A 56,844-nucleotide genomic window follows, 5' to 3' on the forward strand; every position below is an offset into this window, starting at 1 on the left:
TGAGGTGCCCGGCGAAAACCGGGTCCGGCTTTCCGGCTGGCTCGACCGCGAATCCGCCGCCCAACTCCGCGCCGCGATCGACCCGCTGTCCGCGCCCCGGCCGTCAGCAGGCGAGCCCGACGTGCGCACCCCCGGCCAGCGACGCGTCGACGCCCTCGTCGAGGTATGCCGGATCGCGCTGGCCTGCGGCGAGCTGCCCGCCAACGGCGGCGACCGCCCCCAGATCGTAGTCACCGTCGGCATCGACACGCTGCACCAGCAGGTCGGGACCGCGACCCTCGACGACGGCTCGTCGCTGCCGGCGACCGCCGCCCGGCGACTGGCCTGCGACGCCGCCCTACTCCCCGCCGTACTCGGCACCGCCGGGCAGGTCCTCGACGTCGGCCGCGAACAGCGCCTGATCAAAGGACCGCTGCGCCGCGCCCTCGTCCTACGCGACCGCGGCTGCGCGTTCCCCGGCTGCGACCGCCCACCCCGCTGGGCAGACGGCCACCACATCGTGCACTGGACAGACGGCGGAACCACCAGCCTCGACAACGCCGTCCTGCTCTGCGGCTACCACCACCGGCAGGTCCACCACAGCCCGTGGCAGATCCGCATCAACCCCGGCGACGGACTCCCCGAATTCACCCCACCCACCTACATCGACCCCGAGCAGAAACCCCAACGCAACCGCTACCACCGACGCCAGTGAGAACAGCGAGCGCCGACCTCCACCCGTGTCGCCTTCCACCCGGCCAACCGCCCTCCCCTTAAGCGAGCCCCCAGGCTCGACGCAGCCGGCGGTCGGCGTACGAGAACACGGTGTCGGCGAGGACCCCGATCACGAAGATGACGATCATGGTGCTGATGACGCCGACTGCGTCGTTCTGCTCCCGCAAGCCCTGCAGCCGCACGCCGAGCGCCGGCCGGTGCGCGATGATCACGAGAAGCTCGCCGGCGAGCAGGGAGCGCCAGGCGAACGCCCAGCCCTGTTTGAGGCCGGAGACGATGGCCGGCAGGGAGGCGGGCGCGACCACGTACCGGTAGAGCGCGAGGCCTCGGGCGCCGAAGTTCCGGCCGGCGCGCAGCAGCAGCGGCGGCACGTAGTCCACCCCGGAGATGACGCCGTTGGCGATCGACGGGGCGGCGCCGAGCACCACCACGAACAGGATCGCGTTCTCGCTGATCTGGAACAGCAGGATCGCCAGCGGAAACCAGGCGATCGACGGCATCGTCTGCAGCGCGGTGATGGCCGACCCCAGCGCGGCCCGCAGCGGCGCGACTCGAGCCACCGCTGCGCCCAGCACGAGCCCGATCCCCGCGGCGAGGGCAAACCCGACCAGCCCACGGCGGAGCGTCGTCGCTATCGCGTGCCAGAAGTCCGCCGTCGCAGTGGCCCGGGCGAGGTCGGCGAACACCTCCCGCGGCTCGGGCAGCACCCACGGTTCGCGCCACCCCGACCAGTACACGACCTGCCAGATCCCGAGCACGAACGCCAGCGCCAACACTTTCGGCCAGGTGGCGGCCCAGACTCTGGACAGCGTGGACCCGCCGCTCTCCCGGCCGGCGAGGTCCAGTGCGTCCAGCCCGGATAGGGTGTCAGCGGCCATGCCGGCGCACCTCCTCCCGCAGCCGATCGGTCACCTCGGCCGCGACCGCGGCGATCTCGGGTGAGTCGATGCGGCGCGGGCGCGGCACCTCCACCCGCCAGTCCGCGACCACCCGGCCGGGCCGGCTGGACAGCAGCACGATCCGGTCGCCGAGCCGGGCCGCCTCCCGCACGTTGTGCGTGACGAACAGGACGGTCAGCGCCCGCTCCTGCCAGATCCGCTCGATCTCGTCGTGCAGGATGTCGCGGGTCATCGCGTCCAGCGCGCCGAACGGCTCGTCCATGAGCAGCACCGGCGTGTCGAGCGCGAGAGTGCGCGCCATGGCGACCCGCTGCCGCATACCACCGGAGAGCTGGTGCGGCCGGCGCTTGCCGAACTCCGCCAAGTGGACGGTACGCAGGAGGGCTGACACCCGCACGGCGCGCTCGGCGCGCGGGACCTTGCGCAGCCGCAGCGGCAGGCCGACGTTGCCGGCTACGGTCAGCCACGGAAACAGCGCCGGCTCCTGGAACATCAGCCCGGGACGCGCACCACCGGCGACGTCGATCGTGCCCCCGGTCGGCTGGTCGAGACCGGCAACCAGGGACAGCAGCGTGCTCTTGCCGCAGCCGGAGGCTCCGACGAGGCAGACGAACTCGCCGGCGGCGACGGTGAGCGACACCTTGTCGAGCGCGTGCACCGCGGCCGGGCCACGCCCGAAGACCTTCGATACGCCGGCGAGGGTGAGAGCCAACCTTTCGGCAGCGGCGCGTTCCGGCAGAACCGACGCCACGTCTTCAGCTGTCATACCTTCACCTCCGGGGCGCCTCTCGCCTTCAGCACCTCGTTGAGCAGCGTCAGGTCGTAGATTCCCGTGAGGTCGACCGGCTGGAGCAGGCCGACCTCCTCGGCGTGCCTGGCCCCGTCACGCAGGGACGACGCGATCGGGTCGTTGAGGAACGTCAGGGTCTTCCATGCGTCGGCGGTCTGCTTCGCGTCCGGCACCTTGCCGCTCAGCTCACCGATCGCCGCGTTGACCACCTGCTGCGCTTCCACCGGATTGGCGTTGATGAAGTCGTTGGCCTCGACCTGGCCCGCGATCAGGTTCTTCACCACGTCCGGGTGCGCCTTGAGGAACTTGGTGCTCACGAGCAGGTTGGTGACGACGAACTTGCCGCCCGGCCACAGGTCGCGCTCGTCCACCAGTACCTTGCCGCCGGCCTTCACCAGCCGCGAGGCGAACGGCTCAGGAACCCAGGCGCCGTCGATCGCACCCGTACCGAACGCCGTCACCGTGTCCGCGTTGGCCTGCGGGAGGATGGTGATGTCGCCGCCGCCCTCCTTGGTGGTGTTCAGCCCGTGCTGCTTGAGCCAGTAGCGCAGCGCCACGTCCTGGGTGTTGCCCAACTGCGGCGACGCGATCTTCTTGCCCTTGAGCTGCTCCGGGCCGGTGATGTCAGGCTTGACGACGAACGCCGCGCCACCGGAGGCGGCGCCGGCGACCACCCGGACCGCCTGACCCTTGGACTTCTGCCAGGCGTTGACCGTCGGGTTTGGACCGATGTACGTGGCGTCGACCGCACCGGAGAACAGGGCCTCGACGGCCTCCGGGCCGGCGTTGAAGGTCTTGGCCTCGATGGCGACGTTCCTACCGAGCTTGTCGGCGTAGAAGTTCTTCTTGATCCCCACGATCGGGGTGGCGTGCGTCAGATTCGGGAAGTACCCGAGGCGCAGCGTGACCGGGTCGCCGGCCCCACTCGCCTTCTGCGGCGAGCCCCCACAGGCCGCCAGACCGGTCAGGGCCGCTCCAGTAACCGCAGCGACAGCGACCGCACGGATCAGCGTTCGCATGGCCCGTTTTTTCACCACAGCGGCTCTTACCGCCCCACTCGATCCCATGATCCCATCCCCCACCATCCCTATGTGATCAATAGGAATAGTGGGGATAATGGCTAGGTGTTGTCAACGGCCGGTCCAAGCAGTGGGATATCGATCACCCGAGACGGGCACGCACCATGATCATGAGCGGCTGATCGGTGGGCGACCGATCAGTGGCCGACCGATCAGTGGCCGACCGATCAGTGGGCGACTGATCAGTGGGCGACTGATCAGTGAGTAGTTGATCAGGGGCACCATCCGGTGCCCCTGATCAAGGGAAAAATGGGGACGGTCAGACCCAGGCGCGCGGGTCCGCCGCGAGTTCGCGTACGCGGTCGGGAAGGTCACCGGCCGCGACGTCCGCGATCGTGACCAGTTCGAGGATCTCCCGCTCACTCGCGCGGAGCGCGATCCACACGTCCTGCAACGCCTCGGCCGCGCCCTTGTAGTCGACGTTTTCCGGCCGCTGGCCCCGCACATTGGCCAGCGGCCCGTCGATCACCCGAATGATCTCGGCCAGCGAGATCTCATGGGCCGGTCGGGCCAACCGGTAGCCGCCCTCGGGGCCGCGCTGCGCGGTGACGACGCCGCCGCGGCGCAGTTGGAGCAGGATGCTCTCCAGAAACTTCGGCGGGATCTGCTGGGCATGCGCCAAGCGCTCGGCGGTCACCGGGCGCTCGGCCCCGTCGGCCCCGCTCACCGCCGCGGCAAGTTCCGCCACCGCGCGCAGTGCGTAATCAACCCGGGCCGACAATCGCATGTACGAATTATGTCCTGTCAGTAGCCGACGGGCCGCAGCAGGCCCTCCTGTACGACGCTCGCGACCTGGCGACCGTCCAGGGTGAACATCCGACCACTGGCCAGGCCCCGGCCGCCGGACGCAGACGGGCTCCAGCAGTCGTAGAGGAACCACTCGTCGGCCCGGAACGGGCGGTGGAACCACACCGCGTGGTCCAGGCTCGCCCCCTGGAACCCGCCGGGTCCCCACACCGCCCCGTGCGTCGACAGGACGGAGTCCAGCAGCGTCAGGTCGGAGGCGTACGTGAGCGCGCAGGCGTGCAGCAGTGGTTCGTCGGGCAGCTTGCCGTCGAAACGCATCCACACCCGCTGGTGTGGTTCCGAGGGGCGGTCACCCGGCCGCACCCATCCCGGCTCGTTGACGTACCGCACGTCGATCGGGCGCGGGATGAGTTCCCAGATACCCAGGCGCTCCGGGTACTTGGCCAGCCGCTCGTGCATCGTCGGCACTTCCTCGGGCAGCGGCACGTCCACCGGGGTCCGCCCCTGGTGATCCAGGCCCTCCTCCTGCACGTGGAACGACGCCGACATGAAGAAGATCGGCTTGTCGTGCTGGAGCGCCACCGACCGGCGTACCGAGAACGAGCGGCCGTCGCGGATGTTCTCCACCTCGTACCGGATCGGCACGGTCGGGTCGCCCGGGCGCACGAAGTATCCGTGCAGCGAGTGCACGTGGCGCTCCGGGTCGACCGTACGGCCGGCGGCGACCAGCGCCTGACCGGCGACCTGGCCGCCGAACACCCGCTGGAGGCCGATCTTCGGGCTGACCCCCTCGAACGTGTTACCGGTCAACGTGCGCAGGTCAAGCAGTTCGAGCAGTTCGTCAACGGCCTGCTGGCCGGTTGAAACTTCAGTCACCGCGCACTCCGCTGTTCGCGACTGCGGGGCTCGCTTCGCTCACTCTTCGCGCTCACTGAACATCCGCCAGATCGCCGAGTCTGTGTACGCGCAGCGTGTTGGTCGAACCCGGCGTGCCGGGCGGACTACCCGCGACGATCACCACACAGTCGCCCTTGTGGGCAAAGTCCAACCCGAGAAGTGACTGGTCAACCTGCCGGAACATCTCGTCGGTGTGCGCGACGAACGGTGACAGGAACGTCTGCACTCCCCACGACAGCGTGAGTTGGTTGCGCACCGTCGGCTCCGGCGTGAACGCGAGCAGCGGCAGGTTGCAGTGCAGGCGGGCAAGCCGGCGGACGGTGTCACCGGTGACGGTGAACGCGACCATCGCCTTGCCGCCGATGGACGAAGCGATCCGGGCGGCCGCCGCCGTGAGCGCACCGCCGGTGGTACGGGGGTCGTGCTGCAGCCGGGGCACCTGCATCTCGCCGGCCTCGGTCGTTGCGATGATCCGCGCCATCGTGGAGACCGTCAGCACGGGGTACCGCCCGACGCTCGTCTCGCCGGACAACATGAGCGCGTCCGCGCCGTCGAGCACGGCGTTGGCGACGTCGGACGTCTCCGCGCGGGTCGGCCGCGAGTTTTCGATCATGGAGTCGAGCATCTGGGTTGCCACGATGACCGGCTTGGCCTCCTCGCGGCACAGCTGCACCGCGCGCTTCTGGACCAGCGGCACCTCCTCGAGCGGAAGCTCCACCCCGAGGTCGCCGCGCGCGACCATGATGCCGTCGAACGCGCAGACGATGGCCTCCAGCTGCTCGACGGCCTCCGGCTTCTCGATCTTCGCGAGCACCGGGCGACGGATGCCGAGCTCGTCCATGACCTCGTGGACGAGCTTGATGTCATCGGGCGAGCGCACGAACGACAGCGCCACCCAGTCCACGCCGAGACGGAGCGCGAACCGCAGGTCCTCGACGTCCTTCTCGGACAGCGCCGGCACGCTCACCGCGACGTTGGGCAGCGACACTCCCTTGTGGTCGGAGACCATGCCGCCCTCGACGACGAGCACCCGGATGTCGGTGCCCTCCACGGCGATGACCTCGACGGACACCTTGCCGTCGTCGATCAGCAGCCGGTCGCCCACCTTCACCTCGGCGGGCAGCTTGCGGTAGGTGCACGAGACCCGGTCGTGAGTACCCTCGATGTTCTCCGAGGTGATCACGACGGTCTCGCCGGTTCGCCACTCGACGGGGCTTTCCTTGAACTTGCCGAGTCGGATCTTCGGGCCCTGCAGGTCGGCGAGGATGCCGACAGCCCGGCCACTGGCCTCGGCCGACTCCCGTACGAGGTGGTAGACCTTCTCGTGGTCGGCGTGGGTACCGTGGCTGAAGTTGAGGCGGGCGACGTCCATGCCGGCGTCCACGAGGCCACGCAGGCGTTCCGGGCTGGATGTGGCGGGGCCGATCGTACAGACGATCTTCGCGCGACGTATCACACACATGAGGCTAACCGTTGCCGGACCGGGAGGAGCGATTGACCCACGAGTTGCGCCGAATATGGGACGGCAACGCAACCGTCCCGCACCCGCGCCGGAGCAACGTGTTTCGGATCTTGGCAGATCTGGCACCGTAGTCAACATCGCGTCTTCCACGTTCACGCTTCCGAGGGGGCACGGTGATCGCCACGCCCGAGAGCACCGGAGCCGACAGCACCGGAGTCGACAGCACCGGAGCCGACAGCACCGGAGTTGACCCACTGGCGCGGGCGTGCCGCCAGATCCGGCGTGCCTATCAGCGGGAGACCACCCGGGCCGGAGGCACCTGGAATGCGCTGGTGACCCTGGCGGACCGGGACGGCTCGCACCGCGTCGTCATCGAGGACAAGGCCGACGACGTCGTGCCCGCAGCGAGCGTCAACAAGCTGGCCGTCGCCTGCGCAGTCCTCCACAAGATCGACCGCGGTGCGCTGCGACTGGACCAGACGGTCGAACTCACCCCGGAGATCGTCCTGCATGGTGACGGCATCTACCACCTGCAGACGGTCTGGGGCGACCGGCTCACGCTCGCGAACGTACTGACGGCGATGCTGATGCTCTCAGACAACACCGCGGTCCGCCTGTGCGGCCTGGTCTGCACCGGCCCGGAGGTGAATGAATACCTGGCGGCAAGGGATTTCCGGCACACGCGGGTACAGCCGGCGCCCGGCAACCCGCACCGGATGTTTCTGGGCACCACGACCGCCCGCGAGGCACACCGACTGCTGCGCATGCTGGTCGCCGGCACTCTGATCTCACCGGCCGCGACCCGGTTCGTCCTCAGCCTCCTCCACGGCTTCTCCGACGGCGTGCGGCGCACCATGTCGTCGGATGAGCGGCTGCGCACCGCCTCGAAGTACGGGGCGGACGACGACTGGCGGCACGAGGTCGGCGTCATGTTCGGCGACGACAGCAGCGCCGCGCTCATCTTCTCGTTCTTCGGCGACCTGCCCGGCCACGGCCACAACTTCGGTGCCACCAACCCGCTCGTCGAGGCGCACGCCCGGCTGGGCCGACTCCTGCTCGACGAGGTGGGGCGCCAAGGGTGACGGCACTGAGGTAACGGCACCGTGGCGACGGCACCGTGGTGACGGCACTGAGGCGACGGCACCGTGGCGACGGCACCGTGGCCGGCGTCCGAGTCCACGCCGGACGGCCCGTCGGCGGGTTACCCGAGATGATCCCGCGTGGGTCCCGCCCAGCCCCGTTGAGCCAGAACATCATCGAAGGGCGCCGGTTTATGCAGGTGGCGTCGCCTTATCCAGGTGGCGTCATCGCGCACGGCGGGAGAGTGGACCACCGATGATGGCGCCTTCAACGAGTTTGCATCAATCGAACGCATGTACTAATTCTAGCGGCAACCACCGACAATTCCCGGCGGCGCGGCGCACCACGCGCAGAAGCTTGAGCTTTCAACAAAATCCGCTACCCTTGTGGTTGAGCGCTCAACCAGATCGGGCGGCTCAGATTGGGGAAGCGATGAGCCGGATGCCAGCCCTTTACCTCGGCCACGGTGCCCCGCCGCTGGTCGACGACCCGACGTGGACCCGCCAACTGGCCGACTGGGCAGGCAAGCTCCCCCGACCGAGCGCGATTCTCATCGTCTCGGCGCACTGGGAGTCCGCGCCGCTGACGATCGGCGCCACCGCGACCGGCGTCCCACTGGTCTACGACTTCGGCGGGTTCCCCGAGCGGTACTACCGCGCGCAGTACCGCTCCCCCGGCGCGCCTGACCTGGCAGCGAAGGTCAAGGCACTGATGGCCGACACCGAACCGGTGGCCGAGCAGCCCGACCGGGGCCTCGACCACGGGGCGTACGTGCCGCTCACCGTCATGTACCCGGCCGCCGACATCCCGGTACTGCAGATCTCCATGCCCACGCTGGACCCGCAGCGTCTCCTGGACCTCGGCCGGCGCCTGGCGCCGCTCCGCGACGAGGGCGTCCTCATCATCGGCAGCGGGTTCCTCACGCACGGCCTGCCGTTCCTGCGGGAGTGGCGGATCGACGCGACCCCACCGGGCTGGTCGGCCGAGTTCGACGCCTGGACGGCGGAGACCCTGGCCCGGGGCGCGGTCGACGAGTTGATCGACTTCCGCAACCGGGCGCCCGGCATGCCGTACGCCCACCCGACCGTGGAGCACTTCGCCCCGCTGTTCGTCACCCTCGGCGCGGCCGACGACCCGGAGGCGCCGCCGGTACAGGAGATCGAGGGCTTCTGGCTCGGCCTGGCCAAGCGCTCGGTCCAGGTCGTCTGAGCGCGTCACCCGTCCTGGATTCCACCCCTGTACGCGAGCCCTGTACGCGAGGAGGGCGCCCCTCTCACCCAATAGACGGTGAGAGGGGCGCCCTCCTCAAAAGCGCGCGCTAGCGGACGCCGATCGGCGCCGACATCGGCACCACCGGCGCAGGCAGCTGGCCATCCCCGCCCAGGTACGCGTGGATCGAGGCAGCGGCGGAACGCCCCTCGGCGATCGCCCACACGATCAGCGACGCGCCCTTGTGCATGTCGCCGGCGACGAAGACGCCCGGGGTGGAGGTCTGCCAGTCCGGCCCGCTGTCGATGGCTCCGCGCGTGTTGCGGGTGAGCCCGGCCTGCTCCAGCAGCGGACCCTCCTCCGTGCCTTGGAAGCCGATCGCCAGCAGCACCAGGTCGGCCGGCAGGTTCCGCTCGGTGCCCGGGACCGGCGTGACGATCCGCCGACCGTCTACCTTGGTGACCGTCACCTCGCTGATCCGGATCGCCTCGAGGCGGTCGGTGCCGACGAACTCGTGCACGGCCACGGCGAAGAGGCGGTCGCCGCCCTCCTCGTGCGCCGGGTAGTTGCGCAGCACCCACGGCCACGTCGGCCACGGGTCGCGCTCGGGATCGCGCGAGCCCGGCGGCTCGGGGTAGATGTCGAGCTGCGTCACGCTCGCCGCGCCCTGCCGGTGCGCCACGCCCAGGCAGTCGGCGGCCGTGTCGCCACCGCCGATGATGATGACGTGCTTACCGGCCGCGTTGATCGCCGGCTCGTCGGTCAGACCGGCGACGTGCCGGTTGGACTCGACCAGGTGCTCCATCGCCAGGTGTACGCCCGGCAGCGCCCGGCCCGGCGTCTCCGGGGTGTCGCGGCCCTGCAGCGCGCCGCAGGCCAGCAGCACCGCGTCGTGCCGCTCGCGCAGTTCGGCCACGGTCAGGTCCACGCCGACGTTCACGCCGGTCACGAACTGCACACCCTCCGCGGAGAGCTGTTCGAGGCGCCGGTCGATGTGCTCCTTCTCCAGCTTGAAGTCCGGGATCCCGTACCGCAGCAGGCCGCCGATCCGGTCGTCCCGCTCGTACACGGTCACCGCGTGCCCGGCGCGCGCCAACTGCTGGGCGGCCGCGAGGCCGGCCGGGCCCGACCCGACCACGGCGACGCTGCGCCCGGTCGGCTCCGGAGCGGACTGCGGCGTCACGTACCCCCGGTCGAACGCCCGGTTGGCGATCTCGACCTCGACCTGCTTGATGGTCACCGGGTCGTCGGCGATGCCGAGCACGCAGGCGGCCTCGCACGGCGCCGGGCACAGCCGCCCGGTGAACTCCGGGAAGTTGTTCGTGGCGTGCAGCGCCTCGCTGGCGAACTGCCAGGAGTCGGTGCGGACCAGGTCGTTCCAGTCCGGGATGCGGTTGCCCAGCGGGCAGCCCTCGTGGCAGAACGGGATGCCGCAGTCCATGCACCGGGTCGCCTGCGAGCGGATCAGCTCGTCGGACGCGGACGGGTAGACCTCCCGCCAGTCCATGATGCGTACGGGCACGGGCCGGCGAGCCGGCAGCTTGCGCTGGTGGCGTAGAAAGCCGTTCGGATCAGGCACGGGATACCTCCGCCTTGTCCTGAGGAGTGGGTGCCGGGGTGGTAGCCGCCGACATCACCGCCTCATCGACGTCACGGCCGGCAGCCTCGGCGGCCTTGATCGCTTCCATGACCCGCTTGTAGTCGCGCGGGACCACAGCGGTGAACTCCGTGACGGCCTCGTCCCACCGCGCCAGCAGCGCGGACGCGACGGCCGAACCGGTCTCGTCGGCATGCCGGGCGACCAACGACCGCAGGGCCTCGGAGTCGACCACCGGGTCCAGGTCGACCAGCTCAGCGTTGACCCGGGCCGGGTCGAGGTTCCACACGTACGCCACACCGCCGGACATGCCGGCCGCGAAGTTCCGTCCGGTGCTGCCGAGCACGACGACGGTACCGCCGGTCATGTACTCGCAGCCGTGGTCGCCGATGCCCTCGACAACCGCCGCCGCGCCGGAGTTGCGCACCGCGAACCGCTCGCCGACCCGGCCGCGCAGGAAGACCTCGCCGCTGGTCGCGCCGTACAGGATCGTGTTGCCGCCGATGATGTTCTCCTCGGCGACGAACGGCGCAGCCTCGTCCGGCCGCACGATCAGGCGACCGCCGGACAAGCCCTTGCCGATGTAGTCGTTGCCGTCACCGAACAGGCGCAGCGTCACACCGCGCGGCACGAACGCGCCGAACGACTGCCCGGCCGTGCCGCGCAGCGTCACGTCGATCGTGTCGTCCGCCAGCCCGGCGCCACCGAAGCGGCGGGTCACCTCGCCGCCCAGCATCGCGCCGACGCTGCGGTTGTCGTTGCGTACCGACATCTCGATCTTCACGGCCGTGCCGTCGTTCAACGCCGACGAGGCGGCGGCGATCAGCTTGTTGTCGAGCGCCTCTTCGAGCTTGTGGTCCTGCTTGACGCTCTGGCGCCGCGAGGCGCCCGACGGGAGGTCCGGCACGTACAGCACCGGCTCCAGGTCGAGGCCCTGCGCCTTCCAGTGCTCGACGGCCTGGCGCGTGTCGAGCAGCTCAGCGTGCCCGATCGCCTCGTCGAGGGTCCGGAAGCCCAGCTGGGCCAGGTACTCCCGCACCTCCTCGGCGAGGAACAGGAAGAAGTTCTCCACGAACTCGGGCTTGCCGCTGTACCGCTTACGCAGCTCAGGGTTCTGCGTGGCGATGCCGACCGGACAGGTGTCGAGGTGGCAGACGCGCATCATCACGCAGCCCTCAACGATGAGCGGGGCCGTGGCGAAGCCGAACTCCTCGGCGCCCAGCAGCGCCGCGACGACCACGTCCCGGCCGGTCTTGAGCTGACCGTCGACCTGCACGGTCACCCGGTCCCGCAGGCCCTGGATCAGCAGGGTCTGCTGGGTCTCGGCCAGGCCGAGCTCCCAGGGGGTACCGGCGTGCTTCAGCGAGTTGAGCGGAGAGGCGCCGGTGCCGCCGTCATGGCCGGAGACCAGGATGACGTCGGCCTTCGTCTTCGCGACACCGGACGCGACGGTACCGATGCCGACCTCGGAGACGAGCTTGACGTGGATCCGCGCGCTCGGGTTGACGTTCTTGAGGTCGTAGACGAGCTGCGCCAGGTCCTCGATCGAGTAGATGTCGTGGTGCGGCGGCGGCGAGATGAGGCCGACGCCCGGGGTGGCGTGGCGGGTCTTGGCGATCCACGGCCACACCTTGTTACCCGGGAGCTGACCACCCTCGCCGGGCTTCGCGCCCTGCGCCATCTTGATCTGGAGGTCATCGGCGTTGACCAGGTACTCGCTGGTCACGCCGAACCGGCCGCTCGCGACCTGCTTGACCGCCGACCGCCGGGCCGGGTCGTGCAGGCGCTCGACGTCCTCGCCGCCCTCACCGGTGTTGGACTTGCCGCCGAGGCGGTTCATCGCGATCGCGAGGTCGGTGTGCGCCTCCGCCGAGATCGAGCCGTAGCTCATCGCGCCCGTGGCGAACCGCTTGACGATCTCGCTGGCTGGCTCGACCTCGTCGATCGGGATCGCGGGCCGCTCGCCGAACTTGAACTCGAACAGGCCGCGCAGCGACGCGGCCTGCGCCGCGAGGCTGTCGACCTTCGACGTGTACTTCTTGAACACGTCGAACTGCCGCGACCGGGTCGCGTGCTGGAGCAGGAAGACCGTCTCCGGGTTGAACAGGTGCAGCTCACCCTCGCGGCGCCACTGGTACTCACCGCCCACCTCGAGGCGGCGGTGCGAGCGCTCGGCCGGGTTGGCCGGGTAGGCCTTGGCGTGCCGCGCGGCGATCTCGGCGTGGACCTCCGACAGGCCGATCCCGCCGATCTTGCTGCTGGTGCCCGTGAAGTATCGCTCGACCAGGTCGGGCGCGAGCCCGACCGCTTCGAAGACCTGGGCACCGCAGTACGACGAGACCGTCGAGATGCCCATCTTCGACATGATCTTCAAGACGCCCTTGTTGAGGCCCTTGACGTAGTTCTTGATGGCCTTGTCGGAACTGATGCCCGGCAGCGCACCGGTGGCGATCAGGTCGTCGACGCTCTCGAACGCCAGGTACGGGTTGACGGCCGCCGCGCCGTAGCCGATCAGCACGGCGACGTGGTGCACCTCGCGGCAGTCGCCGGACTCGACGACCAGCGCGACCTGGGTACGGGTCTGTTCGCGGACGAGGTGCTGGTGCACCGCCGCGGTGAGTAGCAGCGACGGGATCGGGGCGAGGTCGGCGTTGGTGTCCCGGTCGCTCAGGACCAGTACCCGTACGCCGTCCTCGATCGCCTCGGACACCCCGCGCATGATCTCGACCAGGCGCGCCTTGAGTCCGGCCGCGCCGTCGCGCACCGGGTACAGGCCGGACACCCGGACGGCCTTGAAGCCGGGCATGTCGCCGTCTTCGTCGATCGACAGGATCTTGGCCAGCTCGTCGTTGTCGACGACCGGGCCGGGCAGCACGATCTGCCGGCAGCTCGCCGGATTGGGGTCGAGCAGGTTGCCCTCGGGCCCGATGGTCTGGTTCAGGCTGGTGACAAGCTCCTCGCGGATCGCGTCCAGCGGCGGGTTGGTCACCTGGGCGAACAGCTGTGTGAAGTAGTCGTACATCAGCCGCGGCCGGGTCGACAGCGGCGCGACCGGGGTGTCGGTACCCATCGAGCCCAACGGCTCGGCCCCGGCGCGAGCCATCGGCCCGATGAGGATCTTCAGCTCCTCCTCGGTGTAGCCGAACGTCTGCTGCCGGCGCTGCACCGACTCGTGGGTGTACACGACGTGCTCGCGCTCGGGCAGCGACTCGAGCTGGATCAGCCCCCCGTGCAGCCACTCGTCGTACGGGTGCTGCGCCGCCAGCTCGGCCTTGATCTCATCGTCTCCGATGATGCGGCCGGCGGCCGTGTCGACCAGGAACATCCGGCCCGGCTGCAGCCGTCCCTTGGCCACGACCTTCGCCGGGTCCAGGTCCAGGACGCCCGCCTCGCTGGAGAGCACGACCAGGCCGTCCGCGGTGTGCCACCAGCGGCCCGGCCGAAGGCCGTTGCGGTCGAGGACGGCGCCAATGATCGTGCCGTCGGTGAACGCGACCGCCGCCGGACCGTCCCACGGCTCCATCAGGCTCGCGTGGAACTGGTAGAACGCGCGCCGCGCCGGGTCCATCCCGGGGTCGTTCTCCCACGCCTCCGGGATCATCATCAGGACGGCGTGCGGCAGGCTGCGCCCGGCCAGGTGCAGCAGTTCGAGCACCTCGTCGAAGTTGGCCGAGTCGGATCCGTCGGGCGTACATATTGGGAATATCCGTCGGATATTGCCCGGAATCATCGGCGCGGCCAACAAAGCCTCGCGGGCGGCCATCCAGTTCCGGTTGCCGCGGATCGTGTTGATCTCACCGTTGTGGGCGATGATCCGGTACGGGTGCGCCAGCGGCCACGACGGGAACGTGTTGGTGGAGAAGCGGCTGTGCACGAGCGCGATCGCACTGTCCATGCGCGGGTCGTTCAGGTCCGGGTACACCGCGGGCAGCTGGTCGGGGGCGAGCATGCCCTTCCAGGTCATGGTGCGGGACGACAGCGACGGGAAGTACGTGTCGATGCCGCGCTCGCGGGTCTCCCGCTCGGTCTGCTTGCGTACGCAGAACGCGACCCGGTCGAGCTCGATGCCGCGCACCGGCTCGCCGGCCGGGCCCGCCGGCGACTCGGTGAGCCGGTCGGCCGCCAGGAACACCTGCATGATCCGCGGCATCGCGTTGGCAGCGGTGGCGCCCAGGTCGCTCGCGTCGACGGGCACTTCGCGCCAGGCCAGCACGCGCGCGCCCTCGACCACGGCGTACTTGTCGAAGACGGCCTTGGCGCGCTCGGCGTCGCCGTCGTCGGTGGGCAGGAACGCGAGGCCGGTCGCGTACTCACCGGCCGGCGGAAGCTCGACCCCGGCGACGGCGCGGCAGAACGCGTCCGGCACCTGGATCATGATGCCGGCGCCGTCGCCGGTGTTCTGCTCGGCGCCGCGGGCACCGCGGTGGTCCATCCGGCACAGCGCGTCGAGGCCGTGCTGAACGATCTGGTGGGAGCGCCGCCCGGCTACGTCCGCCACGAACGCCACGCCACAGGCGTCGTGCTCGTAGGCGGGGTCGTAGAGACCTTGGGCCTTCGGCACGCTGGTGAGCGTCGCGTTACGGATGTGTGGCGATGCCATCGGGCCTCCTCACGTCGTCAAGACTGCAGAACGGGACGACGTCGGCCCAGGTAGTCGCGTCGAGTGTACGCGAAACCCACCCTCGAACGAGAAGGTCAAACTGATCACAATCATGCTGACCGTGACGGGAAAGTCTCGCGCTGCGAGACCGTGCCTGCCCCGACGTGAACAAACCCCATTGTGACGCCCACGTACAAAACCTTCACATCCGACTAAGGCGTGCGACGCCTCACATTTCGCGCTCTCGGGCTGCGGTTAGATCTGTTTGATCAAGCAAAGCGGCGAGTTAACCGACTCCCTTTTCGGGAACCGCTCCTCCTTGATCCACCGCTCTTTCTGGATCAACGCGAATCTTCCTTGATCCACGCGGAGCCGCCGCTGCCCCCAGAATGCGGCGTTGCATCCGCAATTAACAGCGCGAGGCCCAAAAGCTACTACAGAGTAACTGATGCCGGCGCCGACGCAGCCGCCGCTTCACTACGGCCGCTTCCCGCAGACCTGCCCCTGTTGTTGAGGAGGGCGCCCCTGTTGTTGAGGAGGGCGCCCCTGTTGTTGAGGAGGGCGCCCCTGTACCCGGATAGACCGGAAGAGGGGCGCCCTCCTCAGGCAGTAACCTCGCTGATCCACCCCTCCGAGTACCCGTAGACTCGCTACGCGTGAAGGCCGATGCGCTACGTGGGCACCTCGACGCGCTCCTGCTCGCCGTTCTCGATGACGGGCCGCGTCACGGGTACGCGATCATCGAGGCGCTACAGGTCCGCAGCGGCGGCGTGCTGTCCCTGCCGACCGGGACGGTCTACCCGGCCCTGCGCCGGCTGGAGCGGGCCGGTTTCGTGGAGAGCAGTTGGAGCACCGTGGCCGGCCGGGAACGGCGCACCTACCAGCTCACCGCCGATGGCCGGAAAAGCCTGGCGTCCGAACGGTCGACCTGGGAGCAGTTCACCGCGACGATCGGCGTGTTCCTGTCACCCCAGCCGAGCGGCGAGCCCGGGCCCGCTAGCCCGTAGGGAGTAGCTCGCCCGGAGACAGCGCAGCCCCGAACGGCCCACGCCGAGCAGCGACAGCGCCACCACCACGGCGCACGCCAGCATGGGCGCCCACCCGGCGGCGGCAGGCGTACGCACGCCCCACGCATAAGTGGCGATCCCGGTCACGACCTGGACGGCGACGAAGCACAGCACACCGGCGCCCATGAGCCGGGTCAGCAGCAGGGGGGCGGGCACCCGTTGCGCGGGCAGGTACCGGCTCCCCCAGCCGTAGCCGAGCAGCGTGAGCAAGGCCATGATCACGGCGGTCACCTGCAGCACGTCCAACGTGTACGCCACCACCAGGTGCCAGGAGACGGGCGGCGGACCGGACGCAGCCGACAGGCTGTCCGTCCACAACAGCCGGGACACCAGCATCAACACCGGCATCACGATCGCGACCAGCAGCGCGGTACGCCGGCCCTGCGCCGCCGCCAACTCGGCCTGGTAGTCGGCCGCCAGCTGGCGATGGTCACCGAAGTCCGCCAGGGCCCGGGCAACCGCCTCCGACGGCGGCAGACCCGCGTCGGCGTACGCCTCCGCGGCATCGACCAGACCGTCGCGCACCTCGGCAAGCAGATCCACCTTGGCCCGGCGCGGGCCCGTCAGCCGGCGGGACAGGCCGGCCACATACTCATCGATACGGCGCTCATCGATACGGTGCCCGTCCACCGTGGGCAGCCGTGACGCTGTTGCGGACACGAATCAAGGGTCGCACAGTCCCCTGCCGAGCCGCCTCAGGCTCCCCGGTCGTTAGCGCCCATCAGGGGCTGCCGGATGGGCGCTAACGAGACGGGTCGAGAGGTTATACGTAATGACAGGTCGGACTATGCCACGCCGTCGATGGCGCTTTCTCTCTCATGACCGGCCATCGCGACCTGTACGAGCGCCTGGGCGCGGGCGAACTCCGCCGGCATGAACGCGGGTTCGTTACGGCGGGCGACCAGCGTGTCGCCGGCCGGGCCGGCGAGCACCATGACGTTCGGGGTGAACCCCGGTCGGCCGCCGGCACCGCCAGGGGTGACCTCGCCGCGGCTACGCGTGGTCTCGCCGCGGTCGACCTCACAGCCGAGCAGCGTGCTGAGCGCCGACTCGAGCCGGCTGGGGTCGGCCGCCACCATCGCCGCGATACCCAGCGCCCGGGTCGGTTCGTCCACCAGTCCCCTGGCGTCGGCGTGGCACACCCACGGATCCCGGCCGCGCCCGCGCCGGATCGCCTCGACGAGTTCGTCAGCGCTGAGTGACTGCGGGGCGTCGACCAGGAACTCGTCGACGGCGCCGGCCTCGGTGGCGTGCACCTGGACGGCGAGGATGTTGACCGACCGGAGCGCGAGGCTCGCGGTCAGCACCGAGAGGTAACCCGGCCGGTCGTCCACGGTCGCCCGGACCCGCCACAACACCATCGTTCCTCCTCAAATCAGACTGCGACGCGAGTCACGCCGCGACGCGAGTCAGGCCGCGACGCGAGTCACGTCGGTGAGCCGGTCACCGAGCACCACGGCGACCGCGTCGACGAACTGCGCGAGCCGGTCCACCTCGCTCCGGTGGAACGGCGGCGGGTACAGGCCCGGCTCGCCGTCGCCGTCGCCGTCGGCCCGCCCGCGGGCGACGGCGAGGACGAGGCCGCCCCGGTGGAACGGCGCGACCGCGAGGTGGGTTCCGCCGCCGGCGCTCATCGCGCGCGGACGCAGCGGTGCGATGTCCGGGATCTGCGGTACTTCCGGCGCCCGCAGGCTCGCGCAGAGTACGTCCGGCGCGAGCCCGCCGACCGAAGCCCAGTCCCGGGGTACGGACAGCACCGCCGCCCAGTCCGCCGCGCACACCCCGGGCGCCGCGTCCACGAGCGTGGAGAGGCCGTATGCCGGGTTGGCGGCGATCTGCCCCACGATCGCCACCTCGCGGGCGGACGGGTCGGGCAGTTCGGTGGTCCGCCACGCGCCGTCGACGCGAACGCCGGGAATCACCGCCAGGCCGGCGAGCACCCGGTCGACGGGCGCGGCGGCCGGCCAGACCACCGCGAAGTCGTCGACCGCCCGGCCACCCACCCGCTCGAGCACGACAACCTGAACAATGTCAGCGCCGACCACACCCAACGTCCGCGCCACCTGCCCCAGCGAGCCCGGCCGATCCGGCAGGCTCACCCGTAGTCGAAGTAACACCCGTCCTCCTCCCGACTGGCTCCAAGAGTGCTTGTCGATCGTTTCCAGCCCGTTGCAAGCCAGTGTCAATGCCGAGTCACCTGGCAGCCGTGTGCAGCGCACTTCCCCGTGGCCGGCGCGTCAACCGTCAGGTCAGCCTGCGCAGCAGGGTGCTGACCTGGTCCGGGTCGAACTGGGCCGGGTCGTACGGGCGCCCGATCCAGTCCCACATCACGATGTGCCGGGGGTGGCTCGGGTCGACCAGGGCGGTGATGAACTCCGCGTACCCCTCCGGGCCGCCGACGTCCTCGGGCGGGCAGGCCCGCTCCCCCGCCACACACATCGGGTAGCGCACTCCGGGGTCGGCCGGCAGGACCTCCTCGACCACGACCTCGTGCTCCCACCAGGCTCCGAAGTCGTAGACGTAGCACATCCGGGTGCCTGGCCCGGCCACCTCGTCGAGGCGGTAGTCCATCTCGTCGAGCAGTGGAAGGTCCCCGTCGGGATCCGGCTCGCCGTACTGCGCGCCCTCGATCTCGAAGGAGTGCAGGTGGCAGTCCTGCCAGCCCATGGCGAACTGCATCACCCGGTGCACGCGATCGAGGGTGTAGGCGGCGGGTACGAGTACCTGACGCCAGACCGGGGGCGTCACGTCACCGAGGGTCACGCGTAGCTGGAAGACTCGCCGGGTCATCGTGCCGCCATTGTCGACCGCACCTGTTGTTGACCGCCAGCGACGACTGACGGACCCTGGGGGTGTGATCTGCCAAGCCTGCCGTAAGAATCACCACGAGGACTGCCCAGGCGGCTCGTGGTGCGACTGCCAGCACCGCAGGCCCGAACCGAAACCGCCGGCGACCGGCCCGGCCGGGGAGTAGCGTGCACCGGATCTATCCCGACCCCGACCCCGACCCGACCCCACTCGACGACCCGGCCCTGATCGACCTGTACGCGCCGGCCGACCGGTCCCGCCCGACGCTGCGCGTCAACTTCGTCACCAGCCTCGACGGCGCGGTCACCCTGGAGGGCTACTCGGAGGGGCTGTCCGGCCCGGCCGACAAGCGCGTGTTCCACCTGCTGCGGATGCTGTCCGACGCGGTCGTGGTGGCCGCCGGCACGCTGCGGCACGAGGGGTACGGGCCGGTCAGGATGAACGACGAGCGCCGGGCGTGGCGCCGCGAGCACGGTCTCGCCGAGCATCCGCCGCTGGTGGCGGTCTCCCGTACGCTCTCGTTCGACGCGGCGCTCCCGGCGCTGTCCGAGGCGCCGACCCGCCCGTACGTGATCACCTGCGCCTCCGCCCCGGAGGCGGCCCGCAAGGCGCTCGCGGATGTGGCGGACGTCATCGTCTGCGGCGAGGACGACGTGGACCTGGCCGCGGCGCGGGCCGAACTGCACGAGCGCGGGCTGCTGCAACTCCTGTCCGAGGGCGGCCCGTACCTGCTCGGCGGGCTCACCGCGGCCGACCTGGTCGACGACTTCTGCCTGACGGTGTCTCCGCTGCTCAGCGGCGCTGGCGCGGGCCGGATCACGGCCGGGCCGCCGAGCCCCGCGCCGCGCCGGCTGGGGCTGGCCCACATCCTCGCCGAGGAGGACATGCTCCTGCTGCGGTACGCCCGCTGACGACCGCCACCAGGCAACCTCGCGCAGTCCGTACCTTATTTGGGCTATGGGTATATTTTGACCTGATTCAATCCCGTGACTGGCCACAAACACGGGCGTGGTGTACGAACATGCGTGCCATCCGTGGGGCAGGATGCCCAGTGGGTGAGGCAGTAGAAGGGGGTCGGGCGTGGTCGAACGCACGGAGCAGGGTGACGTGGTCGGCCGGGTGCTCGGCACCGCCGACGCCACCCCGCTGACGTTCTGGGTGGCCGTCGCCCCCGGGGCGTACCTGCAACTCGACGACGTCGTCGTGACCAACCGCGAGATGCCCGACGGCTCGACGGTCACGATCGCCGGCGTGGTGACCGCCGTCCGGGCCCGCCACGAGGGCGCCCAGTTCGACTCGGACGTGTTCGCCATCGCCGACGGCACCCTCCCCGCGCAGGTGCAGGAAGCCGCCGAGATCACCACGACCCGGGTACAGCCGGAGGTGTACGTGCCGCCGGCACCCGGCGCGATCGTGCACCGTGCCGAGGGCGACGCCCGCGCCAGCGCGCTGTACTTCGACAACATGCAGCGCAAGGTCCCGATGGGCTTCGGCCGCGACGGCGCGCCGGTGTTCCTCAACGCCGACTTCCTCGACGGCAGCCGGGGCGCGCACGTGTCCATCTCCGGCATCTCCGGCGTGGCCACCAAGACCAGCTTCGCGACGTTCCTGCTGTACTCGGTGTTCCGCTGCGGCGCGCTCGGTGGCGCCGGCGAGTCGGCCAACTCCCGCGCGCTGATCTTCAACGTCAAGGGCGAGGACCTGCTCTTCCTCGACCACCCCAACGCGAGGCTCGACGAGTCGACCATCGACGCCTACAACAAGCTCGGCCTGACCGCCGGGCCGTTCCCGGATGTCCGCGTCTACGCCCCGCCGCGGCCCGGTGACTCGTCCGGCACTCCTGATGTGAGCAGCCGCCACACCGGGGTGGACAGCTTCTACTGGACCCTCGCCGAGTTCTGCGAGCTCCGGCTGCTGCCGTTCGTGTTCGCCGACGCCGACGACGAGCGCCAGCAGTACACGATGGTGGTGCACGCGGTGACCGCCCACCTGGCCCGCGTCGCGGTGCCCGCCGACAGCGGCATCAGCATCGACGGCACCCGGATCGGCGGCTACGCCGAACTGGTCGACTACCTCGTCAACCAGCTCAACGACGACGCCACCCGTGGCATCTGGACCGGCAGCGCGGTCGGCCTCGGCACGGTCAACGCGTTCGCCCGGCGGCTAATCGGCAGCAAGAAGGACCTGGCCCGGCTGATCCGCGGCGACCTGGCCGTGCGCCGGCCGCACTCCATCAACACCGCCGAGAGCGCCCAGGTCACCGTCGTCGACCTGCACAACCTGCCGGACCGGGCGCAGCGCTTCGTGGTCGGTGTGACACTCAAGAGCGAGTTCGAGCGCAAGGAGAAGGCCGGCACCGCCAAGCCCCTGCTGTTCGTGGTGCTCGACGAGCTCAACAAGTACGCGCCGCGCGAGGGGTCCAGCCCGATCAAGGAGGTGCTGCTCGACATCGCCGAGCGGGGCCGCTCGCTGGGCGTGGTGCTCATCGGCGCGCAGCAGACCGCGAGCGAGGTCGAACGGCGGATCGTCTCCAACTCGGCGATCCGGGTGGTTGGCCGGCTCGACCCGGCCGAGGCGTCCCGGCCCGAGTACGGGTTCCTGCCGCCCGCGCAGCGCCAGCGTGCCCTGCTCGCCAAACCGGGCACGATGTTCGTGGCGCAGCCGGAGATCCCGGTGCCGCTGTGCGTGGAGTTCCCCTTCCCGTCCTGGGCCACCCGGCCGTCGGAGGCGGGCCCGCCGCCGAACGCCACGCTGCGCTCGATCGTGCAGGCCAGCGATCCGTTCGCGGTGGTGGGCGCGTCGACGAAGAGTCTCGAAGACGACGACATCCCGTTCTAGAGGAAGTTCTACCTGGTGAAGATCCTGCACACGTCCGACTGGCACGTCGGGAAGGTCCTCAAGGGACAATCGCGGGTCGAGGACCAGATCAAGGCGCTGGCGAGCGTCGTCGAGGTCGCGAAGGCCGAGCGCCCCGACCTGGTCATCGTCGCCGGCGACCTGTACGACACGGCGTCGCCGACGGCCGACGCGACCCGGATCGTGACCCGGGCACTGTCGGCGCTGCGGTCGACCGAGGCCGATGTGGTTGCCATCGGCGGCAACCACGACAACGGCCCGGCCCTGGACGCGCTGCGCGGCTGGGCCGAGGCCGCCGGCATCATCCTGCGCGGGTCGGTCAAGGCGCCCACCGACCACCTGCTCACCGGAGAGACCCGCGACGGCGAGGAGTGGCGGCTCGTCGCGCTGCCGTTCCTGTCCCAGCGGTACGCGGTCCGCGCCGGCGAACTGTTCGACCTCACGGCGGCCGAGGCGACCCAGACCTACGCCGACCACGTGGCGCGGCTGATCGCCAAGCTCGCCGAGGGGTTCGGCGACGACGCGGTCAACCTCATCACCACCCACCTCACCGTCGTCGGCGCGACGATGGGCGGCGGCGAGCGCGAGGCCCACACGATCATGGGGTACGCCGTACCCTCGACGATCTTCCCGGCCAGCGCCCACTACGTGGCCCTCGGACACCTGCACCGCGCCCAGCAGGTCCCCGGCCCCGCGCCGGTGCGCTACTGCGGCAGCCCCCTCGCGATCGACTTCGGCGAGGAGGAGAACCTGGCCACGGTCTCGATCGTCGACGTCTCCGCCACGACCACGGCGAAGGTCCGCGACATCCCGATCGAGGGGCCCACCCCGCTGCGCACGGTGCGCGGCTCGATCGACCAACTCTCCACGTTGGACACCGGGGACGCCTGGCTGCGGGTGTACGTGGCCGAGGCGCCCCGCGCCGGCCTGCGCGAGGAGGTCCAGGCGCTGCTGCCACGCGCCCTGGAGGTGCGCATCGACCCCCGGATGCTGCCCGAGGCCGGCGCCGCCCGGCAGCGCGTCGAGCGCTCCGGCCGCTCCCCCGGCGAGCTGTTCGCCGACTACCTGTCCCAGAAGGGGCACGTCGATGAGGCGACCGTCACGCTCTTCAACGAGCTGCACGGAGAGGTGGTCAAGTAATGCGACCGCTGCGGCTCGACCTCGCCGGGTTCACCGTCTTCCGGGAGCCGACCACCGTCGACTTCACCGACGCCGACTTCTTCGCGCTGGTCGGCCCGACCGGTTCGGGCAAGTCGACCATCCTCGACGCGATCACCTTCGCGCTCTACGGCACCGTGCCACGCTGGGGCGACCGGCGCGCCATCGGCAACGCGCTCGCGCCCTCGTGCACCGAGGCCCGGGTCCGGCTGGTCTTCGAGTCGGCAGGATCTCGCTACGTGCTGACCCGGGTGATCCGCCGCGACGGCAAGGGCAACGTGGCCACCAAGGGCGCCGCGATGGAGCTCCTGCCGGTCGGCTTCGACCTGACCCGCTTCGACAGCGGCCTGTCCGCCGAGGATCTGGGCGAGGTCGTCGCCGGCACGCCATCCGAAGTGGACGACGCGGTACAGGACATCATCGGGCTGCCGTACGAGCAGTTCACCAAGTGCGTCGTGCTGCCGCAGGGCGACTTCGCCGCGTTCCTGCACGCCAAGCCGGCCGAACGGCAGAAGATCCTGGTCAACCTGCTCGGCCTGGACGTGTACGGGCAGATCCGGGAGCGCGCGAACGGCCTGGTGACCGCGGCCGAGGCGCAGATCAAGGCCTGCGACGGGCTGCTGGCCGGCCTCACCGACGCCGACGACGCCGCCCTCGCGGCGGCCACGGACCGGGTCGACGTTCTGCGTACCCTCGCTTCTGACGTCGACGCCGTCGTGCCCGAGCTGGACCGGGCGCGCCGCGACGCCCTCGCCGCGCAGGAGACCCTCGCCGGGCTGGACGCCGAGATCGCGAAGCTGACCGCGGTGCGGGTCCCGTCCGGAATCGCGGGCGTCGCCGGCGACGCCGTGGCCGCCCACGCCGCGGTCGCCGAAGCCGCGAAGGCGGTCACCGGGGCTGAGGAGCGCGAGGAGAAGCTGCGCGGCGAGCTGTCCGCCGCCGGCGACGAGGCGGCGCTGCGGCGGCTGCTGGACGCGCACGGCGAACGCGCGCGACTGTCCCGGGAGGCCGAGCGGCTCACCGAAGCGGTCACGGGCGCCCAGGGCGAGCACGACCGCGCGGTCGCCGCCCTGGAGAAGGCCCGCCAGCAGGCGACCGAGGCGCACACCGCGCTGGAGGAGGCGTTCGAGGCGTACCAGACGGCGCAGACCGCGGACGCGTCCGCCGCCCTGCGGCCACACCTGCGCGTCGGCGACGCCTGCCCGGTCTGCGAGCAGAGCGTCGCGGCGCTGCCGAAGCCCGTCCGCGGCTCGGCGGTCGAGGCGGCCAAGGCCGCCGGCCAGCAGGCCCGCAAGGCCGCCAACTTCGCCGACGAGCAGGTCAAGAAGTGCGAGAACGCCTTCCGGGACCTCGACCGGACCCTGACGGCGGCCCGCGCCCAGGCCGACCAGATCACCACGCGCCTGGCCGACCTGGACAGCCGGCTCGCCGACGCGCCCAAGCCGGCCGAGATCGAGCGCGAACTCGCCGGCATCGCGGCGGCCGCCCGCAGTCTGGAAGAAGCCGCCGGCGCCGTGCGGGCCGCCCGCGAGGAGCACCGGGCCGCGACCACCGCCGCCGGGCGCGCCGAAGAGAAGGTACGCGCGGCGTGGCGCGACTTCGACCGGGTACGCGACGACCTGGCCCGCCTCGGCCCTCCCCCGGCCGACCGCGACGACCTGGCCGGAGCCTGGACCGCCCTGGCCGGCTGGACCGCCGCCGAACTGCTTCGCCGTCAGGGCACGCGTGCGGAGGTCGCCGCGTCGGTGGCCGACGCTTCACGCGTGGCGGACGCGGTACGCGACCGGCTGTCGTCGTTGTTCGCCGCGGCCGACGCGGGCAAGCCCACCGACGACCCGTCCCGTGCCGCGGCAGTCGCGGTCGAGCGGGCGGAGGCGGCACTGCGGCGGGTCGAGGAGCGGCGCGCCGACGCCGCCCGACTGCGCGAGCAGCGCGCCACCCACGAGCGCGAGGCCCAGGTCGCCAAGGCGCTCGCCACCCACCTGCGGGCCAACAACTTCGAACGCTGGCTCCTCGAAGAGGCCCTCGACTCGCTGGTCGACGGCGCCTCGCTGATCCTGCGGGAGCTGTCCGGCGGCCAGTACGACCTCGGCCACGACAAGGGCGAGTTCTTCGTCGTCGACCACCACGACGCCGGCCTGCGCCGCGCGGTGCGGACGCTGTCCGGCGGCGAGACCTTCCAGGCCTCGCTCGCGCTGGCCCTCGCCCTGTCCGAGCAGCTCGCCGGCTTGTCCACGGCGTCGGCGAGCCTGGAGTCGATCGTGCTCGACGAGGGCTTCGGGACACTGGACGCGACCACCCTGGACACGGTCACCGCGACGCTGGAGAACCTGGCCGCCCGCGGCGAGCGCATGGTCGGCGTGGTCACCCACGTCAGCGCGCTCGCCGAGCGGATCCCGGTCCGGTTCGAGGTACGCAAAGATGCCCGTACCGCGCACGTGGAGAGGGTCGGCCTGTGAGACTCCACGTCGACGGGTGGGACCCCGGCTACGGCGCGTCGTTCGACAGCAACGGCGACGGCCCCGGCTCCCAAAGCTCCGCCGAGACCGTGACCGATGTCGAGCTGCCGGAGTCGGACTGGCGCCCGATCCCGCGCCGCGACGACCTGGTGAGCCCGTCGACCGTCCTGCTCGTCGACGGCGTACGCCGCATCGACGCCGGCGTCTGGGTCACCGGCGAGGACGGCGTGCCGCACCGGGGGCTGGCCGCCTCGTACGCGGCCGGCGTGGTCCGCTGCGACCTGGAGCGCGGCGTGGCCGACGTGGCCGGCGCGCTGGTCAAGCGGGGGCTGTTCACCTCCAGCCCGACGGCGTCCGACGTGATGGTCGGCAGCGTGCGGTACACCCCGCACCAGCTGGGCCGCGACGACCAGGCCACGCTCATCGGCGGCGTGCAGGCCCAGCTCGCCGCGCTGGAGGCCGCCGTCTCCGGCGAGACGCGTACCGCAGGCGACCTGCTGGTGGTCGACGGCCCGCTGAAGAACCGCCAGCACCTTCCCCGCGCGATCGGCTACGTCAAGACCCACCGGGTGGAGTACCTGCCGGCCGCGCCTACGGCCGTGGTCACCGCGTTGAAGGCGCAGGAGCGCAGCCCGGTCTTCCGCATCGGTACCAACTGGCAGCGGTACGCCTGGTACCTGCGGCTGCCCACGACGTCGAGCGCCCCCTGGGCCGGCATCGTCCGCATCGAGTGCGCCGCCGAGCTGTCCACGGTGGACGCCGTGGCGCTCGCCGACCTGTCCGTCGTGACGCTCCCCCGGTTCGCCTCGACCGCGTACAAGGATCCGCGCGCGCCGCAGAACCTCGTACCGATCGCCGGTCTCGAACGGCGGCTGCGCTCGATGCTGGGCGACGCCCGGCTGCTCTACCGCACGCTCGTCCACGCCGCCCATACGGTCGTCGGAGCGCCGTGACCGCCGTCCTGCCGGCGCGGCTGCTGAACCTTCCCGAGCACTACGACCTGGCCGGGACCCTGTCCGGGCTGGCGGTGATCCGCAACGATCCGACCGTGCGTGTTACCGCTCGCGAGGCGTGGTGGGTGACCCGGACCCCGGACGGGCCGGGGACGCTGCACTTCGTCCGCTCGGGCGGGACGCTCACTGCTGAGGCCTTCGGTGCCGGCGCGGCCTGGCTGCTCGAGCGCGCCGACGCGATCGCGGGGCTACGCGACGATCTGTCCAGCTTCGCCTCCGTTGCGGGTCGGCACGAGGTGGTCCGTCGGCTCGCGCGTACGCATCAGGGTTGGCGGATGCCGGCCAGCGGCCTGGTCTTCCATCACCTTCTGCCTGCGATCCTCGGCCAGAAGGTGACGTACCAGGAGGCGTACCGGTCGTACCGGGCGATCCTGCGCCACTTCGGCGAGCCGGCGCCCGGGATGCCGGACATGCCTGTCCCACCTGCGGCGGAGGCGATTGCCGCCACTCCGTACTACGTCCTTCATCCGTTCGGGGTTGAGCAGCGCCGCGCCGACACCCTGCGCCGGGCCGCGGACCGGGCTGCCGCGCTGGAGCGGGCTGTTGATGCCGCTGACGCGGTACGCCGGTTGGTGTCGCTGCCCGGCATCGGTCCGTGGACGGCCGCCGAAGTCGTACGCGCGTCGCACGGCGACCCGGACGCGGTCAGCGTCGGCGACTACCACCTGCCCAATACCGTCGCGTGGGCGCTGGCCAGGGAGGCCCGCGCTGACGACCGGCGGATGCTGGAACTGCTGGAGCCGTTCCGGGGGCACCGGGGGCGGGTCTGCCGGCTGCTGATGGCGGCCGGGATCGGCGCGCCGAAGTACGGGCCGCGGTTCCAGATCCGCTCGTTCGCCCGGTTTTGAGGACCGTGGAGACGGTTCGGCGATCCTTGACCCTGGCGCCTTCCACGGCCTGGAGACGGCCTGATCATGATTAGCGCCGGGGTGGGAGTTTCGCCCGGGGGCACGCGAGTGCCGCCCTGACCCTTCCGCTTGAGCCAGCTGCGACCCAGGCGGGCGGCCTACGGCGAGGTTGTGCTCCGACCTACGGCCTACCAGACGCGTGAGGGTGCCGTCCCGCCCCGGGAACGTTCGCGGGAGCGGGGAGTCCGGAAGCCCCGCGCACTCTGATCAGGTAGTGACGGGAACGTCGAGCTCGCCCAACAGGGCCCGGATGCGACGCTCGATCTCGTCGCGGACGCGCCCGACGGTAGCGAGGTCCTGGCCGGCCGGGTCGTCGAGCTTCCAGTCCTCGTAGCGCTTGCCGGGAAAGACCGGGCAGGCATCGCCGCAGCCCATCGTGATGATGACGTCGGAGTCCTGGGCGGTGGCGTACTCGAGTTTCTTGGGCTGCTCGGCGGTGATGTCGATGCCGACCTCGCGCATCGCCTCGACGGCGACCGGGTTGATCTGGTCGGCCGGTTCGGACCCGGCGGAGCGGACCTCGATCCGATCGCCGGCGAGGTGGCGCAGCCAGCCGGCGGCCATCTGGGAGCGGCCGGCGTTGTGCACGCAGACGAACAGGACGCTGGGCTTGTCAGACATGGCGGTAGTCCTTCAGCGGTCGGGGGTGAGGTCGGCGAGCAGGGCACGGACGCGGGTGTCGATGTCGTCGCGGATGGTCCGCACGACATCGAGGGGTTGCCCGTCGGGGTCGGGGATCTGCCAGTCGAGGTAGCGCTTGCCGGGCAGGACCGGGCAGGCGTCGCCGCAGCCCATCGTGACGATCACATCGGCGGCGCGGATGACGTCGTCGGTGAGCGGCTTCGGGTAGGCGTCGGCGAGGTCCAGGCCGATCTCGCGCATCACCGCCACGACCGGCTCTTCCAGGTCGCCGGCCGCGTGGGAGCCGGCCGACCGGACGTGGACGCGGCCGGCGGCGTGGTGGACCAGCAGCGCCGCGGCCAGCTGGGAACGGCCGGCGTTGTGCACACACAGGAACAGCACCTCGGGCACCGGCTTGCCGATCGCACCCTTTGCCTGCGCCAGGGCGGTGAGCCGGTCGTTGGCGAAGTGCTCGGCCAGCGCCGGCAGATGCTGGTGGATGCGGGTGGTGCGGTACAGCGCGACGTAGGACTCGTGCACGTAGCGGCTGACGGTCTCGGGGTTGAAGATGCCGCGGAACTTGTCGGCCAGGGTGGTGGCCGGTCCAGGACGGCGTCGACGTCGAGCAGCGATAACTCGGCAGGTTCGGTCATCGGGTTCTCCCGGCGAACAGGCGTTGACGCAGGGCGAGGCTGACGTAGACCAGCGCGACCAGCACGGGCACCTCGATGAGCGGTCCGACGACGCCGGCCAGTGCCTGGCCGCTGGTGACGCCGAAGGTGCCGATGGCGACGGCGATGGCGAGTTCGAAGTTGTTGCCGGCGGCGGTGAACGCCAGTGTGGTGGTGCGCTCGTAGGTCAGGCCGATGGCCTTGCCGAGGGCGTAGGAGCCGGCCCACATGATGGCGAAGTAGGCCAGCAGCGGCAGCGCTATGCGCGCCACGTCGAGCGGTCGGCTGGTGATGGCGTCACCCTGGAGGGCGAACAGGATGACGATGGTGAACAGCAGCCCGTACAGCGCGGCCGGCCCGATCTTCGGCAGGAACTTCGCCTCGTACCAGGCACGCCCCCTGGCCTTCTCGCCGAAGCGGCGGGTGAGGTAGCCGGCCAGTAGCGGGATGCCCAGGAAGATGAGCACGTTGCGGGCGATGTCCCAGCCGGAGACGTGCAGCGCAGCCCCGGTCAGGTGCAGCCAGCCGGGCAGCACCGACAGGTAGAACCAGCCGAGCAGCCCGAACGCCAGCACTTGGAAGATCGAGTTGAGCGCGACGAGGACGGCGGCGGCCTCGCGGTCGCCGCAGGCCAGGTCGTTCCAGATGATCACCATCGCGATACAGCGGGCCAGGCCGACGATGATGAGACCGGTGCGGTACGCGGGCTGGTCGGGCAGGAAGATCCAGGCGAGGGCGAACATCACCGCCGGGCCGACGACCCAGTTCAGCACGAGCGACGAGATCATGAGCCGCCGGTCGCCGGTGACGGTGTCGAGCCGGTCGTAGCGGACCTTCGCCAGCACCGGGTACATCATCACCAGCAGACCGAGGGCGATCGGCAACGAGATCCCGCCGACCTTGACGCTGTCGAGCGCGGCGTTCAGGCCGGGGATCAGACGACCCAGCAGCAGGCCGGCAGCCATCGCCAGGCCGATCCACAGTGGCAGGAACTGGTCGAGGCGCGAGAGCTTGCCGACCACCGCAGTGGGTGCGGCGGTGTTCTGGGCGGTGGTGGTCACGGGCACTCCCGGCGAGTCTCGGCGTTGGTACGGGCGCGCTCGGCCAGCTGGGCGAGCTGCCCGGCGACGGCTTCGATGGCGTCGGGCAGCAGCCGGTAGTAGGTGAACCGGCCGTGCGGCTCGGTGGCCACCAGCCCGGCTTCGCGCAGCGCGCGCAGGTGGTTGGACACGTTGGGCTGCTTGGCGCCGGTGTCGTCGACCAGGTGGCAGACGCAGGCCGGGCCCTCGGCGAGAAGTTCGATGATGCGGGCCCGCAGCGGATCGGCGAGCATCTTTATCAAATCAGTGTCAGCTGATATCAGCACAGCCTGATAAGATCACGGCGGCGGCCTCACCGTCCACCGCAGGGAGGGTCGCACAGGTGAACAGTTGGTGATGCGGCCGCGCGGCGGTGGGTCAGACGGCGGCGGGCGTGGCGATGTCGAGCAGGCCGGCCAACTGCTTGAGCGCCTGCGGACGGGCCCGGTACCACACCCAGGTGGCCCGGCGCTCGGAGTCGACCAGGCCGGCTTCGCGTAGCACCCGCAGGTGGTGGGAGATCGTCGGACCGGACAGGTCGAACGCGTCGGTCAGGTCACAGACGCAGACCTCGTCGGTGGAGGCGATCATCGACATCAGCCGCAGCCGAACCGGGTCACCGAGGGCCTTGAACATCGGCGCGAGGTCGGCCGCCTGCTCACCGCTCAGCGGCGCGACGGCAAGGGGTGGGCAGCACGCTGCCGCGATCGGAAGAACCGACTCTCGCTGCTTCGACATACATCTACCTTGCCCGGTCATGGCCGGTACAGCAATGGTTTGCGCGTCACATGACGTGAGGGCCGTCACAGGCTCTGCCTAGATGGTTGCCTAACTTGACGAAGGTCGAAACAGATGTCAGAGTCGGAGCTGATTCGAGATTCGTCAAGACAGGGAGCTTACGATGACTGATCTGTTCCGGCGGCGCGCCGCCGCCGTCCTGCGCGGCGTGACGTTCAGCGAGAGCCGCTCCGAGGTGTGCACCGCCACATGCCGCGCCGACGCCCGGCTCGACCGCGCCCGCACCACCGCCGCGAGCCAGTTCCTCGGCTGGCGCTGACCTCCCGTAAGAACCCGAGCCCCACATACACCTTTCGGGAGACACCATGAGCAACGAGACCACCCAGGCCGCCGGCGGCTGCTGCGGCGCCGGCGCCCAGCCCACCACCGAAGCGTCGAGCGCACCCGCCAGCACGTGCTGCGGCACCGCGGAGGCCGCTGCCCAGGCCGGTACCTGCTGCGACCCGGGCGCGAAGGCCGAGGCGATCACCGCCGGCGCGAGCTGCTGCGGGCCGACCGCGGCGGACGCGGACGCGGCGTTGGCGGGCCCGTCCGAGGCCGCCGAGCTGCCGGTGGTGGTCATCGGCGCCGGCCCGGTCGGCCTGGCCGCCGCCGCCCACCTGACCGAGCGCGGCCTGCCGCTGCTGGTCCTGGAAGCCGGCGGCGAGGCGGGCGCGTCGATCCAGCAGTGGGGACACGTCCGACTGTTCAGCCCGTGGCGCTACGACATCGACCACGCCGCTCGCAGGCTGCTGGAAGCCGCCGGCTGGGCTGAGCCCGACCTGGAGGTGCTGCCCACCGGCGCCGACCTCGTCGAGGCATACCTGCAGCCCCTGGCGAAGCTGCCGGTCCTCGCCCCGCACATCCGCTACAACGCCCGGGTGACCGCGCTCGGCCGGCAGGGCGTGGACCGGGTCAAGACCGCCGGCCGCGAGACCGCCCCGTTCGTGGTCCGCCTCGCCAACGGCACCGACATCCTCGCCCGCGCCGTGATCGACGCCTCCGGCACCTGGCGCACCCCGAACGTCCTCGGCGCCAACGGGCTGCCCGCCCACGGCGAAGCGGATGCCGCCGACTGGATCGACCACGCGCTGCCCGACGTGCTCGGCGTGGACCGCGACGCCTACGCCGGCAAGCACACCGTCGTCGTCGGCTCCGGCCACTCCGCGGCCAACACCCTTCTTGCCCTCGCCGAACTCGCCGATCAGGCTCCTGGCACCCGCATCACCTGGGCGTTGCGCGGCGGCAGCGCCGACCGGGCCTACGGCGGCGGTGACGCCGACGCGTTGGCCGCCCGCGGCGCGCTGGGGACCGGGCTGCGGTTGCTGGTCACCAGCGGCCGGGTCGAACTGGTGACCGGCTTCGGCGTACACGCCGTCCGCCCCGTCGACGGCGGCCGGGTGGAACTGGTCGACGCCACCGGCCGGATGATCGTCGCCGACCGGATCGTCGGTGCCACTGGGTTCCGGCCCGACCACACCGTCGCGTCCGAGCTGCGCCTGGACCTCGACCCGATCCTCGCCTGCACCCGGGCCCTCGCGCCATTGATCGACCCCAACGAGCACTCCTGCGGCACCGTGCGCCCGCACGGCGTCGACGAACTGACCCAGCCGGAACCGAGCTACTTCGCCGTCGGAGCGAAGGGCTACGGCCGAGCCCCGACGTTCCTGATGGCCACCGGCTACGAGCAGGTCCGCTCCATCGTCGCCGCCCTGGCCGGCGACTGGGAGGCCGCCCGCGACGTCCAGCTCGACCTGCCCGAAACCGGGGTCTGCTCCACCACACTCGGCGCCCGCGCGACGGCCGACGACGCCGCCGCCCGCTTCGGCCTAGCCCCCGACGTTCCGGCCAAGCTGGTGGCAGCCGCGATGCGGCACGTCCCGACCGCCGGCAGCGTCTCCGGCGCCGTCACGCTCGCTGCCGCCGAGCTGGGCATCGACGAACAGGCCGCCCTGCAACTGGCCGCGCTCGCCGGGCAGCAGTTCGACACCCCGGCACCGGGCGACCGCCCGCAGCTGATCACCGTCGGCGGCAACGGCGGAGGCTGCTGCGGCTGATGGCCCTCTCGCACGCCACGCGGGTTCCCGCCGGATCTGGCCGGTCCGGCGGGAACCCCGTCTCCCCCGGCCGGCGGCTCGTCGCCGCCCTCGCCATCACCCAGACCATCGGCTACGGCACCCTCTACTACGCGTTCGCGGTCTTCCTCACCCCGCTCGCGGCCGACCTGCACACCACCGCCACGGCGGTCACCGGCGCGTTCACCGCCAGCGTGCTCATCGGCGCGATCCTGGCCGTTCCGGTCGGCCGGTGGCTCGACCGCCACGGCGGCCGGATCCTGATGACCGCCGGCTCCGCCGCCGGCGCCGTCCTGCTGGTCGCGCTGGCCCACGTGCACCACCTGTGGCAGCTGTACGCCGTCCAGGTCGGGCTCGGCGCCGCCTCGGCCGCCAGCCTCTACGAGGCCGCGTTCGCCGTTATCATCGCCTGGTTCACCCCCGACCGCCGGTCCAACGCGCTGCTCGCACTGACCGTCGTCGCCGGATTCGCCAGCACCGTGTTCCTGCCCCTGACCGGCTGGCTCGTCAACGCCCACGGCTGGCGCGCCGCCCTGCTCGTCCTCGCCGCCATCCAGGCCGTCACCGTGCCCCTGCACGCCCTGGTGGTGCCACGGTCAGCCCGAAGCCACGACGGCGTGTGCACCCACCGGCCGGCTGGCGACGGTGCCGGTGCGGTACGGACCGCCCTGGCCGACCGCGGCTTCTGGCTGCTGGCGGCCGGGTTCACCGCCCACACTGCCGCGATCAGCGCACTCACCGTGCACCTCGTCGCCGCGCTCACCGCCTGGGGGCACCCACCCGCGTTCGCCGCCACCATCGCCGGCCTGCTCGGCGTGCTGTCGGTGACCGGCCGCCTCGTAACCACCGGCCTGCAACGCCGCTACCGCACCACCACCGTCACCGCCACGATCTTCGCCGTGCAGGCCGTCGCCGCGCTGGCGCTGCCGGTCGTCGGCGCGAGCGTCGCCGGGGCGACCGGCGCCGTGATCGGATTCGGCATCGGCTTCGGCGTGGCCACCATCGCCAAACCCGTCCTGCTCGCCGAACGCTACGACACCGGCCGCTACGCCACCCTCGCCGGCGTCCTCGTCGTCCCGATGACCCTCGCGAAAGCCGGCGCGCCGCTGGCGGCTGCCGCGCTGCACGCCGTCACCGGCAGCTACACCCCGGTCCTCGCCGCCACGGCAGCGTGCTGCGCCGTCGCCGCGGCCGCCATCGCCGCCGTCGGCACCCTGCCGGTCGGCCCATCCACGCGCTGAAGACCACGGACGCGCCGACTGCGGCACCAGCCCCGGACCTGCGACCAAACAGGCGCTCGGATTGCCAACCGAGGGGAACACCGTGCCGCCGCGTTACCGCTACGAACAGATCGCCGATGACCTTGCCGAGCGCATCGCGTCCGGGGAGTTCGCGCCCGGCTCCAAGCTGCCCAGCCGGCGGGAACTCATCGAGCACTACAGCGTTACCGAACCGGTGATCGACCGCGCCATGCAGATACTGCGGATCAAGGGGATAACGGAAACCCTTCCCGGCGTCGGAGTGTTCGTCACCGAGTAGGCAGGCCGTCCCGACGGACTCCTTGCCCCGAGGTAACCATCACGGCCACTTGGCCTGCGGTTCTACGAGAGCTGAGCAGGGATAACAGTCGGCCCGGCTCGATCTCGAACTACCCCAGCCCAACCAGGGCCCTGCCTAGCCGGCCGGTCATGGTCAGACGTCGAAGCGGAACCTTGACCGCTCCCTGACCGCCTGCCCGTTTATCCCGATCGCCTGGTGGGAGTCGCTCCTCGTGCACGGTCGATGGTCGCCCGTTGTCGACGTCAATGGCCCGACCGGCCCCCATCAGTCCCGCATCGCGGCGCGCAGCAGGTGAACCGCCTGGCTCAGGACTTGTCGCAGCGCCCGCAACTGTCGGGGAGTCCAGGTCGGGTGGTACGACTCTGCCTCGAGCAACCAGGGCACGTTGGCGGCGACGAGCTTGTCGTAGCAGCGGTCCCGCAGGCCGCCGCGGTTGTTCCAGGGTCGGCCGGTGCTGTACGCGGCGTCGGTCGCCCAGTTCCAGAGGTTCAGCCCCGCATCGAGGTCAAGGGCGACCCGCTTGCCCCGTAGCCACTCCTGCGCCGGTTCCAGGTCAGTCACCACCACTGTGCTGTCGTCATCTGCTTGATCACTATCGGGAGTCCACCCTCTGGCTTCCGCCATTGCCCGGCAGTCCGCTTCGGAGACGAAGGTGTGCAGTCGTCCCTCCCGGGCCGCAACACCGTCCTCATCGTCCAGGTCCTGGCCCCACCACAGGTAGACGACTCGCCCGTCGAACTTCAGACCCGTCGGCCGACCCTTGACCGGAACAAGGTCGCCATCACGGCCCGAAAGATCGCGTAACACGAGCGAGGACCATGCCATAACCGGGTTGCAAAACCAGCCCCGGTGGAGATTTCCGATCCGATCGCCACGGTCAGCACCACGAGCGATGCAGCTGACACCCACCAAATCATCCGCGGTATAGGGCGCCAGCGCCTGTTTTATCGCCTCGTACACCAGCGACTCACTGTCGGGCGTTAGGTTCATGTGGCCGGTTACGGCAGCCCGTGGCACCGTCTCTCCCCGCGTTGTCGGTCGGGCACTCAGGTGTGCGGCGTAAACCTTGGGTACCGCTAGTCCACGTGCGGTGCTCGGTTGGCCAGGTAGTCGTCGATCTGCCGGCGCATCGTGGGATGGATGTCCAGCTCCCCCAGCCGATCAAGGTGGACCCAGGCCACGTCACTGGCCTCGTCGTTGGCCGCCGGGGTGCCGCTGACCGGACCGGCCAGCAGAGTGACCTCGTACTCCTGGCGGACCTCGCCGTCGGTGTACGCGACGATGTGGCCGGGGTCGGAGTAGATCCCGACCAGACCGGTGATCTCGACCAGGACCCCGGTCTCCTCAAGCGTTTCCCGGATCGCGCACTGACTGGGCGTTTCGCCCAGCTCCTGCTTGCCCATCGGCAGCGCCCACTGACCTGTGTCGCGCCGGCGTTGCAGCAGGATCTCGCTGCGGTCGTTGACCGCCAGGGTGCCGCACGCGGGGACGAGGGTGTTGGGCTTCGGCGCGTTCGGGTCGTTGAGGTACTCGGTGCGTCCCATGCTCAAATCTCCGTCCCAAGACGGTTGCGCAGCCGGGCTAAGCCGCCAACCCGAGCAGTTCGCCCGCTCGCGCGTTGAATCGCTGAACTTCATCCATTTCGGCGTAGGGCTTGAGCCGTCGTTGGAGATCGCGAACGGTCTCGACGCACCGGGACGAGTTCACCGAAGCCGCTAGGTCAAGAACCGTCAGACTCTTGGCCGCGGCTCCCTCCACGTTCCTGCGCTCCAGGTCCGCGATCGCTAGCGCGGCGTGGCTGAGCGCGCCCCGCCGCGCACGGCCCTGCTTGCGGGCACCCTCAACGGACTCTCCCGCGAATCGATCGATCTGCGATGCCTGACCCAGGTCGCGGAAGCAGTGCGCCGCTTCGCCGAACAGGTACGAGACGTCGATGAAACGCGCCCACACCGGCTCGTTCCCGTGATCGACCCGAGCGAAGACCCGCTCGGCCTCAGCGACCGCAGCAGCTGCGGCCCTCGCCTCGCCGAGTGCGGCGAGCGCGCGTCCTTCGAGGATGTGGAGGTCGGCCAGGCAGGCCGGTGAGTCGTTCTCGGTGATACCACGTCGTCCGGCGCGGGTGAGCATGAGCGCTTCGTGTGGGTGGCCCAGCAGGTTCGCCTGGTCGGACATGCCGGCCAGGACGTGAGCGCCGAGGGCTGCGGTGTCGGACGCCTGCGCCAAGCGGAGAGACTGGATCAGGTACCGCTGCGCGAGGCCATGTTCGCCGTCATCGTAGGCCATCCAGCCGACCAGGTACGCCTGTTCCGCTGCCGCTTCATAGAGGGCGCGCTGGACACGCTCCTCGTGATCGCGCTTCAACAGCGGAAAGACATAGCTGTTCATGTACTCGACGAGAGCAGTTCGAGCGTGGCCGCCGCCCCGCATCACGTCCATCTCCTGGAAGAGCGCGAACATGTCGCGGATGCCGGCCACCTGCTTCATGCCCACCTGCCGGGGCCCCCGCTCAGTTGCGGTCCCGTCCAGCGTCGCGAGTAGCCAGTCGCGACTCGGTGCGCCAAGCGCGGCGAGTACGAACGGCGCTTTGATGATGCTTCGGCGATTCACGTCGGCTCTCCCGAGATCGATGATCGTATCGATCGTCGTACGTGGACTGTCCGCGTACTGCAATCCCCGTGCTGCGAGCGTTTCTTCCTCGGTCATACCGAAGTCCGAAGGCCTGATACGGCGTCCGAGCTTCTCTGACAGAACTTTGGCGACCAGCGCGGGCACTGGGGACCGTGGCCGCTCCCCCCGCTTCACCCAACGGTGGACGGACGTGTAGTCGTACCTGAGCGCGAACCCGTCGTCTGCGCCGAGGTCGTTCACGCGCCGCGCGAGCCCGGCCCAGGAGAAGCCAGCTTGGAGAATCAGAGCAGCTAGGGCGTCGTTCGGCTCGTTCACTTCCCGCCTCCTCCCCGTACCGCGCCAACGACGTTACCGGCGGCCCCATGCGCGTGGGTACCTCCACGTTGGCCCACGAACCTTCACATGGGGATTCACATGGTCCCGGGTTCGCTGTTGGTGAGGTTTCCTCAGAGCGCGCGACCAGGAAAAAGTTCCGCACCGCAGTGTCCCCGGTGCCGTTCTGATCGACAGGCGGTAGCCGGGCGACTTGGGCGGCGAACTGAAGATCGGTATCGGCCCGCCGTACCGCTGTCCGACAGCGATGACAGTTCGCCGCCCTCTCCAACAACGCCATGACCGAAGAAGGGACGACCGTGCGCGCGGAGTTCGACCAACAGAACCCTCCGGCCCAGCCGCCACGCGGCGCTGACCCGCTGCTGTGGCGCCTGAGCTACCAGGTCTGGACCGATCACCAGCCCGCCGTGGACCAGTTCTGCCAGGCGGGTGCATGCCGGGACGCCTTCCGCCCGTGGCCGTGCCCACCCCGCCGGTTCGCCATGGTCGGCCTACTCGCCGCCGCCGGCAGCCGCGCCCCCTGGGCCAGCCTCAACCGCGCCGGCCACCTCCGATGAGGTAACGATGCAGCGCACGGCCAGCGGCCGGATGCCGCTACCCCTACCGCCGAACACAGCGGTCTGCCTCACCTGCGCTTGGCTGACCGTAAGCGACGACGACGTCCGTGCCGACGCTCAAGCTCACACCAGCGAAACCCGCCACCCCACGATCGCCGCGATTCCCGATCCAGTCGTTCGCCCGGTTTTGAGTGCCCTGGGTACGGCTAGCCGACGTACGTAGCCCGTGACCCCCCAAGTGGCTGCGCCACGGCACGCGGTACGCCTGCACCTGACCAATGTCGTCACGACTGGTGCGCTCCACGAGGCCGATTGACTGGGCTTCGCGTCGCGTGCTCCGCGGCACGTGCGGACGTTGGCCGAGTCCTGGGTGCGGGTCCACCCGAGGACGGAATCGACGGGTGAGACTAATCACCCCGCTACACGCTCCGTGCCAGGTCACGGTTGCCGAAGTTAAGACGTGAGCACGAAACGGTGTTTGGTGATCGCCGCCCTGGCGGTGGCCGCCGCGGCCTATCTCGCGGTGCCCGCGCCGGTCGGCACACTGGCGCGGGCCGGCTACTACCTGGCGGTGGCCGCGATGGCTCTGGCCGCCGCCGTTGTGGGCGTGCGCCTGAACCGGCCACGCCGGACACGGGCCTGGGTGCTCTTCCTGCTCGGGTTGGCGTGCCGGTTCGTTGGAGACGTGAGCTGGACTGTGCTGGCCACGGTGCTTCACGTCAGCCCGTTCCCGTCGGTGGCCGACGTCGCCTACCTGGCCAGCTTCCCGCTGATGGGGCTCGGCCTGGCCCTCATGGTCCGCAGCCGCGAGCCGCGCCACGACCGTTCAGCCAGCCTGGACACCGCCATCATCGTCACGGGAACGGCCGTGCTGGCGGGGGTCTTCGTCATCGCGCCAATTCTGACTGACACCACCCGGGACCTGTTCAGCCGGGCCATCACCACCGCGTACCCGGTCGGTGACCTGGTCCTGCTGGCCGTGCTGGCGCGACTGTGGACCACCTCTGGCCTGGTGCCGCGGGCCTACCGGTTTCTCGGCACTGGCGTGGCCTTTCTCCTTGCCGGCGACCTCGGCTATGACGTGGTCTTCCTGACCACCGGGGTAATGCCGAACGGGCCGTGGTTCGACCTGTCCTACCTGATCGCCTACGTCTGCCTGGCGGCGACCACACTGCACCCGTCCATGCGCGGTCTGACCGAACCGGCGGTCGTCACCGATGACCGCATGACGCGCCCGCGGCTCGTTGTGCTCGCGGTCGCCTCCGCGCTGGCCCCGACCGCGTTGCTGATCGAGGGTCTTCGCGGCGGACCGCTGCTGTGGCAGGTCATCGCCCCCGGCTCGATCCTGCTGTCCACGCTCGCGGTCACACGGGTCGGTGGACTCCTCCAGACCATTCAGGCGCAGGCCAGCCAGGTCGCGATCCTGGCCCGCACCGACGCTCTGACCGGCGTACCCAACCGCCGCAGCTGGGACGCCGAGCTCGCCCGCGCTCTGGCGGGCGCCCGCACCGACGGGCAGCGGCCATTCGTGGCGCTGCTCGACCTGGACCACTTCAAGGACTTCAACGACACCCACGGCCACCCGGCCGGTGACGCGCTGCTCAAGCAAGCCGCAGCGGCCTGGCGAGCAGCCCTACCCCACGATGCGGTGCTCGCTCGCTATGGCGGTGAGGAGTTCACCATTCTGCTGCGCGGCCACACGTACCAGCAGGCATACACGGTGGTGGAGACGCTGCGGACGGTCACGCCGCTGCAGCAAACGTTCTCCGCCGGCCTGGCAGCCTGGGACGGCATCGAGGAGCCATCGGCGCTCGTGGCACGGGCCGACGAGCAGCTGTACGAGGCCAAACGCGCCGGACGGGCCTGCACCATGCCGGCGCAGGCCGTTCACCATCGCTGAACAGCAGGCTGCCTCTCCCCCGTTGTCGGTCGGACGCTCAGGTAGGCACTGCTGCCGCGGCGCCACCCAAAGCGGCAGCCTCTTCGCCCTCCCCCTCGATCAAGCGTGTTTTGGCAAGCAGATCTGGTCGCAGGTCAGCACTTGATCGACAATCATCCATTGACGTACTGTGTCCCCGCCGCCACCCTGTACGGAACGCTTCGCCACATTTCAGCGCTCGCGCGGAGCGTTACGCCCAGTAGGGCGTTCCCCGGAGGCGCGGGGTGGGCCGAACACCTACCGTCGTAGACGGTGACGACGAAGGGTGGAGCAACCATGTCGACGCTGACACGACCACGCGACAACCGTTGGATTGCCGGTGTATGCGCTGGCATTGCCCGCAGGTTCGGGATGTCGCCGAACACCGTACGGCTGTTGTTCGTGCTGTCCTGCCTGCTACCCGGGCCGCAATTCTTGATCTACGTTGCGCTTTGGGCAACGATACCGAGCGATTAGAGCTTTCAAGACTCGACCATCCGCGCGTCGGTGACGGCTAGGTGCCCCACGCGGATCAGGCGATGCAGGCTTATGACCGCGCTTTACGCGCGGTGAACAGCAGGTACTCCGGCCGTACCCCGTGTCTGGCGCACGTCGGGTCGGCGTGGTGCAGGTTGTGCCAGGACTCGCCCATGCTCAGGATCGCCAGCGGCCAGAAGTTCGCCGACTTGTCGCGCGTGGTGAACGGCTGGTCGCCGACCATGTGGCAGATCGAATTGACCGACCAGGTGACGTGGTGCAGCAACGCGATTCGGACCAGACCGGCCCAGAAGAACGCGGTCACCGCCCCCACCACGTCCAGGTGAGCAGTCCACCGAGGAGGGCCGGCAGACGGTTACCGAACACCAGGGTCGGCGCCCGCGAAGCAGACGCCGACCCTGGTGTTCGGTAACCACATAGTCCCGCCGATCCCTCAGTACCGCAGGTTGCGCAGGTAGCGGTAGCCGACCTCGGCGGTCTGCTGGGGGGTCACATCGGGGGTGTCGTTCTCGACGATGTACTCGATCACCGAGTGCTTCCTGAAGATCCGGGCAAAATCGATCATCCCGGTGCCCAGGTCGGCCATGTCGCCGGTGGACTTGTCCCGGTCCTTTACGTGGTACTGCAGTACGCGCTGCGGTGCGGAGCGGATGACATCGAGCGTGAAGCCCTCGGGGTCGGCCACTCCGTCGCCGGAGTTGATTCCGCCGGTGACGGCCCAGTAGATGTCGACCTCGAGGTGCACGAGCTTGGGGTCGAGCTCCGCTGTCAGCACGTCCCAGGGGCGCTTGCCGCCGCCGAGGTCGATGGTGAACTCGTGGGCGTGGTTGTGGTAGCCGTAGCGCAGGCCGGCCTTGGCCGCCGCCGCGGCCTCGACGTTCATCTGCTCCGCCCAGCGCTTCCAGTCGTCCGCGCGCTCGGAGTAGAGGTACGGCACCACCATGAACTTCTGGCCGAGGGTGACCGCATTCTGGATCTTCTGTCCGAGGCCGGCGGCGTCACCGGCGATCCCGTCGTGGCTGGAGCTGGCCTTGATGCCGATGCTGTCCAGGAACTGGCGCAGCTGGGCAGCGGTACGCCCGAAGTAGCCGAGCGCCAGCTCCACCTTCGGGTAGCCGATCCGGGCGAGGTGGGTGAGGGTCGCGTCGTACCCCGGCGCACCCCACAGCGCGTCGCGTACCGTCCACAGCTGGATGCTGATCTGGCCCGGGGGAACCTGCCGCTTCCTCTTGTCGTGGTCGTCGTGGTCGTGCCCGCGGGGGGCCGCCGTCGCCGCCGTCGCGCCGATCCCCGACGCGGCGAGGCCGACACCGGCGAGCGCAGCCAGTGACCCGCGCAGCAGTCTCCGTCGGTCCATGATGGACCGCCGTAACGCGGCCTCTCCGTCGAATCCGTAACACATGATGGCTCCTTCTTGCTGCTTAGGCGGTGGGGGTCAGGACGACCTGGTCTGTGCCGGTGAGGGCGGGTAGGCCGTTACCACCGGCGTCGGTGTAGGACGCGACGAACACGGCGGTCAGGTGGTCCTTCGCCGGGTCGTGGCCGGACGGCACCGTCGTCTGGATCGTGCCGGTGCAACCGTTGGCGGTGGTCTGCGGGTGGCCGTGCGTGTCGTGGCCGAGGATGTACGTGACGCTGACCTTCGCGCAGTCCACGGGCTGGTCGTCGGTCGCCTGCACCTCGAACTGCACGGCGTCGCCGAACTTGAACGCTTGGCCGGCGACCGGCTTGACCAGCTTCACCACGGGCTGGGCGTTGCCGACGACGATCCGCACCGATGCGGAGGCCGAGCGTCCATTTCGGTCAGTCACCTTGAGCGTGGCGCTGTAGAGGCCGTTCTGGCGGAAGGTGAACGTCGGGTTCGCGTCGCGCGAGTCGACCTTGTTGTCGTTGTCGAGGTACCACTCGTACCTCAACCGGTCGCCGTCGGCGTCGGTGGTGCCCCCGCTGGAGAACGTGACGGTCAGCGGCGCGAGCCCGTTGGTGGGCGTGGCCGAGACGTGCGGCTCCGGAGTGTGGTTGCCGGTCCAGCCGATGTAGTCGATCCGGGCCAGTTGCGCGTCCGGGTTCTCGCTGAAGAATCCGTCACCGTACTCGAGCACGTAGAGCGCGCCGTCCGGGCCGAACTCCAGGTCCATCGGATTGTCGAAGATGAACGAGGGCAGCACCGGCTCGATGCCACTCAGGCGGCCGCTGGAGTTGAGCTTGAAGGCCTTCACGTAGTCCCGGGTCCACTCGTGGAACAGCGGCTTGCCCTCGTAGTACGCGGGCCACGCAACCGGGGCGCGTCCCCGCGTCGCGCGGGGATCGAACTGGTACGCCGGCCCGGCCATCGGTCCGATGCCGCCGGTGCCCAGCTCCGGGAACTGCGCCGAGGGGCCGTAGCCGTACCAGACGTCCGGCTGCTGCACCGGGGGAAGCTGCCGCAGCCCGGTGTTGTGCGGCGACTCGTTGACCGGGGCGGCGCAGTTGAACGGCTGCCCGGACTGGCCGGCGGCGAAGTCGTAGTCCACGTACGGCAGCTGCGCGGTGGCGCAGTAGGGCCACCCGTAGTTGCCGGCCTTGCGGGCGACGAGCCACTTGCCCTGCCCGGCCGGCCCGCGCTTCGGGTCGGCCTGGCCCGCGTCCGGCGAGTAGTCGGCGACGTACAGCTCGTTGGCCTGGCGGTTGAACTCGATCCGGAACGGGTTGCGCAGGCCCATGAGGTAGATCTCGGGCCGGGTGCGGGGCGCGCCCTTCGGGAAGAGGTTCCCGTCCGGGATGGCGTACCCGCCGTTGGCGCCGACCTTGATGCGCAGGATCTTGCCGCGCAGGTCGTTGGTGTTGCCCGAGGTGCGCTGCGCGTCGAACGCCGGGTTGCGGCCGGGGCGCTCGTCGATGGGGGTGTAGCCGCCGGACGCGAACGGGTTGGAGTCGTCACCGGTGGACAGGTAGAGGTTGCCCTTGGAGTCGAAGACGATGTCCCCGCCGACGTGGCAGCAGATGCCGCGGTCGACCGGCACGTCGATGATCTGCTGTTCGGTGGAGAGGTCCAGCTTGTCCTTGACCAGCCGGAACCGGGAGAGCCGGAGGGCGCCCTTGAACTTGGCGAAGTCCGCGGCGGTGCCCCACTCCGGCGCGTCACCCTCGTTGACGTTCGGGGTCGACGGGTCGTCGACCGGGGTGTTCATCGGCGGGGAGTAGTACAGGTAGACCCAGTTGTTTCCGGCCTTGCCGAAGTTGGGGTCGATCGCGACGTTCTGGAGGCCCTCTTCGTCGTGCCGGTAGACGTCCAGCGTCGCGGCGACGGTGTTCCGGCCCGTGGTTGGGTCGTGCAGCCAGACCTCGCCCGCGCGGGTCACGTGCAGCACCCGGCTGTCGGGCAGCACGGCGAGGTCCATCGGCTCGCCCGGGTGATCGTTGAGGGTGACCTTCTGGAAGTTGCTCTCCGGGGGTGCGCTTGTCGCGCCTGGCTCGGCCATCGAGATAGTTGGCGTGGCGATGAGCGCGGTGGTCGTCAGGCCCGCTATGGCGAGCGCGAGTCGTCTCTTCATCTGCCTCTTCTTCTACTTAGGACTGACCGGGGGGGGAGGTCGGGGCCTTGCGGTTTTCCTCTTCTGTGCGGGGTTTCGGGCACTGCTAATTCGCCCGTCGCGCGGCGACAGGCGAAGAATGTGGGAGGTAGGGGTGAGTGTTCGAGTCAGGTCGTGACCGGTCGCCAGCAGGCGTAGATGCTCGCGGATGTCTCGACCACGGTCGGGCCGTTGGCGCCGCGCCTGCCCTGCGGAGCAGCAGGCGCGCTCACCGCCTGCCGGTTCACCTGGACGAAACACGCCGCCATGTGACCGACGCTACAAAAGGCATCTCCATATGTCCATACGTTTCATCGGAGAGACCGTGACTTTCATTCGTTCCGACGACAGCTAACCGTCATTCCGGCGAAAACTTTTCTTCAGTTCGACGAAAGCTGGCTTTGGCCATAGATGATGACGAACCTCGCGAGTACGACGCTGCGCTCGATGACCCGCTACCCGGACTGGCATCGCCAGCGGGCGCTCACCAGTGAGTACAGTTCAGCGGTGATTTCGCACGACGGTATCGACCCGACGCGGCTGGCGACCTGCCTCGCCGTCCTCGCCGAACTGGACAACCTGCCGACCGACCACCCCGACGTCGAGCGGGTCCGGCGCGCGACCGCGCGCCTGTACAAGGGCGTCAAGCAGCGCAAACGCCAGGAACGGCGGGCGGCGATCACCGCTCACGACACGGCGGTGACCGAGGCGACCGCGACCGGCGCCCCGGGCCGCATCGACGACGAGACGCAGGGCATCCCGCTCAAGGTCGCCACGACTGCCGCCACGGTCGGCACGCTGCGCCGCGCCCGCTCCTGCTACACCTGCAAGACGCGTTACACCGAGGTCGACGCGTTCTACCACCAGCTGTGCCCGCCGTGCGCGGAGCTCAACCGCAGTCGCCGCGACGCGCGTACGGACCTGACCGGCCGCCGGGCGCTGCTCACCGGCGGGCGGGCGAAGATCGGCATGTACATCGCGCTGCGCCTGCTCCGCGACGGCGCGCACACCACGATCACGACCCGGTTCCCGAACGACGCGGTTCGGCGGTTCGCCGCGATGCCGGACAGCGGAGACTGGCTGCACCGCTTGAAGATCGTCGGCATCGACCTGCGCGACCCCGCCCAGGTGATCGCGCTCGCCGACGCCGTGGCCGCGGACGGCCCGCTGGACATCCTGATCAACAACGCCGCACAGACCGTCCGGCGCAGCCCGGGGTCGTACGCCCACCTGGTCGCCGCGGAGTCGGCCCCGCTTCCGGCCGGGCCGCTGCCCGAGCTGATCACCTTCGGCCACGTCGGCAAGGACGCCGGCAGCCCGGTGGCCGCGCTGACCGGCCCGGCGCAGGCCGCGTCGGAGATCACCCCACAGGCGCTGACCGCCCTCGCCCTGACCAGCAGGTCTGCCACCCCGGACCGGATCGCCGCGTCCACGGCGATCGACGCGGGCGGGCTCGTGCCGGACCTGGCCGCCGAGAACAGCTGGAGCCAGCGGGTGCACGAGATCGACCCGGTCGAGCTGCTCGAAGTACAGCTGTGCAACTCGACCGCGCCGTTCATCCTGATCAGCCGGCTGCGCCCGGTGCTCGCGGCAGCAAAAGCCCGGCGGAAGTACATCGTGAACGTGTCGGCGATGGAGGGCGTCTTCAGCCGTGGGTACAAGGGCGCCGGCCACCCGCACACCAACATGGCGAAGGCGGCGCTGAACATGCTGACCCGCACCAGCGCAGTGGACATGTTCGCCGACGGCATCCTGATGACCAGCGTCGACACCGGTTGGATCACCGACGAGCGGCCGCACCCGACGAAGATGCGGCTGGCCGACGCCGGCTTCCACGCGCCGCTCGACCTGGTGGACGGCGCCGCGCGGGTCTACGACCCGATCGTGCGCGGCGAGGCGGGCGAGGACCTGCACGGCTGCTTCTTGAAGGATTATGCCCGCGCCGCCTGGTGACCCCGCGCTGGTGACACCCTCTAGCGTTACTGGCCGGTAAGGTGGCACCGTGATCTTATGACCGCGACTGCGCTGCCGTCCCAGCCGACTGTCATCCCCGGCCCGCCCGGGCACCCGCTGCTGGGGTCCGTACCGGCCCTGCAGCGCGATCTGCTCGGCACCCTGATGGAAGGTTTCCACCGCCACGGCGACGTGGTCACGTACCGCATCGGGGCGCGGTGGCAGCGGCTCGGCAGCGATCTGGTCGCCGTGTACCACCCCGAAGGCGTCCGCCACGTGCTGACCAACCCACAGGTCTTCGGCCGGCGCACCGCCGGGTTCGACGCGCTCACCGAGATGCTCGGCGAGGGTCTGCTCACCAGCGACGGCGACCTGTGGAAGCGGCAGCGCCGGACGCTGCAGCCGCTGTTCACCCCGCGCCGCGTGGCCGGGTACACCGACCTGATGACGGCGGAGGCGGAGCGCGTGGTCGGCGAGGGCCAGCCCGGGTCAGTCGTCGACCTGCACGAACTCATGGGACGGTACGCGCTGCGCGTCGTCGGGCGGGCGCTCTTCGGCGACGAGATCGACGACGTGGCACCCGCCCTGCTCCGGCTCGTACCGTTCGGGAGCGATCTGAGCCTCGCGCGCAGCATGCAGATCGTTCGGCTGCCGCTGGGGGTTCCCACGCCCCGCAACCGGCGCTTCCGGCAGGTCAGCGCCGACCTGTACGCGATCGTCGACCGGATCCTCGCTCGACGATCCGACGGTGACCGTGACGACATGCTCAGCCGGCTGCACGCGGCCCGCGACCCCGAGACCGGCCAGCCGCTGTCGCGGGCGGAGATCCGTGACCAGGTGCTGGTGTTCCTCCTCGCCGGCCACGAGACCACCGCGGGCGCGCTGACCTTCACCCTCCACCTGCTCGGCCGGCACCCCGAGATCCAGGAACGGGTCGCCACCGGGGACTCAGATCTCGTCCGGGCCGCCCTGATGGAGGGGATGCGCCTCTATCCCCCGGCGCACAGCACCGAACGGCGGGCCACCGCCGACACCGAGATCGCCGGCTACCGGATCCGGCGGGGCACCCCCGTACTGGTCTCGCCGTGGGTCACCCACCGGCACCCCGAGTACTGGCCGGACCCCGAGCGGTTCGACCCGGACCGGTTCCTCGGCGACCGTGACCGGGACCGGCCGCGGTACACCTACTTCCCCTTCGGTGGTGGCCAGCGCAGCTGCATCGGGGAGCACTTCGCGCTGCTGGAGGCGACGGTCCTGCTGCGTACGCTGCTCACGCGGTACCGGGTAGAGGCGCTCGACGCGCAGCTGCGCCTCACCCCGCTGATCACGCTGCGGCCGGCGGCGCCCGTACGGGCTGCACTGTACCCCCGGTGATTCGCGCGACGCCCGGTGATTCCGTGCGCGGAGACAAGCTCCGGTTCTGGGTACCTTCCAGCTGAGGGAGGTACGAGGTGGCGGAGTTCGTCCAGGTGTCCACGACGATCGACTCGCCCGACGCGGCGACCGAGCTGGCGCGGTCGGCGGTCGAGGCGCGTACGGCGGCGTGCGGTCAGGTCGTCGGGCCGATCAACAGCGTGTACTGGTGGGAGGGGAAGGTCGACAGCGCCCAGGAGTGGCTGGTGCTGTTCAAGACGACGGCCGACCGGGCGGACGCGCTCGTCGAGTACATCCGCGCGCTTCACCCGTACGAGGTGCCGGAGGTCATAAGCACCCCGATCACGGGCGGGAATCCCGCGTACCTGGCGTGGATCGGTCAGGAGACCCGGCCGCGGTAGTTCGCATTCACCCCTTGAATCGGGCAGTGGGAACAGCACATCTCATGGGATGCTCAGATCGTTCGAAGGAGGGGGTGCACCATGGTTGACCGCTTTCGTGATCCGCTGCTGACGCCGCAGGAAACGGCTCGGCATCTTCAGATTCCCGAGCAGACCCTGCGTAGCTGGCTGCGAGATCAGGCCGCCGGTCATCCGCTGGTTCACAGCGTCCCCGCAGAACGCCGAGGCTGGCCCTCCGTACCGTTCGTAGCGGTCATCGAGGCTTACGTCCTGCGGGCACTGCGTAACCTCGGCCTTCCCACGACGAAGATCCGTGCGGCGGCGACTGATGTCCGTGAACTCTTTGGCACCGAGTACGGGCTGGCAACGCGACGCATCGCCACCGACGGGCTGGATATCTTCGTGCACTACCTGGACAGTGACGAGATCGCACGCGCCGGCGACCGGCAGATGCCTATCCGTCGGGTAATCGACGATTACCTGAAGTACGTCGTTTGGGATGACGACGACTTCCCCAAGCGACTCATTCTGAAGCAGTACGACCCCGACATCGCGAAGGTTGTCATCGATCCGCGGTTCGCGTGGGGTGCTCCGATCCTGCAGGCCAGCAAGACGCCGGTCGAGGCCATCGTCGGCATGTGGAGAGCTGGGGAGACCGCGGATGTCGTCGCCGACGAGTACGGGCTGACCCGTGACCAGGTCGAGGCCATCGTCCGAGTCGCCACCTGAGTTCTTTGTTGACCGGTGACTGGGTCGCGGAGCGCCGCGGCTATTAGTTGAACGAGGATGGTCCATTCACCTGGTGGCGGACCACTTCGCAAATGACGGCCAAGAGATCAGCGACCCAGAGTGGATCGAGTACGGCCTCAGCCACGGGTGGTCGCTTCTTACCCAGGACCGACGGATCCGTACGCAAGCGTCGGTTCACGTGCTGCTGAAGAGGTACAGGGCGGCCGTGCACTGTCTGAGCAGTTCGGAGTTGCCGGTAGCGGTGCGCGCCGACCGATTCGACAAGCACCAGGCGACGATTTACCGGACGGTCCGTGCGGGCCGGATGGGCTTCTTCGTCGTGTACGAGGACGAGGTCGCACAGCGGTGGCCCTGACCCGATCACCGTGCTTCCAAGATCTACGAAAGCGACCGCCGAGCGGCCTAAAACACCAGCTTGAGGGCAGCACGCCGAGCCCGGATCTCCAGGTCGTCCGGGTAGGCGGCCGTAAGGCTCGCGAGACGCTGCATCGCGGGGTGAGTATGCCCACGACCGAGGTCTGCGTCCACCCGACCCAGTACGTCATCCTTCGCCATGATGATCATTGTCGTGCGTTGGAAAGACGCAGGCACGCCAATTTCGACAGGACCACCTGGATCTTGGAAGATTTGACACCGTATTCGATGTCAAATCTTCCAAGATCCACAAAGACTCAGCTCGTCTCGCCCGCGACGCTGAACGAGCGCAGCCGATCGATCGCCAGCAGCGTGCCGCCGACCGTGAAGACCACGGCCATCACCACCGACACGGGCACCGAGACCCGCCCGGCGAGAAGCTGGGTGTCACCGACCCGGGCGGCAACGGCGGTGACGTACTGCTGGATCGACAGCATCCGGGTCCCGCTGAGCAGGTTGCCCAAGAGCCCTTCCCAGAGCAGGACGTAGATCAGGCCGAGCAGCACCGGCCGGCGCGTGACCAGGCTGAGCGCGAGGAAAAGCGCGGAGTACGCGAACGCCCCGACGGCGCAGCCGACGGCGAGGCCCAGCCCGAGCCGCGCCGAGCCCGCGATGAGCCCGGCGACGACCATCGGCACGCCGACGGTCACCGCGGTCACGGCGACCGCGACGGCCAGCTTCGTCAGGATGATCTGGCTGCGGGGCAGCGGTTTGGCCAGCACGTGCACCAGCGTCCCGTCGTCGATCTCGGAGCCGAGTACGCCGGTGCCGACGATGAGCGCGATCACCGGCAGTACGGCCCCGAACCCGAGCCCGCCGAGGATGGGCTGCGCCCACGCGCGAGGCGAGGCGCCGAGCGCGTCGGAGAGCAGGGCCAGCCCGATCAGCAGCAGCGGCAGCGGGAGCAGCAGGAGGAACCGGCGACGGCCGAAGAGGCCACGGGCCGTGATCCGGGCGATCGTACTGTCAATCATGACGCCACCAGGTAGGAGAAGACACTTTCCAGGGACTCGTCGGTGGGCAGCACCCGCCGGAGGCGGATGCCCGACGCGTGGGCGATCTTGGGCAGGGCCCGGGTGAACGTGCCGTAGTCGGCCGCGCGAACCGTCAATCCGGCCGCCTCCAACTCGACTCCGGTCACCGATGCCTCAGCCATCAACGCGACGGCGAGCGCCCGGTCGTCGCTGGACGACACCGTGAACACGTGCGGCCGGTTGGTCATCAGCCGGCGGATCCGCCGGTAGTCGCCCGACGCGGCCAGCCGCCCCGCCACGATGACCTGGACGGTCCCGGACAGCTGCTCGACCTCTTCGAGGATGTGCGAGCTGAACAGGATCGTGCGGCCCGCCGCGCCCATGCTGTGCAGCAGGTCCATCATGTGCATCCGCTGCCGCGGGTCCATGCCGTTGAACGGCTCGTCCAGCAGCAGCACCTGCGGATCGTGAACGAGCGCCGCCGCGACCCTGGTGCGCTGGCGCATGCCCTTGGAGTACGTGGCGATCCGGCGATGCTGGGTGTCGGCCATCTCGACCAGGTCGATCGCCCGCCGCGCCGCTGCTTCCGGCTGCGGGAGCCGGTGCAGCCTGGCGCTCGCCAGCACGAACTCCCAGCCGGTCAGGAAGCTGTGGACCGCCTCCCGTTCGCTGACCAGCCCGAGGTGCCGGTACACCGCGGGGTTTCGCCAGGCGGGCGCGCCGGCGACCAGGACCTCACCCCGGGACGGCGCGAGGAACCCGGCCATCATGTGCAGCAGCGTCGTCTTGCCCGCCCCGTTCGGGCCGAGCAAGCCGGTCACGCCGGCGGTCAGGCTCATCGTCACGTCGTTGACCGCCACCACGTTGCCGTACCAGCGGGAGACGCCGCGCAGTTCGATGTCGGCGGCCGGGCGCGGCGGGGCGACCGGGCCGGAAGCCACGTGCACGGTACTCATTGGGCCACCCTCCGGTAACGGACCAGCAGGAGCAGGACGCAGGCGGTGACCAGCGCGACGACCGCCAGGCCGTACACCGGGCCGTACGACCCGATGTCCATGCCCTGCAGGTCGAACAGCCAGACCCCGGTGGCCTGGACCACAGTGGACGGACTTGCCAGGAAGGCGAGCTGGCGCGCCGCCGGTCCGCCGATCCCGATGAGAACGCCCACGACCGGCGCCGTCACCACGAACACCGCGACGATCAGGGCCGCCGCGACGGCCCTCCGGCCCGCGAGGGACGCCACCAGCAGCGACAGCGACGAGTACACCGCGGCGACGATGGCAGCCTGGCCCAATCCGGGGAGGAAGTCGAGGACCTCGTTCCAGACCGCCTTCGGCCCGTGTACGGAGAACACGCCGCCGACGAACATGAGCAGCAGCGGGCCGGCCAGCATCAGCCACACCGCGCTCGTCAGTGCGGCGAGCTTGGCCAGCGCGTAGTCGGTGCGGCGCAGCGGCCGGGAGAAGTACAGCGGGAGGACGCCGCCGCGCAGGTCACGCGAGACCAGTTCGGGCGCGGCAGCCGCACAGAACAGGATGGCCAGCAGGGCGACCGAAACGGAAAACTCCGCGTAGCTCATCACCGGTGCACCCTGGGCCCGCACCGCGGTGAGGACCACGGCGACCATGGCGACGATCCCCACCGTCGCCCACGGGAAGATCTTCGCCTTGGCGCTGCGCCCCAGGCCGAACGCGGTGCGCAGGCCGTGCAGGTACAGCGAGCGGATCGCATACCCCCGGCCCAGCCGTGGGCCGGTGTAGCGCTGGTACCCGATGTCGTGGATGACACCGCTAGACATTCGCGGCCTCCGTCCGGAAGAGTTCGGCGACCCGGTGGCGCCGCTGGTCGAGCCGGTGCAGCGGCAGGTCCAGGTCGGCGATCGCCCCGAGCACCACGTCGTAAGTTCCTTCCCCGCCAAGCGGGACCATCAAGCCGCGCGGGTCAATCTCAGGGCGAAGACCTAACGCCGCCAGCCTGGCCGCGAGCTCCTGCGTACCCTCGCCGACCTCGACGGCGAGCACGTCCGTCGCGGTCGTCATCGCGGAGATCCGGTCGGAGCGCAGCAGCCGCCCGCCGTCGATCGCGACCAGCGAGTCGCAGATCCGCTCGACCTCCCCCAGCAGGTGGGAGCAGACGACGACGGAGATGCCGAACTCGGTGCCGATGCGCATGACCAGCGCCAGCATCGCGTCCCGACCGGCGGGGTCGAGGCCGTTGGTCGGCTCGTCCAGCAGGAGCAGATCAGGATCGTGTACGAGCGCCTGAGCGAGCTTCACCCGCTGCTTCATGCCGGTCGAGTAGCCGCCGATCTGGCGGTACCGCTCCTCGTAGAGGCCGACGTGGCGCAGCGCCTCGGACGCGCGCTCCCGGGCCGCCGTGCGCGGCAGGCCGCTGACGCGGGCCATGTGCGTGACGAACTCCGCCGCGACCAGGTCCGGCGGGAGGCAGTCATGCTCGGGCATGTAGCCCACCCGGGCGCGGACCTGCTCGCCGTCGGTCGCCGGGTCGAGGCCGAGGACCCGCACACCGCCGCTCGTCGGCGGCAACAGGCCCAGCAGAATTTTGATCAATGTCGACTTGCCAGCGCCGTTCGCGCCGACCAGCCCCACGACTCCCGGCTCCACGTCGACCGTCAGCTCGGACAGGGCCGTGACGCCGTTCGGGTACCGCTTCGTGAGCAGCTGCGTTGTGATCAGGGACACGCACCCACCGTACGGAACCGGGGCCACTCCCGATATCCGGAACGACCCCGACACGCCCCTGATCTGGACCCGGGGTCCGCTAAGGGGCCGTGAGTGCAAGACTGCCGACATGGAACTCCCGGTACTTCCGCCGATCGAACCGATGCTGGCCACGAGCGTGCCAGAGATCCCGACCGGCGAGGGAATGACGTACGAGCCGAAGTGGGACGGGTTCCGCTGCATCGTGTTCCGCGACGGCGACGAGATCGAGCTGGCCAGCCGTGGCGGCAAGTCGATGACCAGGTACTTCCCCGAGGTCGTCGAGCAGGTGCGGGCCCAGTTCCCGCCGCGCTGCGTGGTCGACGGCGAGATCGTGGTGATCCGCCACGAACCCGACTCGATCCCCAAGCTCGACTTCGAAATGCTCGGGCAGCGCATCCACCCGGCCGCGTCGCGCGTCAAGCTGCTGGCCGAGACGACACCGGCCTCGTTCATCGCGTTCGACCTGCTGGCCGTGGACGACGAATCACTCATGGGCGTCGGGTACGCGTCGCGCCGGGCCCGGCTGGAGGAGGTGCTCGCGGACGTCAAGCCGCCGGTGCACGTCACCGCCGTGACCCACGATCCCGACACCGCGCGCGAGTGGTTCGACGTGCTCGAAGGCGCGGGGCTGGACGGTCTGGTCGCCAAGCCGGCCGACATCCCGTACGTGCCGGGCAAGCGGCTGATGTACAAGATCAAGCATGCCCGGACCGCGGACGCGGTCGTGGCCGGCTTCCGCTGGCACAAGGACGGGCCGATCGTGGGGTCGCTGCTGCTGGGCCTCTACGACGACGCGGGCGTGCTGCACCACGTCGGGGTCAGCGCGTCGTTCAGCAAGGCCCGCCGCGCGGAGTTGGTCGAGGAGCTGGCGCCGTACCGGATCCCCGCCGCCGAGCACCCGTGGGCCGCCTGGACTTCGGCCGAGGCGCACGCCAACGGCACGCAGCGGATGCCGGGCGCGCCGAGCCGCTGGTCGGGCAAGAAGGACCTGGGCTGGGAGCCGCTGCGGCCGGAACTGGTCGTCGAGGTCGGCTACGACGCGATGGAGGGCGACCGCTTCCGGCACACCGCCCAGTTCAAGCGGTGGCGGCTGGACCGCGACGCCCGCTCGTGCACCTATGAACAGCTGGAACGCCCCCTGCGGGTGGACGTCACCGAGGTGCTGGCCGGACGCGTATGACAGCGGGGTGAGCGCGCGCGACGTACGCTCGTACACCGGCGCTCGTCCGGAAAACAGGGGGTACGCGGTGATCCGACGCTCCGTACTGGCGGCTGTCATCGTCATGGTGCTCGCGCTGGCAGGCTGTGTCAGCCCGAACGGCCAGTGGTCGACGCCGGTGGCAGACAAGGCACGCGCGCCGCTCGCCGCGGCCGGCGGTGTCAAGTGGCGGCCCTGCCCCGATGTCGCGAAGGCGTCGCTGGGCCGGCCCCCGGCCAACGTGACGTACGAGTGCGGCACCGTGAACGTGCCCCGGGACTGGGCGAAGCCGAACGGCGGCAAGCAACTCGGCGTCGCGCTGCTGCGGGCCCGGGCGACCCACCAGACCAACCGGATCGGCTCCCTGCTGGTCAATCCCGGCGGGCCGGGCGGCTCCGGGGTCGAACTCGCCACGTACCTGTCGGCCGGGCTGCCCGCCGAGACCACGCAGCGCTTCGACATCGTGGGCTTCGACCCACGCGGCGTCGGCCGGTCCGAGCAGGTCAAGTGCTTCTCCGACGCGCAGTTGGACGCGTCCTTCGGCGCCGACCCGGACCCGGTCTCGCCGGCCGACTTCGACAAGGCGGTCACGCTCGGCCGGACGATGGCGCAGAGCTGCGGCGACAAGTACGGCGACGATCTGCGGCTGTTCTCCACCGAGCAGGCGGCGCGTGACATGGACGCGATCCGCGCGGCGCTGGGCGAGCAGAAGCTCACCTACCTCGGGTACTCGTACGGCACGCTGCTGGGCGCCGTGTACGCGCAACTGTTCCCGACCCGCGTCCGCGCGTTCGTGCTCGACGGGGCTATAGACCCGACGCTCGGTTCGGTGGCGGGCGCCGAGTCACAGGCCAAGGGCTTCGAACGCGCCTTCGACAACTTCGCGGCCTGGTGCCGGGACAACGCCGGCAAATGCCCGATCGCACCCGACGCCCGGGCGGCCGTGACCTCGGCGATCGACTCCGCGCGCCGCAGCCCGGTGCGCGGGCCGGACGGCCGGGCGGCGACGGCCGGCTGGGTGCAGACGGCGGTGATCGCGTCGCTGTACAGCCAGGAGCAGTGGATCCAGCTCGCCACGGCGATCGACAACCTGCGCAAGGGCAACGCGGCCAGCGTGCTGCGGCTGGCCGACTCGTACGCCGAGCGCAACCCCCGCGGCCAGTACTCCAACCTGTTCGACGCGAACATGGTGGTCAACTGCACCGACGACGGGAGCACGCCGCCGGTCGACAAGCTGCGCGCCCTGCAGAACGACTGGCGGACGAAGTACCCGCTGTTCGGCCCGTCCACCGCGCTCAACCTGGTCTGCGCCCAGTGGCCGGGAAAGCGCGATCCATACCCGGCCGGCGCGGCCAAGGGAGCGCCGCCGATCCTGGTCGTCGGCACGACCGGCGACCCGGCCACGCCGTACGAGCAGACCCCCAAGCTGGCCGAGATGCTCGGCGTGGGGGTCGTGCTCACCTGGCAGGGCGAGGGGCACACCGCCTACCCGCAGACCCGCTGCATCACCCAGGCCGTCAACCGGTACCTGATCGACCTGACCGTGCCGGCGAAGGGCACCACCTGCCCGGCGGCCTGAGCCGCCGGGCAGGAAGCGCTACCGGGAGATCCAGGAGAACGGGCCGGGCAGGTCGAAGCGCTGCCTGCGGGTACGCGAGTTCCACGACCAGCGGCCGAAGCGCAGGCTCCACGACGAGAGTCCCCGGCGCCCGACGTTGAGCCGGAACGGGCCGAACTTGACAATCTTGCGGTACATCAGCGGCATGACAGGCACCTCCAGCTAGAGATATCCCTAGATATACCCGCTACCGCGGCACCCCATTCGGGACGCTGCTCACATCGGCATCGGCCACCGGCCGGCGGTCGGCCGAGCGACGGGCGTGCAGGTTCGCCGCGACCAGCGCGGCGATCGTGATCAGCGCCCCGATGAGTTCGGCGATGCCGGGCCGGTACCCGAGCACGATCGCCACCGCGAACGCCGTCACCGGCACGAGGTTCATGAACAGCGCCGCGTTGGCCGCGCCGAGCCGGTGGACCGCGATGTTCCAGGCCAACGACGCGGCGAACGTGCCGGCCAGCACGATGAACGCGATGTCGAAACCCGCCGCCCGCACGTCGGCAGGCGTCGGCGGGTGCTCCCAACCGATCAGGTTCGCCGCGACGGTACAGCCGACGATGGCGCCGGTACCGGCCACGGCGGTCAGGGCGGTGTAGCGCAGCGGCGACCAGGCCGCGAACCGTCCGGCGCCGTGGGTATAGATGGACCAGCCGACGACTGCGGCGAACGCGTACAGGTCACCGATGTTGACGCTGGCCAGGGAGTCGAGGCGGCCCCGGGTGATGACCAGGGCGACGCCGGTGAGCGCGAGCGCGATCAGCGCGAGGGAGACCAACTGCGGGCGTACGCCGTCGCGGGCCCAGCGAACGAGGACGGTCACCAGCGGGGTGAGGGCGGTCATCAGGGCGGCGTTCTGAGGCTGGGTGTGGGTCAGCGCGACGCTCGAGAAGAGGTTGAACCCGGCGAAGCCGACCGCACCGAGCACGGCGGCCTCGACGAACCGGCCCTCGTAGCGCAGCCCGGTGCGCCGCTCCCGCCACACCAGGACCGCGAGAAGGAGCAGCGTCGCCAGAAGGTAGCGGATCGCGGTGAGGTTGAACGGCTCGACGTGGTGGAGGGCATCCCCGACGACCGAGAACGTCACGCCCCAGAACACGACGGCGACAAGCGCGGACACGCCCAAACCCCTTTGTTCGACGATCTTGGAGCGAACGGTAGGGCAAGCGGCCGCGCAGACGCCGAGCTAGTCGAACGGAGTGGGATTGGTCACTTGAGCGACGTGTGACGGACTGCGCTGCTGTCGACCTCTCGACGGCTAGTCCGGTGGGCCTCACCGCACCGGACCTGCCATTACAGGAAGTGCAGCGGGTCGAACTTGTCGATCGGGATGATCCGCACCCTGGGAAGCGGGTGGGTGAAGCAGAGCGCGTCGTCTTCAAGATCGAATATTTCCAGCCCGGCCTCGGTCAGATCAGCGAATCCCGCGTTCAGGTGTTCGGGGAACCCGACGACACCCACCCGGCGGTCGGTGCCCAGAAGACTGGCGATCTGCGGCAGAAAGTCACCGTCATGACTGGCAAGGAGCACATTCCCCGGCCACTGCTCAAGAGCTTCGAGGGTCCGTTGGATACCGATGTCCACGACCTTCTGATTCACACCCGCGAGTGGAATAGGCCGGTACTCCATGCTCAGGAGCGCACGAACGAATGCCGTCGGCAGTTCCCCGGAAGAGCCGTTGAGGAAGAAGAGCGCCTTCACCGGCTGCTCCCACTGCTCCTCAGCGAACCGACGCAGCCGATCCCAACGGGGTCGTTCCTCGGAAGACGGACGGCGGTCCAACACCTCGACGCCCAAGGTCGCGTCGATGTTCTCCCCGTCGACGATGAGG

The 56,844-nt window shown here is 70.1% G+C and carries 55 protein-coding genes and 2 pseudogenes (1 of these 57 only partly in view); 25 read left to right on the forward strand and 32 right to left on the reverse strand.

From position 1 onward, the window contains the following. Positions 1–694: HNH endonuclease signature motif containing protein (locus HC028_RS05055; RefSeq protein ID WP_168073449.1), on the forward strand; the 694-nt coding region annotated here is incomplete at its 5' end. A 58-nt stretch (positions 695–752) separates the two neighbouring features. On the opposite strand, the gene HC028_RS05060 is transcribed toward HC028_RS05055, so the two are convergent. The 6 genes from HC028_RS05060 to pyk form a co-directional block, all read right to left on the reverse strand. After that, a complete protein-coding gene (locus HC028_RS05060) occupies positions 753–1,592 on the reverse strand; it encodes an ABC transporter permease (protein ID WP_168073451.1) in 840 nt (279 codons plus the stop codon). Continuing rightward, positions 1,582–2,379: an ABC transporter ATP-binding protein gene (locus HC028_RS05065; RefSeq protein ID WP_168073453.1), complete on the reverse strand. Its 798-nt coding sequence runs from the start codon at positions 2,377–2,379 to the stop codon at positions 1,582–1,584. The genes HC028_RS05060 and HC028_RS05065 overlap by 11 nt, the downstream gene beginning before the upstream one ends. Beyond that, positions 2,376–3,422 carry an ABC transporter substrate-binding protein gene (locus tag HC028_RS05070; RefSeq protein WP_168073456.1) on the reverse strand — a complete coding sequence of 349 codons (1,047 nt, stop codon included), beginning with the start codon at positions 3,420–3,422 and terminating at the stop codon, positions 2,376–2,378. Before HC028_RS05070 ends, HC028_RS05065 begins: the two co-directional genes overlap by 4 nt. A 319-nt stretch (positions 3,423–3,741) precedes the next feature. Beyond that, on the reverse strand, positions 3,742–4,209 hold the full coding sequence (locus HC028_RS05075) for an RrF2 family transcriptional regulator (protein WP_168073458.1): 468 nt from the start codon (positions 4,207–4,209) through the stop codon (positions 3,742–3,744). A 17-nt stretch (positions 4,210–4,226) separates the two neighbouring features. After that, positions 4,227–5,105 carry an acyl-CoA thioesterase gene (locus HC028_RS05080; RefSeq protein WP_168073460.1) on the reverse strand — a complete coding sequence of 293 codons (879 nt, stop codon included), beginning with the start codon at positions 5,103–5,105 and terminating at the stop codon, positions 4,227–4,229. Positions 5,106–5,157: 52 nt separating this feature from the next. Continuing rightward, on the reverse strand, positions 5,158–6,588 hold the full coding sequence (pyk, locus tag HC028_RS05085; protein WP_168073462.1) for a pyruvate kinase: 1,431 nt from the start codon (positions 6,586–6,588) through the stop codon (positions 5,158–5,160). A gap of 173 nt (positions 6,589–6,761) precedes the next feature. Here pyk and HC028_RS05090 point away from each other — a divergent pair, with 173 nt between their 5' ends. Next, entirely contained in the window at positions 6,762–7,670 is a 909-nt protein-coding gene (locus tag HC028_RS05090) for a serine hydrolase (RefSeq protein WP_239075535.1), read from the forward strand. Between the two features lie 439 nt (positions 7,671–8,109). Beyond that, positions 8,110–8,877 carry a dioxygenase family protein gene (locus tag HC028_RS05095; RefSeq protein WP_168073464.1) on the forward strand — a complete coding sequence of 256 codons (768 nt, stop codon included), beginning with the start codon at positions 8,110–8,112 and terminating at the stop codon, positions 8,875–8,877. Between the two features lie 109 nt (positions 8,878–8,986). On the opposite strand, the gene HC028_RS05100 is transcribed toward HC028_RS05095, so the two are convergent. Together HC028_RS05100 and gltB are read right to left on the reverse strand one after the other, a co-directional pair. After that, the gene (locus HC028_RS05100; protein WP_168073466.1) at positions 8,987–10,456 is read right to left on the reverse strand and encodes a glutamate synthase subunit beta; all 1,470 of its coding nucleotides are present in this window, start codon (positions 10,454–10,456) and stop codon (positions 8,987–8,989) included. Beyond that, positions 10,449–15,074: a glutamate synthase large subunit gene (gene gltB / locus HC028_RS05105; RefSeq protein ID WP_168073468.1), complete on the reverse strand. Its 4,626-nt coding sequence runs from the start codon at positions 15,072–15,074 to the stop codon at positions 10,449–10,451. The genes HC028_RS05100 and gltB overlap by 8 nt, the downstream gene beginning before the upstream one ends. A gap of 656 nt (positions 15,075–15,730) precedes the next feature. Between gltB and HC028_RS05110 the strand changes: the two genes are divergently transcribed. Beyond that, on the forward strand, positions 15,731–16,081 hold the full coding sequence (locus HC028_RS05110; RefSeq protein ID WP_168073470.1) for a PadR family transcriptional regulator: 351 nt from the start codon (positions 15,731–15,733) through the stop codon (positions 16,079–16,081). On the opposite strand, the gene HC028_RS05115 is transcribed toward HC028_RS05110, so the two are convergent. The 4 genes from HC028_RS05115 to HC028_RS05130 all read right to left on the reverse strand — a co-directional run bounded on the left by HC028_RS05115 (position 16,040) and on the right by HC028_RS05130 (position 18,931). Next, on the reverse strand, positions 16,040–16,801 hold the full coding sequence (locus HC028_RS05115) for a permease prefix domain 1-containing protein (protein ID WP_168073472.1): 762 nt from the start codon (positions 16,799–16,801) through the stop codon (positions 16,040–16,042). The two genes, HC028_RS05110 and HC028_RS05115, sit on opposite strands and share 42 nt — an antisense overlap. 125 nt (positions 16,802–16,926) lie before the next feature. Further along, positions 16,927–17,502 carry an ACT domain-containing protein gene (locus HC028_RS05120; RefSeq protein ID WP_168073474.1) on the reverse strand — a complete coding sequence of 192 codons (576 nt, stop codon included), beginning with the start codon at positions 17,500–17,502 and terminating at the stop codon, positions 16,927–16,929. 48 nt (positions 17,503–17,550) lie between these two features. After that, positions 17,551–18,258, reverse strand: a complete 708-nt coding sequence (locus tag HC028_RS05125; RefSeq protein WP_168073476.1) for an ACT domain-containing protein — start codon at positions 18,256–18,258, stop codon at positions 17,551–17,553. A gap of 127 nt (positions 18,259–18,385) precedes the next feature. Continuing rightward, a complete protein-coding gene (locus HC028_RS05130; RefSeq protein ID WP_168073478.1) occupies positions 18,386–18,931 on the reverse strand; it encodes a plasmid pRiA4b ORF-3 family protein in 546 nt (181 codons plus the stop codon). 185 nt (positions 18,932–19,116) lie between these two features. Here HC028_RS05130 and HC028_RS05135 point away from each other — a divergent pair, with 185 nt between their 5' ends. The 6 genes from HC028_RS05135 (at position 19,117) to HC028_RS05160 (ending at position 27,283) form a co-directional block, all read left to right on the forward strand. Further along, the gene (locus tag HC028_RS05135) at positions 19,117–19,860 is read left to right on the forward strand and encodes a pyrimidine reductase family protein (RefSeq protein WP_168073480.1); all 744 of its coding nucleotides are present in this window, start codon (positions 19,117–19,119) and stop codon (positions 19,858–19,860) included. Between the two features lie 169 nt (positions 19,861–20,029). Further along, positions 20,030–21,787 carry an ATP-binding protein gene (locus HC028_RS05140; protein ID WP_168073482.1) on the forward strand — a complete coding sequence of 586 codons (1,758 nt, stop codon included), beginning with the start codon at positions 20,030–20,032 and terminating at the stop codon, positions 21,785–21,787. 15 nt (positions 21,788–21,802) lie between these two features. Beyond that, a complete protein-coding gene (locus tag HC028_RS05145) occupies positions 21,803–22,945 on the forward strand; it encodes an exonuclease SbcCD subunit D (RefSeq protein WP_168073484.1) in 1,143 nt (380 codons plus the stop codon). Continuing rightward, entirely contained in the window at positions 22,945–25,422 is a 2,478-nt protein-coding gene (locus HC028_RS05150; RefSeq protein WP_168073486.1) for an AAA family ATPase, read from the forward strand. The genes HC028_RS05145 and HC028_RS05150 overlap by 1 nt, the downstream gene beginning before the upstream one ends. Next, positions 25,419–26,375 (forward strand): hypothetical protein, encoded by a 957-nt coding sequence (locus HC028_RS05155; RefSeq protein WP_168073488.1) that lies wholly within the window; start codon positions 25,419–25,421, stop codon positions 26,373–26,375. The genes HC028_RS05150 and HC028_RS05155 overlap by 4 nt, the downstream gene beginning before the upstream one ends. Continuing rightward, the gene (locus HC028_RS05160; protein WP_168073490.1) at positions 26,372–27,283 is read left to right on the forward strand and encodes a DNA-3-methyladenine glycosylase family protein; all 912 of its coding nucleotides are present in this window, start codon (positions 26,372–26,374) and stop codon (positions 27,281–27,283) included. The genes HC028_RS05155 and HC028_RS05160 overlap by 4 nt, the downstream gene beginning before the upstream one ends. 267 nt (positions 27,284–27,550) lie before the next feature. Here the strand turns inward: HC028_RS05160 and HC028_RS05165 are convergent, their stop codons facing one another. The 5 genes from HC028_RS05165 to HC028_RS05185 all read right to left on the reverse strand — a co-directional run bounded on the left by HC028_RS05165 (position 27,551) and on the right by HC028_RS05185 (position 30,452). Continuing rightward, the gene (locus HC028_RS05165) at positions 27,551–27,964 is read right to left on the reverse strand and encodes an arsenate reductase ArsC (protein WP_168073492.1); all 414 of its coding nucleotides are present in this window, start codon (positions 27,962–27,964) and stop codon (positions 27,551–27,553) included. Positions 27,965–27,976: 12 nt separating this feature from the next. Beyond that, complete coding sequence (locus HC028_RS05170; RefSeq protein ID WP_168074180.1) at positions 27,977–28,597, reverse strand: arsenate reductase/protein-tyrosine-phosphatase family protein; 621 nt, start codon at positions 28,595–28,597, stop codon at positions 27,977–27,979. Positions 28,598–28,613: 16 nt separating this feature from the next. Continuing rightward, positions 28,614–29,696, reverse strand: a complete 1,083-nt coding sequence (arsB, locus tag HC028_RS05175; RefSeq protein WP_168073494.1) for an ACR3 family arsenite efflux transporter — start codon at positions 29,694–29,696, stop codon at positions 28,614–28,616. Further along, the gene (locus HC028_RS05180) at positions 29,693–30,001 is read right to left on the reverse strand and encodes an ArsR/SmtB family transcription factor (protein ID WP_168073496.1); all 309 of its coding nucleotides are present in this window, start codon (positions 29,999–30,001) and stop codon (positions 29,693–29,695) included. The genes arsB and HC028_RS05180 overlap by 4 nt, the downstream gene beginning before the upstream one ends. A 91-nt stretch (positions 30,002–30,092) precedes the next feature. Then, positions 30,093–30,452, reverse strand: coding sequence for an ArsR/SmtB family transcription factor (locus HC028_RS05185; protein ID WP_168073498.1), 360 nt, complete (start codon positions 30,450–30,452; stop codon positions 30,093–30,095). Positions 30,453–30,615: 163 nt separating this feature from the next. Here HC028_RS05185 and HC028_RS05190 point away from each other — a divergent pair, with 163 nt between their 5' ends. From HC028_RS05190 to HC028_RS05205, 4 genes and pseudogenes are all read left to right on the forward strand, one after another. Then, on the forward strand, positions 30,616–30,771 hold the full coding sequence (locus HC028_RS05190) for a hypothetical protein (RefSeq protein ID WP_168073500.1): 156 nt from the start codon (positions 30,616–30,618) through the stop codon (positions 30,769–30,771). Between the two features lie 259 nt (positions 30,772–31,030). Continuing rightward, positions 31,031–32,263 (forward strand): annotated as a pseudogene (locus HC028_RS05195) (FAD-dependent oxidoreductase); the annotation flags it as partial. Between the two features lie 284 nt (positions 32,264–32,547). After that, positions 32,548–33,807 carry an MFS transporter gene (locus HC028_RS05200; RefSeq protein ID WP_168073502.1) on the forward strand — a complete coding sequence of 420 codons (1,260 nt, stop codon included), beginning with the start codon at positions 32,548–32,550 and terminating at the stop codon, positions 33,805–33,807. Between the two features lie 82 nt (positions 33,808–33,889). After that, positions 33,890–34,105: a winged helix-turn-helix domain-containing protein gene (locus HC028_RS05205; protein WP_203981382.1), complete on the forward strand. Its 216-nt coding sequence runs from the start codon at positions 33,890–33,892 to the stop codon at positions 34,103–34,105. 285 nt (positions 34,106–34,390) lie between these two features. Here HC028_RS05205 and HC028_RS05210 read toward each other — a convergent pair whose 3' ends face one another. Continuing rightward, the gene (locus HC028_RS05210; protein WP_168073504.1) at positions 34,391–34,687 is read right to left on the reverse strand and encodes a hypothetical protein; all 297 of its coding nucleotides are present in this window, start codon (positions 34,685–34,687) and stop codon (positions 34,391–34,393) included. 93 nt (positions 34,688–34,780) lie between these two features. Between HC028_RS05210 and HC028_RS05215 the strand changes: the two genes are divergently transcribed. Beyond that, positions 34,781–34,930: a hypothetical protein gene (locus HC028_RS05215; RefSeq protein ID WP_168073505.1), complete on the forward strand. Its 150-nt coding sequence runs from the start codon at positions 34,781–34,783 to the stop codon at positions 34,928–34,930. Between the two features lie 272 nt (positions 34,931–35,202). On the opposite strand, the gene HC028_RS05220 is transcribed toward HC028_RS05215, so the two are convergent. After that, positions 35,203–35,670: an NUDIX domain-containing protein gene (locus HC028_RS05220; protein WP_168073506.1), complete on the reverse strand. Its 468-nt coding sequence runs from the start codon at positions 35,668–35,670 to the stop codon at positions 35,203–35,205. Positions 35,671–35,707: 37 nt separating this feature from the next. After that, positions 35,708–36,898, reverse strand: a complete 1,191-nt coding sequence (locus HC028_RS05225; RefSeq protein ID WP_239075536.1) for an NsdA family TPR-like regulatory protein — start codon at positions 36,896–36,898, stop codon at positions 35,708–35,710. A gap of 467 nt (positions 36,899–37,365) precedes the next feature. Here HC028_RS05225 and HC028_RS05230 point away from each other — a divergent pair, with 467 nt between their 5' ends. The 3 genes from HC028_RS05230 to HC028_RS05240 all read left to right on the forward strand — a co-directional run bounded on the left by HC028_RS05230 (position 37,366) and on the right by HC028_RS05240 (position 40,039). Then, positions 37,366–37,644 carry a hypothetical protein gene (locus tag HC028_RS05230; protein ID WP_168073509.1) on the forward strand — a complete coding sequence of 93 codons (279 nt, stop codon included), beginning with the start codon at positions 37,366–37,368 and terminating at the stop codon, positions 37,642–37,644. A 460-nt stretch (positions 37,645–38,104) separates the two neighbouring features. Beyond that, complete coding sequence (locus HC028_RS28380; protein ID WP_168073510.1) at positions 38,105–39,544, forward strand: diguanylate cyclase domain-containing protein; 1,440 nt, start codon at positions 38,105–38,107, stop codon at positions 39,542–39,544. 315 nt (positions 39,545–39,859) lie between these two features. Then, the gene (locus HC028_RS05240; protein ID WP_168073512.1) at positions 39,860–40,039 is read left to right on the forward strand and encodes a PspC domain-containing protein; all 180 of its coding nucleotides are present in this window, start codon (positions 39,860–39,862) and stop codon (positions 40,037–40,039) included. 115 nt (positions 40,040–40,154) lie between these two features. Here HC028_RS05240 and HC028_RS05245 read toward each other — a convergent pair. From HC028_RS05245 to HC028_RS05260, 4 genes and pseudogenes are all read right to left on the reverse strand, one after another. Then, positions 40,155–40,414: pseudogene (locus HC028_RS05245) on the reverse strand (acyl-CoA desaturase); the annotation flags it as partial. Between the two features lie 79 nt (positions 40,415–40,493). Then, the gene (locus HC028_RS05250) at positions 40,494–41,417 is read right to left on the reverse strand and encodes a sugar phosphate isomerase/epimerase family protein (RefSeq protein ID WP_239075537.1); all 924 of its coding nucleotides are present in this window, start codon (positions 41,415–41,417) and stop codon (positions 40,494–40,496) included. Positions 41,418–41,481: 64 nt separating this feature from the next. Next, positions 41,482–43,593 carry a PQQ-dependent sugar dehydrogenase gene (locus HC028_RS05255; RefSeq protein WP_168073514.1) on the reverse strand — a complete coding sequence of 704 codons (2,112 nt, stop codon included), beginning with the start codon at positions 43,591–43,593 and terminating at the stop codon, positions 41,482–41,484. Between the two features lie 146 nt (positions 43,594–43,739). Then, the gene (locus tag HC028_RS05260; RefSeq protein ID WP_168073515.1) at positions 43,740–43,880 is read right to left on the reverse strand and encodes a hypothetical protein; all 141 of its coding nucleotides are present in this window, start codon (positions 43,878–43,880) and stop codon (positions 43,740–43,742) included. 145 nt (positions 43,881–44,025) lie between these two features. On the opposite strand from HC028_RS05260, the gene HC028_RS05265 reads away from it, so the two are divergent. The 5 genes from HC028_RS05265 (at position 44,026) to HC028_RS28385 (ending at position 48,444) form a co-directional block, all read left to right on the forward strand. Further along, positions 44,026–45,564, forward strand: a complete 1,539-nt coding sequence (locus HC028_RS05265; protein WP_239075538.1) for an SDR family oxidoreductase — start codon at positions 44,026–44,028, stop codon at positions 45,562–45,564. 57 nt (positions 45,565–45,621) lie between these two features. Beyond that, positions 45,622–46,938, forward strand: a complete 1,317-nt coding sequence (locus HC028_RS05270) for a cytochrome P450 (protein WP_168073516.1) — start codon at positions 45,622–45,624, stop codon at positions 46,936–46,938. Between the two features lie 77 nt (positions 46,939–47,015). Then, the gene (gene cutA, locus HC028_RS05275) at positions 47,016–47,339 is read left to right on the forward strand and encodes a divalent-cation tolerance protein CutA (RefSeq protein ID WP_168073517.1); all 324 of its coding nucleotides are present in this window, start codon (positions 47,016–47,018) and stop codon (positions 47,337–47,339) included. Positions 47,340–47,420: 81 nt separating this feature from the next. Beyond that, on the forward strand, positions 47,421–48,068 hold the full coding sequence (locus HC028_RS05280) for a DUF433 domain-containing protein (protein WP_168073518.1): 648 nt from the start codon (positions 47,421–47,423) through the stop codon (positions 48,066–48,068). Positions 48,069–48,087: 19 nt separating this feature from the next. After that, the gene (locus HC028_RS28385) at positions 48,088–48,444 is read left to right on the forward strand and encodes a PIN-like domain-containing protein (protein WP_338091272.1); all 357 of its coding nucleotides are present in this window, start codon (positions 48,088–48,090) and stop codon (positions 48,442–48,444) included. A 47-nt stretch (positions 48,445–48,491) separates the two neighbouring features. On the opposite strand, the gene HC028_RS05290 is transcribed toward HC028_RS28385, so the two are convergent. From HC028_RS05290 to HC028_RS05310, 5 genes are all read right to left on the reverse strand, one after another. After that, complete coding sequence (locus tag HC028_RS05290; protein ID WP_168073522.1) at positions 48,492–48,644, reverse strand: DUF6584 family protein; 153 nt, start codon at positions 48,642–48,644, stop codon at positions 48,492–48,494. A 116-nt stretch (positions 48,645–48,760) separates the two neighbouring features. Beyond that, positions 48,761–49,477: an ABC transporter permease gene (locus HC028_RS05295; protein WP_168073524.1), complete on the reverse strand. Its 717-nt coding sequence runs from the start codon at positions 49,475–49,477 to the stop codon at positions 48,761–48,763. Beyond that, entirely contained in the window at positions 49,474–50,433 is a 960-nt protein-coding gene (locus HC028_RS05300) for an ABC transporter ATP-binding protein (protein WP_168073526.1), read from the reverse strand. Before HC028_RS05300 ends, HC028_RS05295 begins: the two co-directional genes overlap by 4 nt. Continuing rightward, positions 50,430–51,275, reverse strand: a complete 846-nt coding sequence (locus HC028_RS05305; RefSeq protein WP_168073528.1) for an ABC transporter permease — start codon at positions 51,273–51,275, stop codon at positions 50,430–50,432. The genes HC028_RS05300 and HC028_RS05305 overlap by 4 nt, the downstream gene beginning before the upstream one ends. Further along, positions 51,268–52,179 (reverse strand): ABC transporter ATP-binding protein, encoded by a 912-nt coding sequence (locus tag HC028_RS05310; protein ID WP_168073530.1) that lies wholly within the window; start codon positions 52,177–52,179, stop codon positions 51,268–51,270. The genes HC028_RS05305 and HC028_RS05310 overlap by 8 nt, the downstream gene beginning before the upstream one ends. A 109-nt stretch (positions 52,180–52,288) precedes the next feature. On the opposite strand from HC028_RS05310, the gene HC028_RS05315 reads away from it, so the two are divergent. Together HC028_RS05315 and HC028_RS05320 are read left to right on the forward strand one after the other, a co-directional pair. Further along, complete coding sequence (locus HC028_RS05315; protein WP_168073532.1) at positions 52,289–53,380, forward strand: ATP-dependent DNA ligase; 1,092 nt, start codon at positions 52,289–52,291, stop codon at positions 53,378–53,380. A gap of 103 nt (positions 53,381–53,483) precedes the next feature. Further along, positions 53,484–54,977: an alpha/beta hydrolase gene (locus HC028_RS05320; protein ID WP_168074184.1), complete on the forward strand. Its 1,494-nt coding sequence runs from the start codon at positions 53,484–53,486 to the stop codon at positions 54,975–54,977. 18 nt (positions 54,978–54,995) lie between these two features. On the opposite strand, the gene HC028_RS05325 is transcribed toward HC028_RS05320, so the two are convergent. From HC028_RS05325 to HC028_RS05335, 3 genes are all read right to left on the reverse strand, one after another. Then, the gene (locus tag HC028_RS05325; RefSeq protein WP_168073534.1) at positions 54,996–55,163 is read right to left on the reverse strand and encodes a DUF4236 domain-containing protein; all 168 of its coding nucleotides are present in this window, start codon (positions 55,161–55,163) and stop codon (positions 54,996–54,998) included. Positions 55,164–55,203: 40 nt separating this feature from the next. Continuing rightward, complete coding sequence (locus HC028_RS05330; RefSeq protein WP_168073536.1) at positions 55,204–56,133, reverse strand: DMT family transporter; 930 nt, start codon at positions 56,131–56,133, stop codon at positions 55,204–55,206. A gap of 173 nt (positions 56,134–56,306) precedes the next feature. After that, positions 56,307–56,844, reverse strand: partial view of an NYN domain-containing protein gene (locus tag HC028_RS05335; protein ID WP_168073538.1) — the 3' portion only. 29 nt of this gene lie beyond the right edge of the window; 538 of the gene's 567 nt are visible here — the last part of the coding sequence; the start codon falls outside the window, past its right edge; it ends in the stop codon at positions 56,307–56,309.

The sequence above is a fragment of the Planosporangium flavigriseum genome, assembly GCF_011947225.1.
GTDB lineage: Bacteria > Actinomycetota > Actinomycetes > Mycobacteriales > Micromonosporaceae > Planosporangium > Planosporangium flavigriseum.

Excerpts from the sequence above, each read along its gene's own strand:
- gltB (WP_168073468.1), bottom strand. The coding sequence starts at position 15,074 with ATGGCATCGCCACACATCCGTAACGCGACGCTCACCAGCGTGCCGAAG.
- HC028_RS05150 (WP_168073486.1), top strand. The coding sequence starts at position 22,945 with ATGCGACCGCTGCGGCTCGACCTCGCCGGGTTCACCGTCTTCCGGGAG.
- HC028_RS05265 (WP_239075538.1), top strand. The coding sequence starts at position 44,026 with ATGACGAACCTCGCGAGTACGACGCTGCGCTCGATGACCCGCTACCCG.
- HC028_RS05290 (WP_168073522.1), bottom strand. The coding sequence starts at position 48,644 with ATGGCGAAGGATGACGTACTGGGTCGGGTGGACGCAGACCTCGGTCGT.
- HC028_RS05325 (WP_168073534.1), bottom strand. The coding sequence starts at position 55,163 with ATGCCGCTGATGTACCGCAAGATTGTCAAGTTCGGCCCGTTCCGGCTC.
- HC028_RS05315 (WP_168073532.1), top strand. The coding sequence starts at position 52,289 with ATGGAACTCCCGGTACTTCCGCCGATCGAACCGATGCTGGCCACGAGC.
- HC028_RS05075 (WP_168073458.1), bottom strand. The coding sequence starts at position 4,209 with ATGCGATTGTCGGCCCGGGTTGATTACGCACTGCGCGCGGTGGCGGAA.
- HC028_RS05240 (WP_168073512.1), top strand. The coding sequence starts at position 39,860 with ATGTCGACGCTGACACGACCACGCGACAACCGTTGGATTGCCGGTGTA.
- HC028_RS05305 (WP_168073528.1), bottom strand. The coding sequence starts at position 51,275 with ATGTCTAGCGGTGTCATCCACGACATCGGGTACCAGCGCTACACCGGC.
- HC028_RS05295 (WP_168073524.1), bottom strand. The coding sequence starts at position 49,477 with ATGATTGACAGTACGATCGCCCGGATCACGGCCCGTGGCCTCTTCGGC.
- HC028_RS05070 (WP_168073456.1), bottom strand. The coding sequence starts at position 3,422 with ATGCGAACGCTGATCCGTGCGGTCGCTGTCGCTGCGGTTACTGGAGCG.
- HC028_RS05060 (WP_168073451.1), bottom strand. The coding sequence starts at position 1,592 with ATGGCCGCTGACACCCTATCCGGGCTGGACGCACTGGACCTCGCCGGC.
- HC028_RS05165 (WP_168073492.1), bottom strand. The coding sequence starts at position 27,964 with ATGTCTGACAAGCCCAGCGTCCTGTTCGTCTGCGTGCACAACGCCGGC.
- HC028_RS05185 (WP_168073498.1), bottom strand. The coding sequence starts at position 30,452 with ATGTCGAAGCAGCGAGAGTCGGTTCTTCCGATCGCGGCAGCGTGCTGC.
- HC028_RS05260 (WP_168073515.1), bottom strand. The coding sequence starts at position 43,880 with ATGGCGGCGTGTTTCGTCCAGGTGAACCGGCAGGCGGTGAGCGCGCCT.
- pyk (WP_168073462.1), bottom strand. The coding sequence starts at position 6,588 with ATGTGTGTGATACGTCGCGCGAAGATCGTCTGTACGATCGGCCCCGCC.
- HC028_RS05095 (WP_168073464.1), top strand. The coding sequence starts at position 8,110 with ATGCCAGCCCTTTACCTCGGCCACGGTGCCCCGCCGCTGGTCGACGAC.
- HC028_RS05255 (WP_168073514.1), bottom strand. The coding sequence starts at position 43,593 with ATGAAGAGACGACTCGCGCTCGCCATAGCGGGCCTGACGACCACCGCG.
- HC028_RS05250 (WP_239075537.1), bottom strand. The coding sequence starts at position 41,417 with ATGGACCGACGGAGACTGCTGCGCGGGTCACTGGCTGCGCTCGCCGGT.
- HC028_RS05280 (WP_168073518.1), top strand. The coding sequence starts at position 47,421 with ATGGTTGACCGCTTTCGTGATCCGCTGCTGACGCCGCAGGAAACGGCT.
- HC028_RS05300 (WP_168073526.1), bottom strand. The coding sequence starts at position 50,433 with ATGAGTACCGTGCACGTGGCTTCCGGCCCGGTCGCCCCGCCGCGCCCG.
- HC028_RS05200 (WP_168073502.1), top strand. The coding sequence starts at position 32,548 with ATGGCCCTCTCGCACGCCACGCGGGTTCCCGCCGGATCTGGCCGGTCC.
- HC028_RS05230 (WP_168073509.1), top strand. The coding sequence starts at position 37,366 with ATGACCGAAGAAGGGACGACCGTGCGCGCGGAGTTCGACCAACAGAAC.
- HC028_RS05120 (WP_168073474.1), bottom strand. The coding sequence starts at position 17,502 with ATGGTGTTGTGGCGGGTCCGGGCGACCGTGGACGACCGGCCGGGTTAC.
- HC028_RS05270 (WP_168073516.1), top strand. The coding sequence starts at position 45,622 with ATGACCGCGACTGCGCTGCCGTCCCAGCCGACTGTCATCCCCGGCCCG.
- HC028_RS05220 (WP_168073506.1), bottom strand. The coding sequence starts at position 35,670 with ATGGGACGCACCGAGTACCTCAACGACCCGAACGCGCCGAAGCCCAAC.
- HC028_RS05190 (WP_168073500.1), top strand. The coding sequence starts at position 30,616 with ATGACTGATCTGTTCCGGCGGCGCGCCGCCGCCGTCCTGCGCGGCGTG.
- HC028_RS05320 (WP_168074184.1), top strand. The coding sequence starts at position 53,484 with ATGGTGCTCGCGCTGGCAGGCTGTGTCAGCCCGAACGGCCAGTGGTCG.
- HC028_RS05065 (WP_168073453.1), bottom strand. The coding sequence starts at position 2,379 with ATGACAGCTGAAGACGTGGCGTCGGTTCTGCCGGAACGCGCCGCTGCC.
- HC028_RS05130 (WP_168073478.1), bottom strand. The coding sequence starts at position 18,931 with ATGACCCGGCGAGTCTTCCAGCTACGCGTGACCCTCGGTGACGTGACG.